The 48,702-nt window shown below is 69.9% G+C and carries 47 protein-coding genes and 1 pseudogene (1 of these 48 running past the window's edge); 21 read left to right on the top strand and 27 right to left on the bottom strand.

The window, feature by feature from the left end; translation table 11 throughout:
* Positions 1-262: 262 nt before the first annotated feature.
* A complete protein-coding gene (locus ASC70_RS23325) occupies positions 263-1,147 on the top strand; it encodes a helix-turn-helix domain-containing GNAT family N-acetyltransferase (protein WP_056055275.1) in 885 nt (294 codons plus the stop codon).
* Between the two features lie 206 nt (positions 1,148-1,353).
* Here ASC70_RS23325 and ASC70_RS23320 read toward each other — a convergent pair whose 3' ends face one another.
* The 3 genes from ASC70_RS23320 to ASC70_RS23310 form a co-directional block, all read right to left on the bottom strand.
* Complete coding sequence (locus tag ASC70_RS23320) at positions 1,354-3,783, bottom strand: glycoside hydrolase family 2 TIM barrel-domain containing protein (protein WP_056055272.1); 2,430 nt, start codon at positions 3,781-3,783, stop codon at positions 1,354-1,356.
* 146 nt (positions 3,784-3,929) lie between these two features.
* Positions 3,930-4,493, bottom strand: a complete 564-nt coding sequence (gene rsmD, locus ASC70_RS23315) for a 16S rRNA (guanine(966)-N(2))-methyltransferase RsmD (RefSeq protein WP_056055269.1) — start codon at positions 4,491-4,493, stop codon at positions 3,930-3,932.
* A complete protein-coding gene (locus tag ASC70_RS23310; RefSeq protein WP_056055267.1) occupies positions 4,493-5,134 on the bottom strand; it encodes a TMEM175 family protein in 642 nt (213 codons plus the stop codon). Before ASC70_RS23310 ends, rsmD begins: the two co-directional genes overlap by 1 nt.
* A gap of 124 nt (positions 5,135-5,258) precedes the next feature.
* On the opposite strand from ASC70_RS23310, the gene ASC70_RS23305 reads away from it, so the two are divergent.
* Positions 5,259-6,230 (top strand): CPBP family intramembrane glutamic endopeptidase, encoded by a 972-nt coding sequence (locus tag ASC70_RS23305; RefSeq protein WP_056055263.1) that lies wholly within the window; start codon positions 5,259-5,261, stop codon positions 6,228-6,230.
* Between the two features lie 9 nt (positions 6,231-6,239).
* On the opposite strand, the gene ASC70_RS23300 is transcribed toward ASC70_RS23305, so the two are convergent.
* Complete coding sequence (locus tag ASC70_RS23300; RefSeq protein ID WP_056055260.1) at positions 6,240-7,490, bottom strand: pseudouridine synthase; 1,251 nt, start codon at positions 7,488-7,490, stop codon at positions 6,240-6,242.
* 106 nt (positions 7,491-7,596) lie between these two features.
* Between ASC70_RS23300 and tadA the strand changes: the two genes are divergently transcribed.
* Positions 7,597-8,082, top strand: a complete 486-nt coding sequence (gene tadA / locus ASC70_RS23295; protein WP_082539906.1) for a tRNA adenosine(34) deaminase TadA — start codon at positions 7,597-7,599, stop codon at positions 8,080-8,082.
* 254 nt (positions 8,083-8,336) lie between these two features.
* Here the strand turns inward: tadA and ASC70_RS23290 are convergent, their stop codons facing one another.
* Positions 8,337-8,756: a hypothetical protein gene (locus ASC70_RS23290; protein ID WP_056055257.1), complete on the bottom strand. Its 420-nt coding sequence runs from the start codon at positions 8,754-8,756 to the stop codon at positions 8,337-8,339.
* 119 nt (positions 8,757-8,875) lie between these two features.
* Here ASC70_RS23290 and pseB point away from each other — a divergent pair, with 119 nt between their 5' ends.
* Complete coding sequence (gene pseB / locus ASC70_RS23285; RefSeq protein WP_056055254.1) at positions 8,876-9,916, top strand: UDP-N-acetylglucosamine 4,6-dehydratase (inverting); 1,041 nt, start codon at positions 8,876-8,878, stop codon at positions 9,914-9,916.
* On the top strand, positions 9,913-11,073 hold the full coding sequence (pseC, locus tag ASC70_RS23280; RefSeq protein ID WP_056055251.1) for a UDP-4-amino-4,6-dideoxy-N-acetyl-beta-L-altrosamine transaminase: 1,161 nt from the start codon (positions 9,913-9,915) through the stop codon (positions 11,071-11,073). Before pseB ends, pseC begins: the two co-directional genes overlap by 4 nt.
* 7 nt (positions 11,074-11,080) lie before the next feature.
* On the opposite strand, the gene ASC70_RS23275 is transcribed toward pseC, so the two are convergent.
* Positions 11,081-11,605 (bottom strand): glycine cleavage system protein R, encoded by a 525-nt coding sequence (locus ASC70_RS23275; protein WP_056055246.1) that lies wholly within the window; start codon positions 11,603-11,605, stop codon positions 11,081-11,083.
* 132 nt (positions 11,606-11,737) lie between these two features.
* The gene (locus ASC70_RS23270; RefSeq protein WP_056055243.1) at positions 11,738-13,435 is read right to left on the bottom strand and encodes a hypothetical protein; all 1,698 of its coding nucleotides are present in this window, start codon (positions 13,433-13,435) and stop codon (positions 11,738-11,740) included.
* Between the two features lie 237 nt (positions 13,436-13,672).
* Here ASC70_RS23270 and ASC70_RS23265 point away from each other — a divergent pair, with 237 nt between their 5' ends.
* The 5 genes from ASC70_RS23265 (at position 13,673) to ASC70_RS23245 (ending at position 17,160) form a co-directional block, all read left to right on the top strand.
* Positions 13,673-14,392 carry a response regulator transcription factor gene (locus ASC70_RS23265; RefSeq protein ID WP_047412158.1) on the top strand — a complete coding sequence of 240 codons (720 nt, stop codon included), beginning with the start codon at positions 13,673-13,675 and terminating at the stop codon, positions 14,390-14,392.
* Positions 14,367-15,959 (top strand): ATP-binding protein, encoded by a 1,593-nt coding sequence (locus ASC70_RS23260; RefSeq protein ID WP_056055240.1) that lies wholly within the window; start codon positions 14,367-14,369, stop codon positions 15,957-15,959. Before ASC70_RS23265 ends, ASC70_RS23260 begins: the two co-directional genes overlap by 26 nt.
* Entirely contained in the window at positions 15,956-16,402 is a 447-nt protein-coding gene (locus ASC70_RS23255) for an HPr kinase/phosphorylase (protein WP_047412153.1), read from the top strand. The genes ASC70_RS23260 and ASC70_RS23255 overlap by 4 nt, the downstream gene beginning before the upstream one ends.
* A 75-nt stretch (positions 16,403-16,477) precedes the next feature.
* Positions 16,478-16,885, top strand: a complete 408-nt coding sequence (locus ASC70_RS23250) for a PTS sugar transporter subunit IIA (RefSeq protein WP_047412150.1) — start codon at positions 16,478-16,480, stop codon at positions 16,883-16,885.
* Between the two features lie 5 nt (positions 16,886-16,890).
* Complete coding sequence (locus tag ASC70_RS23245) at positions 16,891-17,160, top strand: HPr family phosphocarrier protein (protein ID WP_047412147.1); 270 nt, start codon at positions 16,891-16,893, stop codon at positions 17,158-17,160.
* 298 nt (positions 17,161-17,458) lie between these two features.
* On the opposite strand, the gene ASC70_RS23240 is transcribed toward ASC70_RS23245, so the two are convergent.
* The gene (locus tag ASC70_RS23240; RefSeq protein WP_056055237.1) at positions 17,459-17,734 is read right to left on the bottom strand and encodes a YjhX family toxin; all 276 of its coding nucleotides are present in this window, start codon (positions 17,732-17,734) and stop codon (positions 17,459-17,461) included.
* Between the two features lie 537 nt (positions 17,735-18,271).
* Between ASC70_RS23240 and ASC70_RS23230 the strand changes: the two are divergent.
* Positions 18,272-18,530 (top strand): annotated as a pseudogene (locus ASC70_RS23230) (hypothetical protein).
* A 173-nt stretch (positions 18,531-18,703) separates the two neighbouring features.
* Here the strand turns inward: ASC70_RS23230 and ASC70_RS23225 are convergent.
* The 4 genes from ASC70_RS23225 to ASC70_RS23215 all read right to left on the bottom strand — a co-directional run bounded on the left by ASC70_RS23225 (position 18,704) and on the right by ASC70_RS23215 (position 22,365).
* Positions 18,704-19,453 (bottom strand): exonuclease domain-containing protein, encoded by a 750-nt coding sequence (locus ASC70_RS23225; protein ID WP_235519590.1) that lies wholly within the window; start codon positions 19,451-19,453, stop codon positions 18,704-18,706.
* 51 nt (positions 19,454-19,504) lie between these two features.
* The gene (locus tag ASC70_RS23220; RefSeq protein ID WP_369815464.1) at positions 19,505-21,463 is read right to left on the bottom strand and encodes an AsmA family protein; all 1,959 of its coding nucleotides are present in this window, start codon (positions 21,461-21,463) and stop codon (positions 19,505-19,507) included.
* Positions 21,464-21,649: 186 nt separating this feature from the next.
* Positions 21,650-21,754, bottom strand: a complete 105-nt coding sequence (locus ASC70_RS24695) for a hypothetical protein (protein WP_082539908.1) — start codon at positions 21,752-21,754, stop codon at positions 21,650-21,652.
* 74 nt (positions 21,755-21,828) lie between these two features.
* Entirely contained in the window at positions 21,829-22,365 is a 537-nt protein-coding gene (locus ASC70_RS23215; RefSeq protein ID WP_056055228.1) for a hypothetical protein, read from the bottom strand.
* 150 nt (positions 22,366-22,515) lie between these two features.
* Here ASC70_RS23215 and ASC70_RS23210 point away from each other — a divergent pair, with 150 nt between their 5' ends.
* The 3 genes from ASC70_RS23210 to ASC70_RS23200 all read left to right on the top strand — a co-directional run bounded on the left by ASC70_RS23210 (position 22,516) and on the right by ASC70_RS23200 (position 24,472).
* Positions 22,516-23,157: an HAD-IA family hydrolase gene (locus tag ASC70_RS23210; protein ID WP_056055224.1), complete on the top strand. Its 642-nt coding sequence runs from the start codon at positions 22,516-22,518 to the stop codon at positions 23,155-23,157.
* Between the two features lie 28 nt (positions 23,158-23,185).
* Positions 23,186-23,473 carry a 4a-hydroxytetrahydrobiopterin dehydratase gene (locus ASC70_RS23205; RefSeq protein ID WP_056055222.1) on the top strand — a complete coding sequence of 96 codons (288 nt, stop codon included), beginning with the start codon at positions 23,186-23,188 and terminating at the stop codon, positions 23,471-23,473.
* A gap of 213 nt (positions 23,474-23,686) precedes the next feature.
* Positions 23,687-24,472, top strand: coding sequence for an SDR family oxidoreductase (locus tag ASC70_RS23200; RefSeq protein ID WP_056055217.1), 786 nt, complete (start codon positions 23,687-23,689; stop codon positions 24,470-24,472).
* A 178-nt stretch (positions 24,473-24,650) separates the two neighbouring features.
* On the opposite strand, the gene spdR is transcribed toward ASC70_RS23200, so the two are convergent.
* Both spdR and ASC70_RS23190 read right to left on the bottom strand, forming a co-directional pair.
* Positions 24,651-25,208 carry a stationary phase response regulator transcription factor SpdR gene (gene spdR / locus ASC70_RS23195; protein ID WP_056055214.1) on the bottom strand — a complete coding sequence of 186 codons (558 nt, stop codon included), beginning with the start codon at positions 25,206-25,208 and terminating at the stop codon, positions 24,651-24,653.
* Between the two features lie 101 nt (positions 25,209-25,309).
* Positions 25,310-26,710, bottom strand: coding sequence for an ActS/PrrB/RegB family redox-sensitive histidine kinase (locus ASC70_RS23190; RefSeq protein WP_056055337.1), 1,401 nt, complete (start codon positions 26,708-26,710; stop codon positions 25,310-25,312).
* Positions 26,711-26,784: 74 nt separating this feature from the next.
* Between ASC70_RS23190 and ASC70_RS23185 the strand changes: the two genes are divergently transcribed.
* On the top strand, positions 26,785-27,375 hold the full coding sequence (locus tag ASC70_RS23185; protein WP_056055334.1) for an SCO family protein: 591 nt from the start codon (positions 26,785-26,787) through the stop codon (positions 27,373-27,375).
* 238 nt (positions 27,376-27,613) lie between these two features.
* On the opposite strand, the gene ASC70_RS23180 is transcribed toward ASC70_RS23185, so the two are convergent.
* Positions 27,614-27,961, bottom strand: a complete 348-nt coding sequence (locus ASC70_RS23180) for a DUF2200 domain-containing protein (protein ID WP_056055212.1) — start codon at positions 27,959-27,961, stop codon at positions 27,614-27,616.
* Positions 27,962-28,139: 178 nt separating this feature from the next.
* Between ASC70_RS23180 and ASC70_RS23175 the strand changes: the two genes are divergently transcribed.
* Together ASC70_RS23175 and ASC70_RS23170 are read left to right on the top strand one after the other, a co-directional pair.
* Entirely contained in the window at positions 28,140-29,402 is a 1,263-nt protein-coding gene (locus tag ASC70_RS23175) for a polyhydroxyalkanoate depolymerase (RefSeq protein WP_056055208.1), read from the top strand.
* Positions 29,403-29,512: 110 nt separating this feature from the next.
* Complete coding sequence (locus ASC70_RS23170; protein ID WP_056055205.1) at positions 29,513-30,232, top strand: M48 family metallopeptidase; 720 nt, start codon at positions 29,513-29,515, stop codon at positions 30,230-30,232.
* On the opposite strand, the gene ASC70_RS23165 is transcribed toward ASC70_RS23170, so the two are convergent.
* Positions 30,229-32,190, bottom strand: coding sequence for a transglycosylase domain-containing protein (locus tag ASC70_RS23165; protein ID WP_056055202.1), 1,962 nt, complete (start codon positions 32,188-32,190; stop codon positions 30,229-30,231). The two genes, ASC70_RS23170 and ASC70_RS23165, sit on opposite strands and share 4 nt — an antisense overlap.
* 256 nt (positions 32,191-32,446) lie before the next feature.
* On the opposite strand from ASC70_RS23165, the gene recQ reads away from it, so the two are divergent.
* Together recQ and ASC70_RS23155 are read left to right on the top strand one after the other, a co-directional pair.
* The gene (gene recQ / locus ASC70_RS23160) at positions 32,447-34,294 is read left to right on the top strand and encodes a DNA helicase RecQ (RefSeq protein WP_056055199.1); all 1,848 of its coding nucleotides are present in this window, start codon (positions 32,447-32,449) and stop codon (positions 34,292-34,294) included.
* A 47-nt stretch (positions 34,295-34,341) separates the two neighbouring features.
* Positions 34,342-34,668: a hypothetical protein gene (locus tag ASC70_RS23155; RefSeq protein WP_047412107.1), complete on the top strand. Its 327-nt coding sequence runs from the start codon at positions 34,342-34,344 to the stop codon at positions 34,666-34,668.
* A 5-nt stretch (positions 34,669-34,673) separates the two neighbouring features.
* Here the strand turns inward: ASC70_RS23155 and mmcB are convergent, their stop codons facing one another.
* The 3 genes from mmcB to ASC70_RS23140 form a co-directional block, all read right to left on the bottom strand.
* Positions 34,674-35,129, bottom strand: coding sequence for a DNA repair putative endonuclease MmcB (mmcB, locus tag ASC70_RS23150; RefSeq protein WP_056055331.1), 456 nt, complete (start codon positions 35,127-35,129; stop codon positions 34,674-34,676).
* A 41-nt stretch (positions 35,130-35,170) separates the two neighbouring features.
* The gene (locus ASC70_RS23145; RefSeq protein ID WP_056055196.1) at positions 35,171-35,713 is read right to left on the bottom strand and encodes a lipocalin family protein; all 543 of its coding nucleotides are present in this window, start codon (positions 35,711-35,713) and stop codon (positions 35,171-35,173) included.
* A gap of 86 nt (positions 35,714-35,799) precedes the next feature.
* Positions 35,800-36,927 (bottom strand): ferritin-like domain-containing protein, encoded by a 1,128-nt coding sequence (locus tag ASC70_RS23140; RefSeq protein ID WP_056055329.1) that lies wholly within the window; start codon positions 36,925-36,927, stop codon positions 35,800-35,802.
* Between the two features lie 157 nt (positions 36,928-37,084).
* Between ASC70_RS23140 and ASC70_RS23135 the strand changes: the two genes are divergently transcribed.
* A complete protein-coding gene (locus ASC70_RS23135; RefSeq protein WP_056055193.1) occupies positions 37,085-37,789 on the top strand; it encodes an NAD-dependent deacylase in 705 nt (234 codons plus the stop codon).
* On the opposite strand, the gene ASC70_RS23130 is transcribed toward ASC70_RS23135, so the two are convergent.
* A complete protein-coding gene (locus ASC70_RS23130) occupies positions 37,786-38,409 on the bottom strand; it encodes a class I SAM-dependent methyltransferase (RefSeq protein WP_056055190.1) in 624 nt (207 codons plus the stop codon). The two genes, ASC70_RS23135 and ASC70_RS23130, sit on opposite strands and share 4 nt — an antisense overlap.
* 119 nt (positions 38,410-38,528) lie before the next feature.
* On the opposite strand from ASC70_RS23130, the gene ASC70_RS23125 reads away from it, so the two are divergent.
* The gene (locus ASC70_RS23125) at positions 38,529-39,011 is read left to right on the top strand and encodes a GFA family protein (RefSeq protein ID WP_056055186.1); all 483 of its coding nucleotides are present in this window, start codon (positions 38,529-38,531) and stop codon (positions 39,009-39,011) included.
* Here the strand turns inward: ASC70_RS23125 and ASC70_RS23120 are convergent.
* The 7 genes from ASC70_RS23120 to ASC70_RS23090 form a co-directional block, all read right to left on the bottom strand.
* Complete coding sequence (locus tag ASC70_RS23120; protein ID WP_056055184.1) at positions 39,008-39,412, bottom strand: SWIM zinc finger family protein; 405 nt, start codon at positions 39,410-39,412, stop codon at positions 39,008-39,010. The two genes, ASC70_RS23125 and ASC70_RS23120, sit on opposite strands and share 4 nt — an antisense overlap.
* A 114-nt stretch (positions 39,413-39,526) precedes the next feature.
* The gene (locus tag ASC70_RS23115; RefSeq protein ID WP_056055181.1) at positions 39,527-40,258 is read right to left on the bottom strand and encodes a hypothetical protein; all 732 of its coding nucleotides are present in this window, start codon (positions 40,256-40,258) and stop codon (positions 39,527-39,529) included.
* Positions 40,255-42,477: a hypothetical protein gene (locus tag ASC70_RS23110; protein WP_056055178.1), complete on the bottom strand. Its 2,223-nt coding sequence runs from the start codon at positions 42,475-42,477 to the stop codon at positions 40,255-40,257. Before ASC70_RS23110 ends, ASC70_RS23115 begins: the two co-directional genes overlap by 4 nt.
* Positions 42,474-42,860 carry a hypothetical protein gene (locus ASC70_RS25140; protein ID WP_056055176.1) on the bottom strand — a complete coding sequence of 129 codons (387 nt, stop codon included), beginning with the start codon at positions 42,858-42,860 and terminating at the stop codon, positions 42,474-42,476. The genes ASC70_RS23110 and ASC70_RS25140 overlap by 4 nt, the downstream gene beginning before the upstream one ends.
* Entirely contained in the window at positions 42,857-45,442 is a 2,586-nt protein-coding gene (locus ASC70_RS23100; protein WP_056055174.1) for a hypothetical protein, read from the bottom strand. The genes ASC70_RS25140 and ASC70_RS23100 overlap by 4 nt, the downstream gene beginning before the upstream one ends.
* The gene (locus tag ASC70_RS23095) at positions 45,439-48,204 is read right to left on the bottom strand and encodes a hypothetical protein (RefSeq protein ID WP_056055172.1); all 2,766 of its coding nucleotides are present in this window, start codon (positions 48,202-48,204) and stop codon (positions 45,439-45,441) included. Before ASC70_RS23095 ends, ASC70_RS23100 begins: the two co-directional genes overlap by 4 nt.
* A protein-coding gene (locus ASC70_RS23090) for a hypothetical protein (RefSeq protein WP_056055170.1) crosses the window boundary here: on the bottom strand, positions 48,201-48,702 show its 3' portion. 53 nt of this gene lie beyond the right edge of the window; the window shows 502 of its 555 coding nt (coding positions 54-555); its start codon lies off the right edge, out of view; the stop codon is at positions 48,201-48,203. The genes ASC70_RS23095 and ASC70_RS23090 overlap by 4 nt, the downstream gene beginning before the upstream one ends.

Below are 48,702 nucleotides of genomic sequence, written 5' to 3'. Positions count from 1 at the left end.
CAACGCGGATCATTCAGAAGGCTGTAAAAGTGAGAAGCGGTTGATTTCGCTGACTTCGATCTCGTGAACGCCGGGGATACAGGCGCTTCAATTCCCGTACTTGCCCCCTCCGCGCCTGCGGCGCTCCTCCCCCGGAGGGGGAAGAAGGTAATCCCCTTCCGCCCCCTTCCGGGGGCGGACGACCACGCCACGCGTGGTCAGGTGGGGGCCCTGCGGCGGGGGCCGTATTGCTCTCCCAAAAATAGCTGACTAAAGTCAGCTAATGTCTGATCCCGACCTCCGGCAAATCCGCGCCTTCAACCGCCTGGTCACCCAGCGGATCGGGGTGCTGCAGGCCAGCTATCTTGGCCAGGGGCGGCCGTTCGGCGAGGCGCGGGTGCTGTTCGAGGTCGGTCGCGATGGCGCCGACGTTCGTGACCTGCGCCAGCGGCTGGAGCTGGATTCCGGCTATCTCAGCCGCCTGCTGCGAGCCCTCGAACGCCAGGAGCTGGTCGTGGTCGAGAAGTCGGCCGCCGACGGCCGGGCGCGGCTGGCGCGGCTGACCGACCGGGGGCAGGCCGAGGTCGACGCCTATGACGTGCAGTCGAATCGGCTGGCTCAGTCCCTGATCGATCCGCTGGACGAGCGCCAGCGCCGCCGGCTGGTCGAGGCCATGGGCGAGGTCGAACGCCTGCTGCGGGCCTCGGCCGTGGCGGTCGAGGTCGTGTCGCCGGGCTCGGCCGACGCCCGCTGGTGCCTGGACCGCTATTTCGCCGAACTCGCCCAGCGTTTCGACAGCGGCTACGACCCGGCCCAGGCCGCGCCGGCTCCCGAGGATCAGTTCGCGCCGCCCAAGGGCTGGTTCGTGGTCGCCCGGCTGGAGGGGCGGCCGGTGGCCTGCGGCGCCCTCAAGCGGGTCGACGCCGAGACTGGCGAGATCAAGCGGCTATGGACCGACCCGACCTCGCGCGGCCTGGGCCTGGGCCGCAAGGTGCTGACGACCCTGGAGGCCCTGGGGTGCGAAGCCGGGCTCCGGCGCGTCCGCCTCGACAGCAACGCCGCCCTGACCGAAGCGATCGGCCTCTACGCCAAGGCCGGCTACGAAGAGGTCGAACGGTTCAACGACGACCCCTACGCCCAGATGTGGTTCGGGAAGGCGCTGGGGTGAGTTCGGCGCCCTCGCCGTTGCGAACTTGTTTCCCTCTCGCCTTGCGGGAGAGGGTGGCCCGAAGGGCCGGGTGAGGGGTCGAAGACTGGATCCGCCGCGACAGCGGATCGGCTGGACGCCAAGCCGACAGGACTATCGACCCCTCATCCGTCAGCTTCGCTGACACCTTCTCCCGCAAGGGGAGAAAGAGCCGGAAGGGCCGCCGGCTACCGTCGTGGCGCGCCGACCGGCAGCGTCAAGGTCGCCGACTTCAGTCCCGGCGCGCTGGCTTGCACCGTCATCGCGCGCCCAGAGCCTTCTCCCCGCACGAACGCCGTGGCCTGGCCGCGCCAGGCCTGGCGGGTGGGCGAGGCGAACGGGGTATGGTCGGTCGGGGCGGCGTTGTCGGCGGCGACCAGGCGGCCGGAACCGCTGACCGAGAAGGTGATCGCCGCGTCGGACGCGGGCGCGACCACGCCCTTGGCGTCGACCACCTGGGCGCGGACGATGGCCAGGTCGTCGAATGTCGAACCCGCGACCTTGTCATCGGTGACCAGAATCAGCCGAGCCGGCGCCCCCGCCGTGCGCAGCGTATCGCGTGGCCCTGAGCCGCCGCAGGTCGCCACCACCTCGCCGGGGGCGAAGCTCACGGCCCACTGGCGCGGCGCGCCGTCAGCCGGCAAGGCCTTCGCGCCCAGGCTCTTGCCGTTCAGCGACACCTCCACCGACGGGCAGTTGCTGTAGACCTCGATCGTCTCCGGATGCGGCGCCGGGTCGGCGGGCGTCCAGTCGTCGAGGATCTGGGCCTTGGGGGCCGGGGTGGCGACGGCGATCATGGTCGGCAGGGCCGGGGCCGGGCCCGCGCCGTCATTGGGCGGCGGCGGGGCGGCCGGGGCGGCGTTGCGCGTCACGTGGATGACTGGCTGCTCGGCCCACCAGCCGGCCCGCTGCATGCCCGAGACCTTCACGTTTCCCGTGCGGTCCAGCAGGCCGGCGGGGTTGTCGATATTGGGCCAGCCGCTGCGGTCGGCCTCGCCCAGATAGTCGACGCCGGTCCACAGGAACATGCCGGCATAGGGGCCGTAGTCGCGGACGGCGATCCACGAGCCCCGCGCGTGGGTGTTCTCGGTCCCGACGATCTTGCGCGTCGGCTTGGCGTCGTGGGCGGCCTTCAGCTCGTTCTCGCGATAGTTCTGCCCGACCACGTCCAGCATGTCGGCCAGGCCGTTGGCGTAGTCGCCGGTCACGTTGGGGCGGAACAGGCCCATGGTCACCGGCCGGGTCGGGTCGGCGGCGTGCATCACGGTCAGCAGGCTCTTCAGCGCCGCCTTGGCCTGGACGGGATAGGCGGTGTCGTGGATTTCGTTGCCGGCGCTCCAGATCACGACGCTGGGATGGTTGCGGTCGCGGCGCAGCATGTCGCGGGCGTCGCGCTTGTGCCAGTCGCCGAAGAACAGGTGATAGTCGCCGGGCGTCTTGGCGACGTTCCACTGGTCGAACAGCTCGTCCATGACCACGAAGCCCATCTGGTCGGCCAGGTCGAGGAACTCGGGCGAGGGCGGGTTGTGGGCGGTGCGGATGGCGTTGACGCCCAGGGCCTTCAGCGCCGCGAAGCGCTGGCGCCAGACCGCCAGGGGCACGGCCGCCCCGACCGCCCCGCCGTCGGCGTGCAGGGCCACGCCCTTCAGCTTGAGGTTCTTGCCGTTCAGCCAGAAGCCGGTGTCGGCCTCGAATCTGGCTTCGCGGATCCCGAACGGGACGGCTTCACTGTCGGATGGCTGGCCGTCGGCGCCGATCACCCGGACGGCGGCCTTGTAGAGGTTCGGGCTGGCCAGGTCCCACAGGCGCGGCGCGGGGATGGAAAGCTCGGCGGTCAGGGTTTCGGTGCGGGCCGGATCGACGGCGACGGGTGTGACAGACTGGCGGGCCACCACCTTTCCGTCCGGATCGGTGACGACGATCTCCAGCCCGGCCGAGGACGAGGCCCGGCCGTCGTTGGTGAGCTCCACCGCGATCTTGGCCGTGGCGCGGTCGGCGCCGATCACCGGCGTGCTGACGAACACGCCGCCTTGCTCGACATGAACATCGCCGGTCTCGATCAGGCGGACGCCGCGATAGATCCCCGAGCCGGCGTACCAGCGCGACGAAGGCGCGAACGAGGTGTCGGCGCGGACGGCCAGCAGGTTGGGGCCGTCGGTCTTCAGGAAATCGGTGACGTCATAACGCAGGCCGACATAGCCGTTGGGGCGATGGCCCAGATGGTGGCCGTTGATCCAGACGCCGCTGCGCTCCATCACGCCGTCGAGCTCGACGAAGAACCGCCGGCCCGGCGTCGGCCGGACGTCCAGGGTCTTGCGGTACCAGGCAATGCCGGTCGGGAAGAAGCCGCCGGCGCCGCCGGCTCGGGCCTTGATGTCGATGGGGCCGGCGATGGCCCAGTCGTGCGGGACCGAGACGGTCGCCCAACGGGAATCGTCGAGATTGGCGGTCTCTGCGCCTTCGGGATCGCCCTGGACGAAACGCCAGCCGCCGGTCAGCGGGGTGACATGGCGCTCGGCGGCCTGGGCCGCGGGAGTCAGCAGGGCCAGGGCCAGAAGTCCGGCCTTGAGCGCGCGGACGCGGCGCGGCGCGGCGGCGCCGGGGTTGCCGGTGACCATGGAGTCCTCCCAGACCAGCTCATCCGGGGCCCGGCCTCGCGCCGGGACTCCCACAAAATGAGATATTATTCCATTTTCTGAAAATCTAATGTCAAAGGCCTCGGGAGGCAACGGGGCGACCCGAGAGGCGGATGGCGCCGCGTCCGCTAGGCCAGCTTCAGGAACAGCACGCGCGCCGCGCCATACTCGCGCGTGTCCAGCAGCTCGAAGCCGTCCAGCACTGGATCCGCCTCGCCCCGGCCGCGCTCGAACATCAGGATCGCGCCGGGGGCCAGCCAGCCGCCGGCCTTCAGTTCGGCGACGGCCTTCTCGCCCAGGCCCTTGGCGTAGGGCGGGTCGAGGAAGGCCAGGTCGAACGGCGCGCCGGCGCTGGCGGGGCGCAGGCCCAGGTCGGTGGCGTCGCGGCGGTGGACCCGAGTGACGCCGAACAGCTGCATGGCGTCGATGTTCTCGCGGATCGCCCCGCGCGCGGCGTCGTCGGTCTCGACGAACAGGCAGAAGGCCGCGCCGCGCGACAGGGCCTCCAGCCCCAGCGCGCCCGAGCCGGCGAATACGTCGATGACCCGCGCGCCGTGCAGCTCCGGGGCCCAGGCGGCGTGCTCGAGGATGTTGAACACCGCCTGGCGGGCCCGGTCGGAGGTGGGGCGAGTGGCCTCGCCCGGCGGAGCGACGATGGCCTTGCCGCGATACTGGCCCGAGACGATGCGCATCAGGCGGCGGCCTCCTCGGCGGCCAGGTGGTATTTGCGCTCGATCCAGGCGCCGGCCCGGGCCAGCACGACCGTCAGGGCCGCCATGACCGCCCAGCCCCACGCATTGGCGATGCTGAAGAATGCCAGGGCGCACATCATGCCCGGCAACAGGGCGACGCGGACCAGCACGAACAGCGCCTCGGGCAGGGCGATCGGCTTGGCCAGCTTGCCGACGAAGACCGCATAGGCCCACAGCACGGCCAGGGCGAAGCCGATCAGCGCCACGTGGGTCAGATAGACGGGGAAGGCCTGGCCGCCCTCCTGCCGCCACAGCAGCTCGGTGCCCAGCGGCAGCAGGCCGATCAGGCCCAGCACGACGAAGTTCAGCGCGTCCAGCACGCCGTTGGCCGAGGCCAGGCGCGAGAAGATCCGCCGATGGCTGACCCAATAGATGCCGATCACGCCGAAGCTGACCGCATAGGTGATCAGGTGCGGGGCCATCTGGCGGAACAGGTCCGGGACGCCATGCCAGTGGTGGGGCGGATGGATCTCGATGGCCAGCAGGGTGATGGCGATGGCGAACACCGCGTCCGAGAACAGGATCAGCCGATGCAGGTGCCCCGCGCCCGTGTCGCCATTGCCCAGATCCTTGTCGCTCATAGATGTCCCCTTACAACCCGTAACCGGATGTGTGCCGTCCTCCGCGCGCGGCGGCAAGCGCGCGCTTTACAAGATCGCGGTCGCCCCCTCTTAGTCGCGCCGAAGGGGAAGAGGCGATCGGACGATGCGTATGGGCGAAATCCTGGAGGCGGCGAAGCGCTCGCGCTTTCTGGCCGACCTGACGCCCTACGACCGCGACCCGTGGCGGACCGTGTTCGCCGTGCCGGTCGGCGTGCTGGCCGGCGCCGTCGCCGCCTTGCTGGGCGGGGCCTCGGCCATCCTGATCGCCCTGGTGATCGTCAGCGGGCTGGACGGCGCGCCCGCCGCCGGCGAGCTGTTCGCGGTGTTCTCCGATCCGAACCTGGCCGAGCCCACGGGCCGCCAGTCGCTGTTCATCCTGGCGGTGCTGGCCGGGATCAATCTGGGCGCAGCGGTCGGCTTCGTGTTCGCCGCCGGCGCCATCCACCACCGCCGAATCACCGACTACGTCAACCGCAGCGAGCCGGTGCGCTGGCGCCTGCTGCTGGGCGGGCTGGTCCTGGTCGGCGTCGTGATGATCGCGATCACCGCCATCGCCGCCCTGGCCGGCGAGGCGATCGATCCGCCGCTGTGGAAGGTCTCGCCCAACCTGGTGGGCCGCAGCCTCTACGCCATCCTGTCCGTCGGCCTGCTGGTCCTGGCCGCCGCCGCCGAGGAGCTGGTGTTCCGGGGCTGGCTGCTCAAGCAGAGCGCCGCCTATGTCCGCGATCCGGTGGTGCTGATGGCCCTGAACGGCCTGCTGTTCGCCGCCATCCACCTGGACCCCAATATCGACGCCTTCCTGGTCCGCGCGGCCATGGGCGCGGGCCTGACCTGGATGGCGCTGCGGCTGGGCGGCATCGAGCTGGGCATCGGCGCCCACGCGGCCAACAACGCCGTGATCCTGCTGCTGCTACGGCCGATGACCACCCGCCCCGACGCGCCGCACGAGTTCAAGGCCGGGCTGATCGCCAGCGCCCTGGTGGTGCTGGCCGGCTTCATCGGCGTGGCCGAGCTGGCGGTCCGCTGGCCGGCCCTGCGCCGCTGGACCGGCGTCCGGACGCCGGCGACGGCCTAGACGGCGCTCCTACCGCTTGGGGCCGCCACGCGGGGCGTTTCCGCGCGGCGCCGGACCCTTGGGACCCGGTCGTGGCGCGGCCTTGCCCGGCTTTTCCGAAACCCGTCGCGCCGCGCCCTCCGCCGGGCGGGCTGGTGGCTTGCCGCGCGCGACGGGTTTGCGGTCGTCGATGAACTTGGTCTCCATCGACTTGGGCGCGCGCTTGGCCTTGGGCTGAGCGATGCCCTTGCTGGCCCCCTTGGCCGGTGCGTGCGGCGAGACCTTCTTCTTCGGCTTGGCCCAGCCGGCCTTGTAGACCGGCTTCTCGGACTTTTCCGGCGTGTCGGGCTTGATGATGTCGCGGTCGGCGCGCGGAACGCCCCGGCGCTGGAGGTCGCCGCCGCCCGCCGTGCCCGGCGCCTTCACGGCGTTGGCGATCCCGCCGAACTTCGGGCGGTCGCCGGTCGGCATGTTCTCGGGCGAGACGATGCCTTCCATCAGCTCGCGGATCACCCGGGGGCCAATCTCCTCGATCTGGCCGGCCTCCAAGGCCCCAAGGGCGAACGGGCCGTAGGACAGGCGGATCAGGCGATTGACCTTCAGGCCCAGCGCTTCCAGCACCCGCCGGACCTCGCGGTTCTTGCCCTCGGACAGCGAGACGGTGATCCAGATGTTCTTGCCGCCGCCCGCCTTGTCGTGGGCCTTGTCGATCTTCGCCTCGATGGCCCCGTACTTGACGCCCTCGACGGTGATCCCGTCCTTGAGCGTGTCGAGCTTGGCCTGGGTGGTGTCGCCAAAGGCGCGGGCGCGATAGCGGCGGACCCAGGCGTTGCTGGGCGTCTCCAGGGCGCGCGACACCTCGCCGTCATTGGTCAGCAGCAGCAGGCCTTCGGAGTTCAAGTCCAGACGCCCGATCGAGATCAGGCGCGGCAGCTCCTTGGGCAGCGACTGGAACACCGTCGGCCGACCCTTGGGGTCGTTGTGGGTGGTCATCAAGCCGGTCGGCTTGTGATAGCGGAACATCCGCGTCGGCTCGCGCTCAGCCACCAACTGGCCGTCGACGGTGAGGAAATCACCGGCCTGGACCTTCACCGCCGGCGTGGTCAGCACCTTGCCGTTGATCGCCACGCGACCGGCCTCGATCAGCCGCTCGACCTCGCGCCGCGAGGCCACGCCCGCTCGCGCCAGGGCCTTGGCGACCCGTTCGCCGGGACCGCCGTCGAGCTCGCCGTCTTGACCGTCGAGTTCAGGCTCGTACAGGGGATCGTGGGGTTTGGTCACTTCAAGCGTCCTTCTTGGGCTGGGCGCATCTCACGATGGGCTCTGGAGCATTTCTCGAAATGCTCCCTCTTTCAACTTGGAGCCCCTCTAGGGCTATAGGAGCTGAATGCGCACCGATCTTCCCGAGGATCAAGACCAGCTGATGATGCGCCTCGCCCTCGACGCCGCCCGAGCGGCGGCCGAGGCCGGCGAGACGCCGGTCGGCGCGGTGATCCTCGACCCCAAGACCGGCGAGGTGCTGGCCGTGGCCGGCAACGGTCCGATCGGCGCGCACGACCCGACCGCCCACGCCGAGATCGCCGCGATGCGCGCGGCGGCGGCCAAGCTGGAGAACTACCGCCTCACCGACCTGACCCTGGTCGTCACCCTGGAGCCCTGCGCCATGTGCGCCGGCGCGATCAGTCACGCGCGGATCGGTCGGGTGGTGTTCGGCGCCGAGGACCCCAAGGGCGGCGCCGTGATCCATGGCCCCCGCTTCTTCGCCCAACCCACTTGCCACTGGCGGCCGGAAGTGACGGGCGGTGTTCTGGCCGACGAAAGCGCCGAGCTGCTGCGCGGGTTCTTCCGGGCGCGACGGAAATCGAAGTCCTGACCCGCTCATCCCGCGAAGGCCGGGGACCAAAGCCAAACCATCAAAACATTCTGCCTTCCTAGGCCTTGTGCCTAGGACCCATGGCGCGGCTTGGTCGGGCTTGAGGAATCGCGAACCGGGAGGGTGGGCGTGCGCTGGTTGGAAGTCTGAGCGCCGGAACGCTGGGTGCTAGGCACAAGGCCTAGGAAGGCGAACTTTTCTAATCGGCTCTCAAAAGGCCGGCTCCGCTTGGGTTCCAGCGTTAGCGCGGTTGCCTAGCTGAGCAGGGCCGAGCCCAGCAGGACCTTGGAGCCGGGCTTGCCCAGCACCTGGTCGGCGGCCTTTTGCAGTTCGCGGGCGACGTAGTCGATGTCCGGCGCCGCCCCGCCGCGCAGGCCGGCGGCGTAGATCATCAGCACCTGGGCGAAGGCGGCCCTCAGGCGCGGGGTCGAGGCCTGGGCCCGCTTCATCAGCACGGGATCGCGGACCTCCAGGCCCGTCTCCACGGTCATCACGCCGCGGCGGCCGTCGCGGCGCAGCACGATCGCATTAATCGGATCCATCGCGAAATAGGTAGGCGGGGCCTTGTTCTCCTCGCCGCCGCCATGTCCGGCGAGGGCGACGGTCGGCGCGGCCAGCGAGCCGCCGGCCAGGGCGGCGATCAGGGCGAGCGGCAGGAGGCGAGAGCGGCGCATGACGCCTTGCTACCGCAACGTGGTTGACGTCCTCTTTACGCCTGCGGGCGCAGTAAGGGGCGTTAACCACGATTCGTCGCCGGCTCCCTTTGGCCCGCGGACGTCGCAGGAGGCTGAACTTGGGTCGTTTTTCCCCCAAATCCCTCGATCTGGACGGCAAGGTGATCCTGATCACCGGCGGCACCGGCTCGTTCGGTCGGCGATTCATCGAGACCGTGCTGCGCCGCTACGCCCCGCGGAAGGTCATCGTCTATTCCCGCGACGAATTGAAGCAGAGCGACATGCAGATGGAGCTGCGCGAGCAGTTCGACGACGCGACCTACGCCAAACTTCGTTTTTTCCTCGGCGACGTCCGCGACCGCGAGCGCCTGACCCTGGCTTTGCGCGGGGTCGACATCGTGGTCCACGCCGCGGCCCTGAAGCAGGTGCCGGCGGCCGAGTACAATCCGTCCGAGTGCATCCACACCAACGTGCTGGGCGCCGAGAACGTGGTCTGGGCCAGCCTGACCAACCATGTGAAGCAGGTGATCGCCCTGTCGACCGACAAGGCCTGCAACCCGACCAACCTCTACGGCGCGACCAAGCTGGCCTCGGACAAGACCTTCGTGGCGGCCAACAACCTGTCGGGCGACATCGGCACGCGCTTCTGCGTCGTGCGCTACGGCAATGTGGTGGGCTCGCGCGGCAGCGTGGTGCCTTTGTATCGCCGCCTGCTGAGCCAGGGCGCGACCGAGCTGCCGGTCACCGACCCGCGCATGACCCGCTTCTGGATCACGCTGAACGAAGGCGTCGACTTCGTGCTGTCGTCGCTGACCATGATGCGCGGCGGCGAGATCTTCGTGCCGAAGATCCCGTCCATGGCCATGCCCGACCTGGTCAAGGCCATGTCGCCGGACGCCGGCATGAAGGTGGTCGGCATCCGTCCCGGCGAGAAGCTGCACGAGATCATGATCAGCGCCGACGACGCCCGCTCGACCGTCGAGTTCGAGGACCGCTACGCCATCGAGCCCAACTTCGCCGAGTTCGGCCGCACGCCGTATGGCGCGGCGGACGGCGCCAAGCCGGTGGCCGAGGAGTTCTCGTACAGCAGCGACAACAACCACGACTGGCTCAGCCCCGAAGGCCTGCTGGCCATGCTGGAGGAAAAGGCCGCGCGATGAGCGGCGCCTTCCTCCCCTACGGTCGCCAGACGATCGAGGACGACGACATCGCCGCGGTGGCGCAGGCCTTGCGCGGCGACTACCTGACCACCGGTCCGGCCGTCGAGGCGTTCGAGACCGCCTTCGCCGAGAAGGTCGGCGCCCGCCACGCCGTCGCCGTCTCGAACGGCACGGCCACCCTGCACCTGGCGATGATGGCTCTCGGGATCGGCGAAGGGGACGTCTGCGTCGCCCCGTCAATCACCTTCCTGGCCACCGCCAACTGCGCCCGCTACGTCGGGGCCGAGGTGGTGTTCGCCGACGTCGATCCCGACAGCGGGCTGATGACTCCGGACACCCTGGCCAAGGCCCTGAACGGGGCCCGCGACAAACGCATCAGGGCCGTGCTGCCCGTGCACCTGCGCGGCGACGTCTGCGACCTGCCGGCCATGAAGGCCATGGCCAGCGCCTCGGACGCGGTGCTGGTCGAGGACGCCCCGCACGCCCTAGGCTCGACCGGGACCTTCGGCGGCGTCGCCCATCCGGTCGGCGACGGGGCCTATTCCAGCTTCGCCAGCTTCTCGTTCCACCCGGTCAAGACCCTGGCCACCGGCGAAGGCGGCATGCTGACCACCAACGACGCCGACCTCGCGGCCAAGGCCCGCCTGCTGCGCTCGCACGGCATGGTGCGCCCGGCCGGCGGCGATCCCTGGTGGTACGAGATGCCCGAGCTGGGCTTCAACTACCGCATCCCGGACGTGCTGTGCGCCCTGGGCCTGTCGCAGCTGAACAAGCTGGACCGCTTCGTGGCCCGCCGCCGCCAGCTGACGGCGCTGTACGCCAAGCTGCTGGCCGAGCGCACGCCCCGAGTTCGGCTGGCCGCCAGCCCCGCCCATTCCGATCCCGCCCTGCACCTGCTGACCGTGCTGATCGACTTCGAGGCCGAGGGCCTGTCGCGCCGCACCGTGGTCGAGAGCCTGAAGGCGCAGGGGATCGGGACCCAGGTCCACTACATCCCGGTCCATCGGCAGCCCTATTACGTCAAACGCCAGGGGCTGGCCGACCTTCCCGGCGCCGACGCCTGGTATGCCCGCTGCCTGACCCTGCCGCTGTATCCGACCATGACCGACGGCGACGTCGCGCGGGTGGTGGACGGGCTGGCGGGGATTCTGGGGTAGCGGCCCCTCAGCCGGCCTCGGCCGGGGCCAGGGCGATATCGACCATGATCTCGGCCGAGATCGCCTCCAGCGCCGCCTGGACGGTGTCGGCCCGCAGCGTTGGCGGTAGGCGCAGGCGCGCGTCCATGTGGAACAGCGGCGCGCCGGAGTGGGGCTCGATGCCGAGCCGGGTGTCGAAGGCCTCGATATTGGCGCCGAGGCTGGTCAGGACGCCCGTCACCTGGTGCACGATGCCCGGCTGGTCCTGGCCGACCAGGCTGAAGCGGACCACCTCACCCGAAGCGCTAGCGCTCTCGACCGCCGGCGCGATGCGGACCTCCAGGCCCTGGGCGTCCACCTCGCCGACGGCCGCGCGCAGGCGTTCGACGTCGCCGGGGCCCAGCTCGACCAGCACCGAACCCACATAGAGTCCGCCAAGCCGGCTGAGATGGCTCTCCAACCAGTTGCCGCCGGCCGAAAACACCGCCCGCGCCAGCGCCTGGGTCAGGCCGGGCCGGTCACTGCCGACGACGCTCAGGATCAGGGTGGCCATGGGGAACTCTCGGACACGGGTTTTTGGTGGCGGTGAACGAGCCATGGAGGATCGGCGGCGTCAATGCGGGAGGGGGCTGGATCCCTCTCTCTATGAGAGAGGGGTTTCGCGTGCGACCCGACGAACCCGCCCCTAGGCCGCCTTGCCGACCAGCGTCTTGATCAGGTCCATGGTCTGCGGCGATCCCGCCAGCTGTTCGCGCGAGCTCGGATCGCGCGCCAGTTTCAGCGCCTCGGCCCGGGCCTTGTCGGCCACGGGGCCGGTCGGGCCGGATTCGCCCATGGCCAGCTTGGCCAGCAGCTGCAGGCGATGCGGCAGCGGGGCCGGGGCGCGGACCAGCATGGCCAGCAGGCGTGAGTCGGACTCGATCAAGGCCCCGATGTCGCCGAGCTTGGCGCACAGGGGCTCGTAGTCCTCGCGCACCAGGCCCGAACGGGTCACCGACCTTTGCAGGCCGGCCAGCTGGCTGAGCTTGGCGACCGGCGAGTCCGGGCCTTGGCGCAATTCCTTCTCGAAGCGCATGGCGCTGATGTTGGCGTTCAGCCAGCGGCCGGCGTTGCGCTTGTTGACCGCGCCCATGACGTTCTCGGCCAGGCGGATCAGCATCTTGATCTCTTCGTGGGCCGAACGGTCGCGGCCCAGCAGCGCTTCGATGAAGTCGCCGTTCAGCAGGGTCTTGGAGCGGGTCGTGAAGGCGGCCTGGATGTCCTCGGCCTGCAGGATGCGGCCGGCGGCGGCCGTCAGGCTCATGGCCAGGGCGCGCAGGAATTCGATCTCGGCCTCGGCGTCCTGCGGCTTCAGGCGGCGCACGCCGTTCAGCTCAGTCAGCACGCGCTCGGCGATGGCCTTGCGGACGGTCGGGAAATCGTCGCCGGCCAGCCAGACGCTGAGGCGGCGGGCGGTGCCCGACAGTTCCGGCATGCAGCTGCGGACGCCGCTCTCGATCCTGATCAGAGCCTCGACCGCGTTGCCGCCGGTCATGCGGGTCATGGCCGCCAGGGTCGAGCCCAGGTCGTCCTTGGTTTCGAGCAGGTCGGCCATGCCGGCCCGCGAGCCGATGATCTCGGCCAGAGGCTGTTCGATCGCGCCGAGGGCGGCGGCGCGGGCGCGCGGATCGTCCGGCGCGGCGTCGGCCAGGTCCAGCAGGCGGGCGATCTTCTCCGACCAGCTGGTGGCGGGGGCGATCGAGGCGGCGACGCCGGCCCCCAGCAGGAAGTGGCGGTCGGGATCGGCGACCAGGCGCTCGGCGGCCTTGGCGAAGCCTTCCTTGTCGAGATCCGGCAGGGCCCCCTTCTTGAAGGCCTTCATCAGGTTGGCGACGGTGCGCTCGACCAGGCCCTGGAAGTGGCGGATGATCTCGTGCACGGACTGGCCGCGCGCTTCGGCCTCCGGAATGGCGATCTTCTGCAGGGCGTGCTGCAGGTCGGTGCCGGACGCCTCCAGCTGTTCGACCAGGTCGGGGCGGTGCAGCAGTTCGAACGGGGTGGCCTTGTGCCGCGCCAGCCAGCCTTCCAGCAGGCGGCCGATGCGGTCACGGGCGTGGGCGGTATAGAGGTCGGCGGGCTGGATGCAGAGCGGATCGCGCTCCTCGACATCCTTCTTCGGCTTGCCGCCGTCGACCATCCCCTTGGTGAAGATGGCGATCGACTTGTACTCGCCGGTGTCGGTGTCGAGCGTTTCCTTGCTGACGCGCACGGCCACGGCGCGGCCCTGCTCCAGCACGTCCTCGGCCGTCTGCAACGCGTGCGCGCGGTTTTCCGAGGCGATCTCGAGCGTCCACTGCGCGCCGACTTTCCGCCGGACAAAAAGCTCGTAATGGACTTGGCTCATGCCCGACCCGCTCCAGGAGCATCGACTATGGGATATAAGACCTTAAGGTGAGGTTGAGGCGGCGGGCGCCGACAGTGTGCTGATACGTATCTGGGACCAAGACGCCCCAAAGGCGCCTTCCTGGGGCCGTAAAGCGCGATGAGAACCAGGGAAAGCTTTACCGCGCCGCGCGTTGAAGCTGCGTCGACGGATCGATAGGATCCGCTGATCTCGAAGGCGAAGGACAAGATCGAATAGATGGCCGCCATCACGCTCATTGACGATGACGAGAACATCGTCGCCTCGGTCTCGCTGGCGCTGGAAAGCCACGGCCACGCGGTGAAGGCCTATTACGACGGCGCTTCGGGTCTCGAGGCCGTCGAGGCCAGCCCGCCGGACCTGGTCATCCTCGACGTGAAGATGCCCCGCATGGACGGCATGGAAGTGCTGCGCCGCCTGCGCCAGACGTCCGAGATCCCGGTGATCATGCTGACGTCCAAGGACGACGAGATCGACGAGATCCTCGGCTTCAACCTCGGCGCCGACGATTATATGCACAAGCCCTTCAGCCAGCGTCTGCTGCTGGAGCGGGTCAAGGCCGTGCTGCGCCGGGCCCGTCCGGATGACGAGGACCTGGCGCCGATGGCCGGCTCGGCCGCCGCGGCGGCGGGCTCCAAGGTCATGAAGCGTGGCAAGCTGACCCTCGACCCGGCCCGCCACGACAGCCTGTGGGACGGCCGGCCGGTGCGCCTGACCGTCACCGAGTTCCTGCTGCTGCAGGCCCTGGCCCAGCGCCCCGGCTTCGTGAAGAGCCGCGACAACCTGATGGACGCGGCCTACGACGATCAGGTCTATGTCGACGACCGCACGATCGACAGCCACATCAAGCGCATGCGCAAGAAGTTCCGTCAGGTCGACCCGGAATTCGACTCCATCGAGACCCTGTACGGCGTTGGCTACCGTTACCGCGAGTCCTGATCATCCACCGCAGTGGCGGCTGCGCTGGCCACGCGGTTCGCGGCTCGGGCGGCTGATCATCATCCTGAACGTGCTGGCCCTGGCGATCGTGATCGTCGGGGCCCTCGTGCTGAACGAGCTGCGCAGCGGCCTGGTCAATGCGCGGATCGACAGCCTGACCACCCAGGGCGAGCTGATCGCCAACGTCATCGACCAGTCGGCGACGGTGGGCGAGCCCGAACCGGCCCTGGACCCCTACACCGCCAGCCAGATCTTGCAGGTGCTGTTCATTCCGCGCTCGCAGCGGGCGCGGCTGTTCGACGCCCGCGGCAAGGCGCTGGCTGACTCGTTCGTGGTCGCCGACCGGGTCGACTGGAAGGTGCTCCCCCCGGCGCGTAAGCCGGGCCAGACCGACGGGCCGCGGAAGACCCCGCGCGAAGTGGCCCAGGCCGAGCGCGCCCGCAAGGCCCTGGCCGACGAGATCGCCCGCGCCATGAAGGGCCGCGCCGTGGCCGGCACGCGCATCGCCGAGGACGGCGAGCGGGTGGTGTCGGTGTCGATCCCGATCCAGCATGTCCGGGCCGTCCTGGGCGTTCTGACCCTGGAGGCCGGCGACGTCGACGAAATCATCTCGGCCGAGCGCAAGGCCCTGCTGCCGTTCATCGTCGTGGCCATGACCGCGATCCTGATCTCCAGCGTGCTGCTGCACCGCCTGATCGCCGTGCCCGTCCAGCGCCTGGCCCGGGCCGCCGACCATGTGCGCCTGCAAGGCGCGCGCGCCATCTCCCTGCCTGACCTGGCGCGGCGCCGGGACGAGCTGGGCGACCTGTCGCGCTCGCTGGAGGACATGACCCATTCGCTGTCCGAGCGCATGGACGCCATCGAGCGCTTCGCCGCCGACGTGGCCCATGAGATCAAGAACCCGCTGACCTCGATCCGCTCGGCGATCGAGACCCTGGACATCGTCACCGAACCCGCCGCCCGGGCCCGGCTGCTGGCCATCCTGCAGCAGGACGTCAACCGGCTGGACCGCCTGGTCACTGACATCTCCAACGCCTCGCGCCTGGACGCCGAGCTGTCGCGCGAGCACCCCAAGGCCCTGGACCTGGGCCGCCTGCTGGCCGAGGTGGTCAGCCTGTATGAGGCCCAGCTGCGCCCGGGCGACGCGCCGGGCAGCGTACGGGTCTCGCTGCATGTCGCCGACCCGGCTCATCCGGCGGTGGTCCTGGCCCGCGAGACGCCGATCGGCCAGGTGTTCCGCAACCTGGTCGACAACGCCCGCTCGTTCAGCCCCGCCGACGGCGAGGTGCGCATCAGCCTGGCCCGCGTCCGTGGCCGCCTGATCGCCACCGTCGAGGACGACGGCCCCGGTATTCCGCCCGACAATCTCGAGACCATCTTCGAACGTTTCTATACCTCGCGCCCCAAGGGCCGGGCGTTCGGGAGCAATTCGGGCCTGGGCCTGTCGATCGCCCGCCAGATCGTCGAGGCGCACGGCGGCCTGATTCGCGCCGAAAATCGCAAGGATGGAGGGGGCGCGGTGATCGGCGCCCGCTTCGTCGTCGACCTGCCGGACGCCCACGCATGAGCGAGTCGAACATCCGTCATGCCGGCCTGATCGCCTTGCGCCACGCCGGCGTCTGGCGCGGGGTCCTGATCGAAGGGCCGTCGGGCGCGGGCAAGAGCGACCTGGCCCTGCGCGCCCTCGACGCCGGTTTCCGCCTGGTGGCCGACGACCACACTGTGGTGTTCGTCTCCGGCGGGCGCCTCTGGGGCAAGGCGCCCGAGCCGCTGGCGGGCTTGATCGAGGTGCGGGGCCTGGGCGTGGTCGCCGCCGACGCCCTGCCGTTCGCCGAGATCGTCATGCTTGTCCGCTGCGTCGAGCGCCCGGACGCGGTCGAACGCATGCCCGACCCGCGCGTCGAAACGATCGCCGACATTTCCGTTCCGGTTTTCGACCTGTGGCCGCGAGAACCCGCCGCGCCGGCGAAAATCCGACGCATGATGCAGTCTCTTGGAGTCGCATCCTAACGGGCGTATCAAGGCCGCCCGCGCGACGCTCTCCCGGTCGCGATGGGTATGGGGATCCCGTTTGAGACAACAGGCATGATCGGGCTCGTGATCGTGACGCACGGGCGTCTGGCGGAAGAATTTGTCTCCGCCATGGAGCATGTCGTGGGCCCGCAGGCCGCCGTGAAGGCGATCTGCATCGGCCCGGAAGACGACATGGAACGTCGCCGTTCGGACATTCTGAAGGCCTGCGCGGCCGTCGACGAGAGCGGCGACGGCGTCATCCTGCTGACCGACATGTTCGGCGGCACGCCCAGCAACCTGGCCATCTCGGTGATGGAGCAGACCAAGGCCGAGGTCATCGCCGGCCTCAACCTGCCGATGCTGATCAAGCTGGCCAGCGTGCGCCAGCGCGAGACCCTGCAGGCTTGCGTCGCCCACGCCCAGGAGGCTGGACGCAAGTACATCTCCGTGGCCTCCTACGTGCTCGCCGGAGAAAAGTAACGGGCATGGCTTCACGCACGGTCGAGATCGTCAACGAGCGGGGATTGCACGCCCGGGCCTCGGCCAAGTTCGTGAAGATGGCGTCCGGTTTCGACGCCGAGGTGACGGTCAGCCGGGACGGCGCGTCCGTCGACGCCCGCTCGATCATGGGCCTGATGATGCTGGCCGCCGGCATCGGCTCGACCATCGACATCTCCGCCGAGGGCCCCGAAGCCGGCCCCGCCGTCGAGGCGCTGTGCGAGCTGGTGGCCAACCGGTTCGACGAAGAGCGCTAGAGCCGCTCGACATATACTGAGAGGCTAATTTACCCGCCTTCCTGGGCCCAGGACCCAGGGTTCAGCTTCAACAGAATCGGGGCTGAGTTCACGGTCTTTCGGCCGCGCGAACCCGAAGAGTCCACACCTGCCTCGAACATGGGTCTGGGCACAGGGCCCAGGAAGGCAGTGGGATCTGGACCTGCACAGGTGAAGGTCGATTGGCTTTAGGCCGCGCCGAAAGCCTCTGATCATCGCGAAAGCGGACAACGCCAATCGGGCCCCGGGGCCGGCGCGAGGCCAGCCCCGAGTACGAAGGTCACCACGCCTTCGCCCCCACACGGTTGTCGAGCTGGGCGCGCAGGTTGCCCAGGCCCAGCCGGGTGATCCGGTAGGGCCCGCCGTCCTGGCTGGCGATCAGCCGCTTGCGCTTCAGTGATTGGAAGACGCCGATCGTGCAGTCGGTGAGCCGCCAGCCGTCGCGGGTGACGCATTCGGCCGAGGTGATCCGGCCCTTTCCGTCGCGTTCGAGTTCGATATGGCCGCCCTGGGCCAGGGCGTGCAGCGTCCGTTGCTGCGGTTTGGGAATGTTCAAGGGAGTGTCCGAGAGATCGAGGCGCGTGAACGCGCGTCTCCGGGGCCTCCTCAAGACCCTCAAGTCCGGACGTGACTCATCACACCCAGAGCGGAGCGCGCGGGCGGAACGGGCCTGGCGACTTTCGAACCGAGGTTCGGAGCCTGTTAGGCCCGGACCTCGCGCACAATCTCGGACATGAACCACACAAGAGAGGTTGGTGCGGGGAGGATGGGGGAAGTGAGCGCGGAGCTCAAGGGGGTCGGAATTCCCTCTCCCCTTGCGGGAGAGGGTGGCCCGCGAAGCGGGTCGGGTGAGGGGTTGAAGAGCAGGACCGCCGCTGCGGCGGTAGGCTGGGCGCGGGCTGACTGGATGATCAACCCCTCATCCGTCGGCTCCGCCGACACCTTCTCCCGCAAGGGGAGAAGGGGGAGGAGAACGTCCATCACGGTTAAGCATTTTTGGAAATCATTAACCGCGAACCTTGGCAGTTCCTTAGTTCGCACCTGCGAGAACGTCCCCATCAAGTTGGTTCGCCAAAACAAGGAACGGGTGGGCATGAAATTCTCGATCGCGATCGCCGCGGGTATCGCCGGCAGCTTCTTCGTCGCTCAGGCCGCGTCGGCCGCCGGCGGTTTCGAAGACCAGATGGGCCGCTGCCTGCAGCAGTTCGCCAACACCCGCGACGCCGCTCAGGTGATGCTGGAATGCACCGCCGACGCCGGCAAGCTGTCGGACTGCAAGGTCGTCGACAACAGCGCCGCTGGTAAGGGCCGGCGCCGTGAAGGTCCCCTTCCGCTTCCCGGGCGGCGCGTAAGTCTTACGCGACAGCTTCTCGAAGCAAGCCCCCGCCGGTTCCGCCGGCGGGGGCTTTCGCGTTTCTAGAGCCTGTCCGTTTCTGATGGAAACATCAGAAACGGATAAACAGGCTCTATCAATACTTAGAGCGTGGCGGGCGCCGAAACCGCTCACACTTTCGGCTGCCACGCTCTAGAGCAGGATTCGCTGGGCCGGCTCGATGAGCTCGGGTTCGCCGAGCAGGCCTCGCCGGCGCAGTTCGGTCTCGGCGCTGAAGCGGATGTTGACGTCGCGGTCCTGGGCCAGCGCCCGCAGCGCCTCCGGACCGAGCCGATCCCAGGCCTTGCCGCGCTCTGGCCCGGCCGGCACGCGCGGCAGCAGCCCCGGCTCGCGGCTCCAGGCCAATAATTGCTCCAGCGACGCGGCGTTCAGCATGTCGCGCAGGTGGTGGGCGGTGACATAGGCGTCGGGCAGGGCCCGATGCGCCGGCAGGCCCAGTTCGCGCACCAGACCCTCGGGATTTCGCTGATAGCGCAGCATCTGGTTGGAAAAGCTCGCCAGATGCGGCCAGAGCCGCAGGGCGCATTTCCACGTGCAGATCCAGGGCGCGCCGCCGGTGAAGCGGGGCGTGCAATAGCGCTGCTCGAACGCCGCGCGATGGGCGGCCAGGGCTTGGACGCCATCGTCGGGGCGCAGCACGTCGGGCGCGACGGTCTTCCAGAACGGCGCGCTGGCGACGTCCGCGTCGATGATGTGGTGGATCGCCATGGTCTCGGGCGAGATCGGCCGACCGGGATTGACCAGCAGGGCGCCGCGCGCCTCGGCGACGCTCCAGCGGCCGTCGGGATTCTGGACGACGTCCTGCCAGCCGATCTCGCAGACCTCGTGCGGACCATTGCCGGCGGTCTCTAGGTCGATGACGCGGATGCGGGGCGGAGACATGGAAGACATATGGTCGTCGGCGGCCTCGGGTCCAAACGGCCCGGATGACCGCTACTTCTTCGGCTTGGCCGGGGTGGTCTGGGCCACCTTCACCGGCGCGCCCTGCTGACGGGCGTCGCTGACCAGGCCGGCGCAGTCGGCGTCCTTGGCCTCGCCGGCGGTGATGAAGGGCAGCAAGGCGGCCAGCGGGTTGATGATCGAGCCCAGGGCCGCGGCGATGCCGCCCTGGCCGACGGCCTTGCTGGGATCAAGGCCGATCTTCGGGGCCATGAACGGACCCTTGATGGTGATCGGGATGAACAGCCGCACCAGGCGCGGCTTCTTGCTGTCGCCCTCGATGCGGAAGTCCATCCGCTCGGTCTCCAGATTGATCGTGCCGCGGCCCCGCGCCAGCACCACGCCGGTGTCGGCCACCAGGTGGTTGGTGGTCATCACGCCGTTCTTGACGTCGAAGTCGGCCACGACGCAGCGCACCGGTGTTTCCTTCTCGCTCTTGGACAGCAGCAGCAGCAGGCCCTTGGAGGCGTTGACGCCCAGCAGCTCGGCGAAGGCCTGGCGGATCTGGCCGCGCGGCGCGACCAGGGTCATCGAGCCGTCGGCGCTGGAAGCGGCGCGGTGGACGCTGTTGCCGAAGCCGGACAGCTTGGCTCGGGCCATGACCGGCCCCTCGATGGCGGGCTTGCCGCCGCTCTGAATCGGGATGAAATCCTCCAGCCGGGCGTTGGTCAGGCGCAGGTCGACGTCGGTGCGCGGAACCTTGGGCCGGGCGTCCAGCCGCACCTTCCCCTTCAGATCGCCGCGCGAGAAGGTGAAGGCCAGCGGGTCCATGGTCAGCACGCCCTCGTTCAGGGCCAGTTCCAGGCTGACCTTGCGCAGCGGCAGGTTCGGGGCGTTCACCGTGTCGGCGCGGTAGCTGACCTTGGCGTCCATGGCCCGGACGCGTTCGACCTGCAGGGTGGCGTCGGGCAGCAGGCGCTGGGTGGCGTCGCGCTGGGCGGCCTCGACCTTCTGGCCCGCCGAGGCGGTCTCGCCACGACCGGTGGCCGGGGCGGCGCCGACCAGGCTGCCCAGGTCGTCGAAGTCCAGGCGGCGCGAGCGCAGGTCAGCCTCCAGATACGGCCGCTCGCGCCCGGTCAGCACGAACAGGTCGCCGGCGATGTCGCTGTCGCCGACCCGGCCGGTCATCTTCTCGAAGTCATAGCGCAGGCCCTTGCGGACCAGGTGGCCTGACACCCGGTAGGGCGGGGTGTTGGGCAGGGTCAGGCCGGTCAGGTCGTGCAGGCGGTTCAGGTCGGCGCCCGAAACGGTCAGCTGGGTCTCCAGCCGGCCCAGGTCGAACGGCTTGTTGACCTGGCCCTCGGCGGTGATGCGGGTCGAGCCGGCGCGAACCTCGGCGTCGAACGGATAGGGGCGGTCGGGCGAGATGTTCAGCAGCGGGCCGCCGGTGACCTGGGCGACGAAGGCGGACCGGTTCAGGCTGCCCTTGCCCTCCAGCACGAAGCGGCCGCCACGCTCGCCGGCCCGCTCCTGGGCGTTGACGGTGCCGACGAACAGCGCGCCGCGCTGGCGATCGTCGACCCGCAGGGCGCCGTCATTGATCACGAAGCGCTGGATGGCCGGTAGCTTCAGCGGCTGGTCGGTCTTGCGGGCCCCGAACGTCCAGTTGGCCTTGCCGTCCTGCGCGCGCAGCAGGCGCACGTCGGCCCGGTCGATGGCCAGGAACGGCAGGATCATCTGGCCGCGCAGCAGCGGCAGGATCTTGATTTGGAAGGCGATCCGCTGGACGCGGGCCATCGGCGACGGGTCGGGATCGACCGTCTTGGCCCAGGCCGGCTGGCCGATACGGACGCCATAGGCCTCGACCTTGGGCGAGAACGACCAGGGATGGACCCGCAGGTCGCCGGTGATCGCCACCTCGCGCTGCATCTGGGCCGAGGCGTAGCGGCCGACCGGGCCGCGCAGCCAGTTCCAGTCGAAGATCACCAGGAACGCCACCACGGCCGCGACCAGGGCCAGGGCCGCGCCGATCCCGATCAGGGCGCGGCGCGACGGCCTACGGAAGGGCTTCCGAGGCGGTCTGGGCTCGAGGATGGCGTCGGCGGTCGACAGGATCGTGGCTCCGGTTGATCCCTCGTAACGCGCGAGGCCGGCAGTCCCGTTCCAATTTGGCGCTAGTTGGCGGTCTTCAGGACCGCGTCAGTACACCAGCCCGATGCTGCTGACGGCGGCCGCGGCCACCACGAAGATGGCGATGGCCACCAGTTCATAGATCTTGAAGAGCGGTCGGCTCGGCGTACGCATGATGATAGTTCCCCCTGTCCCATTTTGGTGCGTGTCTCCACGTCCGGCGCAAGGGCGGCGCCACCCGGATCGGGTTAAGGCCTCTTTCCGGGCCAGATCAGGTAACCGGCTTCGTCGCGGCCCGCGGCGACGTAACCGTACGCATAGGACGACGCATAGCTGTCGACCGGGCCCCCACGACCCTGGTCATAGCCGTCGCCATATGCGCGGACTCTCTCGTGTTCGTATTCCTCGACCCGCTGTTCGTAGCGGGCGTCGTGCTGCCGGCGCTCGCCATAGCGGTCGCCGGCGTCAGAATTGTAACGGGGCGGGCCGCCGAGCAGCCCCTCGTCGCGGCGCGTCTCGACGTCGAGACGGTCCCGGCCATAGCCCCATTGATCGTACTGAGCCCAGCCGCGATCGGGATCGCATTCGATGCGGTCCCAGCGATAGGCGCCGCCCGGGCCGGTCACGCGCCGTGTGACGCAGTCGCCGGGTCCCGAATTGGCCGGCAGCAGTTCCGGATCTAGCGGCAGGCCGACGCCGCCCTGGCGCGAGCCGGCGGCAGCGGGCGCGGCCGCCAGGCTGGCGGCGGCGAGGGCGAGGACGGTAAGCGGGCGAAGAAACGACATGGGCGGCTCCGGAGAGCGTTAACAAAACACTAACGGCGCGGAGGTGAGCATGGTTTCGCCCATCGCGCGAGCGTCACCATGGACTTGCCGCTTTCCCTTGCCGTCCCGCCCGGCTAGCTTTCGGTCAAACAAGTGTTCGGGGGGGCGGCGATGGCGATCGAGGCGGTGATCTGGGACTTCGGCGGCGTGTTCACCACCTCGCCGTTCGAGGCCTTCCGCCGCTACGAGATCGCGCGCGGCCTGCCCGAGAACTTCATCCGCGCGGTCAACGCCGCCGATCCGGACGCCAACGCCTGGGTCCGGTTCGAGCGAGCCGAGATCGACGCCGCCGCCTTCGACACCCTGTTCCTCGAAGAGGCCACGCGGCGGGGCCACGCCGTGCGCGGGGTCGAGGTGCTGCCGCTGCTGTACGGCGATCTTCGGCCCAGGGTCGTGGACGCGCTGAGGGCCTGCAAGGCGCGGTTCAAGGTCGGCTGCATCACCAACAACGTCCCGACCGGCCACGGGCCGGGCATGGCCCAGAACGCCGACAAGGCCGTGGCGGTCGGCGAGATCATGGCCCTGTTCGACGCGGTGATCGAAAGCTCCAAGGCCGGGGTCCGCAAGCCCGACCCGCGCATCTACCAGATGATGTGCGAGCTGTTGGGCGTCGCGCCCGAGGCCTGCGTCTATCTCGACGACCTGGGGATCAACTGCAAGCCGGCGGCGGCCCTGGGCATGACCGCCATCAAGGTCTCCAGCGAAGCCCAGCTGCTCGCCGACCTTGCCGAAGCGACGAGATTGGCGTTCTGAGGGAGAAACGGATTCCCTCGGAGGAAACATGTCCCGCCCCAGGATCGGCGCCGCCGCCGCGATCGCCCAGCTCACCGGCTGGAGCGCCGCGCCGGATCACGCGGACGCCATCGCCAAGACTTATCTGTTCACCGATTTCAACGAAGCCTTCGGCTTCATGACCCGCGTGGCCCTGATGGCCGAGAAGCTCGACCATCATCCGGAATGGTTCAACGTCTACAACCGCGTCGAGGTGCTGCTGACCACGCACGACGCCGACGGCGTGACGGAGCTGGACGTGGCGCTGGCCAAGTTCATGGACGCGGCGGCGGGCTGATCTCTCCTCTCCATTAGGGGGAGGTGGATCGATGCGAATACGCATCGAGACGGAGGGGGTCCGCGAAGCGGTGGTGAACTCGCCACCTCACAGGGCCCCTCCACCGGCGTTCGCCGGTCCCCCTCCCCCAGAGGAGGAGGAGAGATTTGTCTTCCCCTTCGTGTGCGCCCGGTTCAAACTATCGTTTGAAAAACAATCGGGAGGACGCCGCAAATGGCGCAGAGCACGGGCCGGGTCGCCGGCAAGAAGGCCTTCATCACCGGTGGGGCCCAGGGCCTGGGCGCGGCGGCGGGCCGGATGCTGGCCAAGGAGGGCGCCAAGGTGGCGCTGGCCGACCTGAACCTCGCCGGGGCCCAGGCCGTGGCCGACGAGATCAACGCCGCGCACGGAGCAGGCACGGCCTTCGCCTATGAGCTGGACGTCACCCAGGAAGACCAGTGGATCGAGGTCCTGGAAAAGGCCGCCGGGGACATGGGCGGCCTGTCGGTGCTGGTCAACAATGCCGGCATCGGCGGCGACGGGCCCATCGAAAGCCTGGATTTCGGCCTTTGGAAGAAGGTGATGTCGGTCAATGTCGACTCGGTCTTCCTGGGCGCCAAACACGCCCTGACCCACATGCGGGCTCACCAGCCCGGCTCGATCATCAATCTGAGCTCGATCGCCGGCCTGATCGCCAATGGCAACTCGCCGGCCTACAACGCCTCCAAGGCGGCGGTCTGGCTGCTCAGCAAGAACATCGCGCTGTACTGCGCCAAGATGAAGCTCGACATCCGCTCGAACTCCATCCACCCGACCTTCATCGACACGCCGATCCTGGACGGCTTTTCGGCGCGGTTCGGCAAGGAAGAGGCCTTCGCCAAGCTGGCGCGGCAGGTGCCGCTGGGCCGCATCGGCGAGCCGAACGACATCGCCAATGCGGTGCTCTACCTGGCCAGCGACGAGAGCAAGTTCATGACCGGCGCGGAGATCAAGGTCGACGGCGGCATTTCGGCGATGTGATCGCGAATTCCCTTCTCCCCTTGCGGGAGAAGGTGTCGGCAAAGCCGACGGATGAGGGGTTGAAGAACGAAGACGCCGCGACAAGCCTTTCGGCCGTCGCGGCGTTTCTGTCTGTGCGACCCCTCACCCGACCCGCAGCGCGGGCCACCCTCTCCCGCAAGGGGAGAGGGAAGTGGGATCAGCGCGGCGCGCGCTTCGCCAGGATCCGCTGCAGCGTGCGTCGGTGCATGTTCAGCCGGCGCGCCGTTTCCGAGACGTTGTGACCGCACATCTCGTAGACGCGCTGGATGTGCTCCCACCGCACGCGGTCGGCGCTCATCGGGTTTTCCGGCGGGGTCGGGGCCGCATCCTTGGCGGCCAGCAGGGCGCGGGCCACGTCGTCGGCGTCGGCGGGCTTGGACAGGTAGTCGACCACCCCCGCCTTCACGGCCGCCACGGCGGTGGCGATATTGCCATAGCCGGTCAGCATGATGACCTTGGCGTCGGGCCGCGCATCACGCACGGCCTCGACCACTTTCAGGCCGGAACCGTCCTCCAGCCGCATGTCCAGCACGGCGTGGGCCGGCGCGGCCCCGCGCAGGATGGTCAGGGCCTCGGCGACGGAAGCGGCCAGCGTCACCTCGAAGCCACGCTGCTCCAGCGCGCGTCCGAGCCGGGTCCGCAGGGGTCCGTCATCGTCCAACAGCAGCAGTGTCTTGTCCGGCAGCGCCGAAACCAGCTCGCCAATATCCGCCATGAAGTCAGCCCCTCCCCGGGCCAATACTCAGCAGGCCAATAACAACCTATACTTTCGTGCTTGCGGACAAGACTCAAGCCCCCTCTTGCGCGCGAACAAAATCAGGCCCCCGTATAGCCGGGCGCTTCGAGCGCCGGCCGAGGCCAGCGCGCCGAAACAACCGCGCCGCCACGGCGTCCATTACGGAAATCCACGGTCGCCCCGGTTCGTTCCAGAAGAGTCTTGGCGATGAAGAAGCCAAGGCCCATGCCGATATGGCCGGTGCGTGACCCTTCCGCCCCCGGACGGGTGGTCACATAGGGTTCGCCCAGCTTGGCCAGCACTTCCGGTGAGAAGCCAGGGCCGTCGTCGCGGGCCTCGATGACGATGTAGCGGGCGTCGAAGCGGGCGATGACGATCACCTCGCCACGGGCGAAATCGACCGCATTCTCGACGATCGAGGTCATGGCGTGGATGATCTCGGGGCGACGCCAGATGTCGGGCGCGGTCTCGCCCGACGGGCCGTTGACCACGGCCTCGACCCGGATGCCGTGCACCATGTGCGGCTCGATCACGTCCTGGACCAGCTGGACCAGGCTCATGCGCTCGTGCACCGCGTCGGTGGCCTCGGGCATTTCGGTCAGGCGCTGCAGGATTTCTCGGCAACGGGCCGCCTGGCCGATCAGCAGTTCGGCGTCCTCGCGGACCTCCTCGCTAGTGGCGTTGCGGGCCATTTCGCGGGAAACGACCGAGATGGTGGCCAGCGGCGTGCCCAGTTCGTGGGCGGCGGCGGCGGCCAAGGCGCCCAGGGCCGACAGCCGCTGCTCGCGGGCCAGGACGGTCTCGGTGACGTTCAGGGCCAGCTCCATCCGCGCGGACTCGCTGGCGGCCTGCCAAGCGTAGGCGGCGGTGATGACGATGCCGAAGATCCGGGCGGCGACGATGCTCCACAGCATCAGCGAGCTGGGCATGAGCGGCGCGGCGGCGCCGGCCAGGGTCGGCAACGGCATGTGGAACAAGGCCAGCATCACCGACGACAGGATGGCCAGCAGGCCCAGGCCCAGGGCGTAACGCGCCGGCAGGGTGGCCGCCGCCAGGGTGACCGGGGCGATCAGCAGCAGCGAGAACGGGTTCAGCGCCCCGCCGGTCAGGTACAGCAGGCCCGACAGCTGCAGGATGTCGAAGGCGATCTGGGCGGTGGCCTCGCCGTCGCGGGCCAGGCGCTGACCGCTGGAGGCCAGGCCCAGCAGCACATTCAGCCAGGCCGCCAGGGCGATCAGGGTGAAGCACAGCGCCCATGGGACTTGCAGTTTCAGAGCGAGGCCGGCGATCAGCAGGACGGCCGTCTGGCCCACCACCGAGACCCAGCGCTGGGCCAGCAGGGTGCGAACCCTTAAGCGTCCACGGCGAAGCCCAGGCGCGGTCCAGGACCAGGCGTCGTCTTGCGCCGGTTCTTCGCCCGGCTTATCGAGCCCCTTGTGACGTTGATCATCGGGCGCTCTAGCGAACGAAACGTCAGCCATGTCCGCAAGATTGTCCATATTCTCGCGCGTGGCGAGAGTAAAAGATCGGGCGACAGTAAAAGGATGAAATGCACATGCCGCGTCACCGCCTTGTCCTGATCCTGGCCTGCGTGGTCGGCCTCGCGGTTACGGCGGGGCTGGCGTGGAATGCGGGCGTCTTCAAGTCGCAACCGACGGCCGCCGTCGGCGGGCCGTTCCAACTGGTCGACCAGAACGGCGCGCCGGCCACCGAGAAGGTGCTGAAGGGGAAATGGAGCGCGGTGTTCTTTGGTTTCACCTACTGCCCCGACGTCTGCCCCGGCACGCTGCAGGGCCTGGCGGCGGCCACCGACCAGTTGGGCCCCAAGGCCAAGGACTTCCAGATCGTCTTCATTTCGATCGACCCGGGCCGCGACACCGCCGCCCAGATGAAGACCTACCTGTCGGCCGACTATGTCCCGAAATCGACGATCGGCCTGACGGGAACGCCGGAGCAGGTCGCGGCCGCGGCCAAGGCCTACAAGGTCTATTACGCCAAGGTCGGCGACGGGCCCGGCTACACCATGGACCACTCGACCGCGATCTACCTGATGGACCCCAAGGGCCGCTTCAAGACGGTGATCCCCTACAACCTGCCGCCCGACGAGATCGCCCGCCGCGTCAAGGACGCGATGCGCGAGGGGTGAGACCCGGCCGCGGCCGGCTGGGGCCAAATCGACATTACATCTGGGGCAAATCCCACTGCCTTCCTGGGGCCTGTGCCCAGGAGCCGTGCTTGAGGCCGGTGTGGACTTTGGGTCCGCGCGGCCGAAAGACCGTGAACTCAGCCGAAGTTCAGTTGAAGCTGAACCCTGGGCCCTGGGCACAAGGCTCAGGAAGGCGGGTAAATTCTATTCGCAGTGAATGTCGACCGGCCCCGAGCGCTCACCCCCGCAGGATCTTCGCCATCGCCTTGCCTTTGGCCAGTTCGTCGATGAGCTTGTCGAGGTAGCGGATCTCGCGCATCAGCGGATCGGCGACGTCTTCGACACGGACGCCGCAGACCACGCCCGTGATCAGGGCGCGCGCGGGGTTCAAGGCGGGGGCCCTGGCGAAGAAAGTCTGGAAGTCGGTCTGGTCGGCGAGGTGCGCCTGGAAGGCCTCCGGGGTGAAGCCGGTCAGCCATAGGATGATCTGGTCGACCTCGGCTCGGGTGCGGCCCTTCCGCTCCGCCTTGGCGACGTAAAGCGGATAAACGCTGGCGAAGCTGGTGGCATAGATCCGGTGGGTCATCGCGATCGATCCGCTGGGGCCTGCTTTCACCGTTAGCACCGCCCACCTCGACCGCGAAGACGGGAGCGCTACCAGCGCCGCGCACGGCGACGCTGTGACGCGCCGCAAAAAGTCGTGAAAGAGTGGACTTCCTTAGGCTTCGACGTGCTATGTTGCGATGCAACATAGCGAGTGCGCCATGCTCTACGCCCTACATGAGGCGGCCTATTACGCCTCGACTCCCATGCGCCGGATGGCGCTGGCGGCCCGGGACTTCTGGGGATCGCCGCTGAATCCGGCCGGGGACACGGCCCTGGGCCGGCGAATGCACGCCGGCGCGGACCTGTTCGCCAATATCACCCGGCGCTACGGCAAGCCGCGCTGGAACATCGACTCGATCAAGGTCGGCCAGGTCGACGTCCGCGTGCGTCCGACCGTGGTCTGGGAAAGCCCCTGGGCGCGGGTCATCCAGTTCGACCGCGACATGGCCGACATGCGCCGGGCCGGCAAGTTCTCGCTGGATCCGGCCGTGCTGATTGTGGCCCCGCTGTCGGGCCACTACGCCACCCTGCTGCGCGGCACGGTCGAGGCGTTCCTGCCCGACCACGCCGTGTTCATCGTCGACTGGGTCAACGCCCGCGACGTGTCGGTGCTGGAAGGCCGCTTCGACTTCCACGACTATATCGACCACATCATCCAGATGCTGTCGGTTCTGGGGCCGCGCCCGAACGTGGTGGCCGTCTGCCAGCCCGGGCCGCCGGTGCTGGCCGCCGCCGCCCTGATGGCCGAGCAGAACCACCCTTCGCGCCCGGCCAGCATGACCTTCATGGGCTCGCCGATCGACGCGCGCCTGTCGCCGACCGTGACCAACCAGCTGGCCGAGGAAAAGCCGTTCACCTGGTTCCAGTCGAACATGATCTACACGGTGCCGCCGCCCTATCCGGGCGCGGGCCGGCGCGTCTATCCGGGCTTCGTCCAGCTGGCCAGCTTCATGAGCATGAACGCCGAGCGCCACCAGGAGGCTCACCGCCGCTACTTCAACGACCTGGTGAAGGGCGACGGCGACAGCGCCGACAAGCATCTCGAGTTCTACGACGAGTACCTGTCGGTCCTGGACCTGACCGAGGAGTTCTACCTCCAGACCATCGACATCGTCTTCCAGCAGTATCTGCTGCCCAAGGGCGAACTGATGCATCGCGGCGAGCGGGTGAAGCCCGAGGCGATCACCGACATCGGCCTGATGACCGTCGAGGGCGAGAACGACGACATCTCCGGCATCGGCCAGACCCAGGCCGCCCACGGCCTGTGCGCGAACATCCCCGAGGATCTGAAGCTGGACTATGTGCAGCCCGACGTCGGCCACTACGGCGTGTTCAACGGCCGCCGGTTCCGCGAGGAGATCTATCCGCGCGTGCGGGCCTTCATCCGCAAATGCGACCCGAACTTCGAAGAAGAGGCTTGAGGCTAGGCGTCACGGTCGCCTGCGGCCGGCCCCGGCCGTTGGTCGGGGTCTTCCAAGTAAGAAAAAGGCCGGCTTGCGGCCGGCCCCGGCGCGCACGATCTTAGGGCCCGATGTTCGCGCTCAAGGCCCAACGTTTTTCCGACGGTGATCGACTGGAGATCGGCGGCTGGCCCGTTCGCCTGCGGGTGGACGGCCGGGCGCGGCGCGTGTCGCTGCGCGTCGACCGCGCCAAGTCCGAGATCGTCGCCCTGGCCCCCACGCCCCGCCGCCTGAACGAGGCTGTCGCCTTCGCCCAGGAAAAATCCGGCTGGATCGCCAAGCAGCTGGCCGCCCTGCCCGAGCGGATGAGCCTGGCCCCGGGCGGGATCCTGCGCCTCTACGGCCAGCCCTACCGGCTGGAGGTCGGTCCCGGCCGGGCCCGCATCGACGGTGACCGCATCATCGCGCCCGATGACGCCAACTGGGGCCTGAAGGTCATCCGCCTGGCCAAGCGCCAGGCCCTGACGGTGCTGACCGAGCGCACCGCCGTCCATGCCGCGGCCCTGAACCGGCCGATGCCCTCGGTGGCGATCGCCGATCCCAAGGCGCGCTGGGGCTCGTGCCGGCCGGCCACGCCGCGGGCGCCGGCGGCGATCCGCTACAGCTGGCGGCTGATCCTGGCCCCGGCGGCGGTGGCCGACTATGTCGTCGCCCACGAGTGCGCCCACCTGATCGAGGCCAATCACGGACCACGCTTCTGGGCCCTATGCCACCAGCTGGTCGGCGATCCCGCGCCCCACCGCGCGTGGCTGCGCGCCCACGCGGCGGAGCTGCACGCGATTTCCGCCTAGTAAGGCAACTGATCGGCCGGCGGCGGCGCGCCTTGCGGGGTTTCGGCGGCCGGGCCTTCCGGCGTCGGGGCCGGATCGATCAGATCGCCGATCGGATCGGTCGGGGCGATCGGCGGAGGCTCGACCACGCCGCCGGGGATCGGGGTGGCCTTCAGGCGGGGCAGGGCGGCGGCCATGAAGGTGCGCCAGACCTCGGCGGGAGCGCCGCCGCCGGTGACCCGCTTCATCGGGGTGTTGTCGTCCTTACCGGTCCAGACGGCGGTGACGAAGCCGCCGGTATAGCCGACGAACCAGGCGTCCTTGTAGTCGCTGGTCGTGCCGGTCTTGCCGGCGATGTCGTAGCCGGCGACCTTGGCGCGCGTGCCGGTGCCCGCGGCCACGACCTGGCGCATCATCTGGTTCATGTACTGCAGGGCCGGCGAGCCGATCACGGCCGAGCGGGCCTGCTTCTCGACGCTGTGATCGTACAGCACCTTGCCGCTGGCGGTGCGGATGCGTTCGATGCCGTAGCCCTTGGCCAGGAAGCCGCCGTTCGAGAATGGGGCGTAGGCCTGGGCCATCTCCATCGGCGAGACCTCGACCGCGCCCAGGGCCATCGACGGGTCCAGCTGGATCTTGCTGGTGATGCCGAGCCGGCGGGCGGTGGCGGCGACGTTGCTGGTGCCGACCTCGTTGGCCAGGCGCGCGGCGACCGTGTTGATCGACTGGGACAGGGCCGTCTGCAGGGTCATCGGACCCAGGTACTTGTTGGTGTAGTTCTTCGGCTCCCAATTGCCGATCTTGACCGGCTCGTCGACGACCATCACCGACGGGGTGCGGCCCTGCTCCATGGCGGTCAGGTAGACGAACGGCTTGAAGGCCGAACCGGCCTGGCGGCGGGCGGTGGTGGCGCGGTCGAACTGGCTGTCGGCATAGTCGGCCCCGCCGACATAGGCGCGGATGCGGCCTTCGCCGTCGATGGCCACCAGGGCCGCCTGCTGCACGCCTTGCGCCCCGTGGCCCTCGACGCCCAGCTTCACGGCGCGTTCGGCCGAGACCTGGATCGGCAGGTCCAGCGTGGTCTCGACCACCAGGTCCTCGGTCGGTTCGCCGACCAGCGAGCGAACCTGGGCGTCGATGAAGTCGGTGAAATACTGGGCGCGCTGGTTGGCCAGGGTGGCCGAGACCTGCACCGGGGTGCGGAAGGCCTCGTCGCGTTCCTCGGCCGTGATGGCCTTGATGCGCACCATCTCGTCGAGGACGATCGTGGCGCGGCGGGCGGCGCGCTCCTTGGCCGAGACCGGCGAATAGCGGGCCGGGCCCTTCATCATGCCGGCCAGCAGAGCGGCTTCGCCGATGGTCAGCTGGTCGGCGGGCTTGTTGAAATAGCGTTGCGAGGCGGCCTCGATGCCGTAGGCGCCGGCCCCGAAATAGACCCGGTTCATGTACAGGGCCAGGATCTGCTTCTTGGAGAACTTCATCTCCAGCCAGACGGCCAGGATCAGCTCCTGGGCCTTGCGCCGGTAGTTCTGGGCCGGGCTCAGGAACAGGTTGCGGGCCAGCTGCTGGGTGATGGTCGAGCCGCCGCGCTGGGGACCGTCATGGGTGGCGTTCCACGCCAGCGACCGCATGATGCCCCAGGGGTTGAAGCCGAAGTGATGGTAGAACTGGCGGTCCTCGATCGCCACGAAGGCGGCCGGCACGTATTTCGGCAGGGCGTCGATATCGACCGGCGGCGCGTACTGGCTGCCGCGCACGGCCAACAGGGCGCCCGAGCGGTCCAGATAGTTGATCGAGGGCTGGCGCTTGACGTCGTAGAGCTTGGACGTATCCGGCAGGTCGCTGGCGAACACCGCGAAGAAGGCGACGACGAAGATCAGGCCCCAGACGCCCAGGACCGTCCCCCAATAGACCAGGGCCTGGAGCGGGGTGCGCTGCGGCTTGGCCGCCTTGTTCCCGCCAAAAGGTCCGTTCGCCATGGTCGTCCTGTATCCTGCGCGCCTTGTGAAGCGCGTTCGGTTTAGCCCAAGCCCACACAACGCGCGACAAGATTGACGAGAAGTGAACGAAGCTTAAGGCGCGCTTGTGGCGGCGGTCTCTTGGCGCCATGTTGCCACCTATAATTGAGGAAACAAACAGCGAACGATCATGACGGTCTTGGCCTCGTCACAAGCGGTCTCCGAAGTCGTCCCGTCCGGCTTGGCCTCGCCGTCCGAGGCTGCCAAAAGAACCCCCGTGTATGTTCCTCCCGATTCTCCAGAGCTAGACCACGCCCGCGACGTCCTGCGGCGCACTTTTGGCCATGCCGACTTCCGAGGCATGCAGGCCGGGGTGATCAGCGAGATCTTGGCCGGCCACAGCGCCATGGCCGTGCTGCCGACCGGCGGCGGCAAGAGCCTGTGCTACCAGATCCCGTCGCTGATCCGGCCGGGCCTGGGCCTGGTGATCTCGCCGCTGATCGCCCTGATGGCCGACCAGGTCCAGGGCCTGCGCCAGGCGGGCGTGGCGGCCGAGCGGCTGGACAGCAACGTCTCGATGGACGAGCGCGCCGACATCTGGCGGCGCATCGACGCCGGCGAGGTGGACATGCTCTACCTGTCGCCGGAAGGCCTGATGCAGCCGTGGATGCTGGATCGGCTGTCCCGCACGCCGCTGGCCCTGGTCGCGGTCGACGAGGCTCACTGCGTCAGCCAGTGGGGCCACGACTTCCGGCCCGAATACCGGATGATGGGGCGGCTGGCCGAGCTGTTCCCGAACGTTCCACGCCTGGCGGTCACCGCCACCGCCGACGCTCGCACCCGTGACGACATCCGCGCCGAGCTGCGCCTGCAGGGCGCGGCGGAGTTCGTCGACAGCTTCGCGCGTCCAGAGCTGGCCCTGTTCGCCGAGCGCAAGCGCGGCAAGGGCCATGACCGGGTGGTCGAGCTGGTCCTGGAGCGGCCCGGCCGGGCCGGGGTGGTCTATGCCGGCAGCCGCGACTCCACCGAGAAACTGGCCGAGAAGCTGAACGCCGAGGGCGTGCCGGCCGTGGCCTACCACGCCGGCCTCGACAAGGCCGTCCGCGCCCGCCGGCTGGAGGACTTCCTGGAGGCCGACGCGGCGGTGATGGTGGCGACCATTGCGTTCGGCATGGGCGTCGACAAGCCCGACGTCCGCTTCGTGATCCACGCCGACCCGCCGGCCGCCATCGAGGCCTATTGGCAGGAGGTCGGCCGCGCCGGCCGCGACGGCCAGCCGGCCGAGGGCATCACCCTGTACGGCTCGGCCGACATGGCGTGGGCCGGCCGTCGGATCGAGACCAAGGACGCCCCCGACGAGGTCAAGCAGGCCCAAGCGAGGAAGCTGCGCCAGTTCTATGCGATGCTTGAGGGCGTCACCTGCCGCGCCGCCGCTGTCCGCCGCTATTTCGGCGAGGAGGGCGTGGACCGCTGCGGGGTTTGCGACATCTGCGTCTCGCCGCCGACCGGGATCGACGCCACCGAGGCGGCGCAGAAGGCCCTGTCGGCCGTCCACCGCATGGGCGGCCGCTTCGGGCGCGGGCGGCTGATCGAACACCTGCTGGGCAAGACCAAGGACGTCACGCCCCAGGAAGCCCAGCTGCCGACCTTCGGCATTGGCCGCGAACTCAGCCAGCCGGCCTGGCGCGACCTGTTCGACACCCTGATCTTCGAAGGCCTGCTGCGCGAGGATCCCAACGACGGCCGTCCGCTGATCGGTCTGGGCGACGTCGAGGGCGTGCGTCAGGTCTATCGCAGCGAGCGGCGGGTGGCCCTGCGGCAGATGGTCGAGGCCGCCGAGACCGGCGGCCGGGCTGGCGGGGCCGTGCGCAAGCGCCGCGAGGGCAAGGCCCTGACCATTCCGGCCGAGAACCAGGTGCTGTTCGAGGCGCTGCGGTCGTGGCGCAAGGAACAGGCCCAGGCCCAGCACGTGCCGCCCTATGTCATCTTCCACGACGCCACCCTGGCCGAGATCGCCGCCGCGCGCCCGGCCACCCTGGCGGCCCTGGGCAAGGCCGGCGGCGTGGGCCAGGGCAAGCTGGATCGCTACGGCGAAGCGGTTTTGAAGGTGGTGCGGGAGAACTAAACCGGCCGCCGGGTGTTGGTAGCGGGTCAAGCCGAGGAGCTTCCCCCATGACTGACCTCACCAGCCCCTACCCGACGGACACCTCGTCGGCCGCCGCCGCCGCCGATGGCGTCAAGACCGCGGCCGCCGAAAAGACCAAGCGCGCCAAGGAAGCGGTCAGCAAGGCCGTGAAGTCCGCGCGCGAGACCGCCACCGAGGTGGCCCAGCAGACCCGCACCTTCGCGGCCGAGAAGGCCAAGGTCGGCGCGGCCTGGACCAGCGAGAAGGCCAAGGTGGCCCACACCGCCGCCGAGGAGCACCCGATCGGCGTGGCTGTCGGCGCGTTCGCGATCGGGCTGGGCATCGGTTTCCTGATCGCCCGCAATCTCGACTAACTGAACTACAAGCTTAGGCGCTCGGCCTGCACGCCCGCCGCCCGCAAGGCGGCGAGGCGCGCGAACGCCAAGGTCAGGGCCTTGCGACGCGCCGGCGCCAGGGGCGTGAGCGGCGCCTCGCGCACGACCGCGCCGCCGAAGCCGTCGGCGACCACCAGGCCGGGCTCTTCGGGCAGGACGCCCTCGGGAAAATGCGGCGCGACGGCGAAGTAGAAAGCGTCGCAATAGGGCGCGTATTCGCCCCACTTCCGGTCGACCCGGAAATCCTCCAGCCCCGACTTCACCTCGACGATCAGGATGTCGCCCTTGGGCCCCAGCGCCATCAGGTCGGCCCGCCGCCCATTGGGCAGGGTGACCTCGGCCAGCGGCGCATAGCCCAGGTCGATCAGCAGCCGCGCGGCGCCCCGGGTCACGGCCAGGGTGGTCTCCGGGCGGCTCTGAAGTTGGATGATCACGTCCATCGGCCGGATCATGTTCCAGCTTTGTTCGCGGATCAAGACCGTCACACCGCCGGGTGCTCCGGATATTCCAGCTTCTCGTAGCCCAGCGCCTTCACCCGCTCGATCGCCACCGCCTTGGTGGCGGCGGGCATGTCGGGCTTGCGGGAGATCAGCCACACATAGTTGCCGCCCGGCGTGGCCATGATCGCCCAGCTGTGATCGTTGGCGCAGTCGAGGACCCAGTATTCCTGTTTCCTCAGTCCCCCCAGGAAGCTCATCGTGAAGCGGGTGTTCTGGCTGCCGTCGATGATCCGGCCGGTGGTGGTGAAGACCTTTTCAGTCCCGTGAGGCCCGCCACGACGGCAGGTTTGGAGGACCTTGAAGCTGGCGCCGTCCTTTGCACTGGAGTCTGGCGCGGTGAAGTCGGTGGTCGGAGCCTCGCAGTCGCGCTGGCCGAAGTTGGGCGTGCGGGCGATCTCGTACCAGCGTCCGGAATAGAAGTCGGCGGTGACCGGTTTGGCGGGCGGCGGAGCGCCGGCCAGCGCCGCGCTCGCGGCGAGGGCCAGGGCCATAACGGCGAGGACGGTGGTCTTGATCCGGCGCATGAGCCCACCTTGCTACAGGTTGGCCCAAACGCGAACCGCCCCGTCGGCGTTCCCGGCGGGGCGGTCGATAAAGCGAGCCTCGAGGCCTATTCGGCCGCGATGCTGACCCCATTCGCGGGTCGGTTCTTGAAGTTGATGGCCTGCAGGTGGCGGATGCCCTCCTCGGCGATGTCGTCGCCGACCATCCGGTCGCCCTCGGCCTTCAGCTCGTCGACGTCGACGTACATGGCGTAGAAGGCGCGGGTGCGGTCGGTGATGATGCCGGCGTTGAGCAGGGTCTTGACCAGCACCCGGAAGATGTTGGTCTGCTCCTTCATGTTCTCCCGACGCAGGTCGTCGGTCATGATCTTCCCGTACTCCTCGACCACCTTGTCGGGGTCCAGGCCGAATTCGGCATAGAGGTCCAGCTGCTGGTGCGGCGAGACCAGGTTGAACAGCAGGGTCTGGAAGCAGTGGGCCGCCCAGTCCTCGATGATGGCGTGCTCTTCGGGTGTCAGCTTGGGCACCGTGCGGTCGGCCCAGATCTTCCCGAACTTGTGGTGGAAGGCCTCGTCGGTCATCACCAGCTGCAGCAGGCGTTTGCCGACCGGATCGTGGATCTGGTTGTAGAAGGTGGCGAAGGCGCCCATGGCCAGGCCCTCGACCAGCATCTGCATGCCGATGATCTTCTTGTAGACCTCGGGCGCGCCGATGATCTCGACCAGCAGGGTCTGCAGGGCCGGGCCGCACGCGACCGGCTTGCCCCAGCGGGCCTTTATATACTTGGCGAAGGCCGTGACGTGGCGGGCTTCCTCGCGAGTCTGGTTGGCGGCGTATTCCTGCGCGCCCTGGTCCTTCAGCACGTGGCACAGGCTGGCCGACAGGTTCAGCGCGCCCTGCTCGCCGTGCAGGATCGACGAGAAGCTGCGCAGCACCGACTGGTTGATGAAGCGGATGCGCTGCTTGGGATCGGACAGGTGGTCGGAGACGTAGTCGGTCGACAGGGCGATCACGAGATCCTCGGGCACCAGGGCCTGGTTCTCCATGTCGAACGGCTCGTCGAAGTCGATATAGGCCTTGTCCAGCGGATCCCAGAAATGGTCGTGGGTGGCCGAGATGATCTTGTCGAAGGCGCTGGAACGATTGCCGTAGCGGTCGAGTTCGAGCATCGCCTCGAAGTCGTCCGGCGCCACCGCGTCGTACATGGCGTCTTTTGTAATGTTCTTGTCGGTCATGTCGGCGCTCCCTATCGGCCGGGTGACGTCCATGGGCCGGGTCCGTCTTGCGCGGATCCTCGACCTATCTGAACACTGTCAACTCAAGTGAGCGAGCGGGTCAAATGAAAAGTGACGGCAGCGTCAAGTTCGCTCGAGGCGTGAGTTGGTGAAGAGAATGAAGATCTTCGTGCTGACCGGGGCCGGCGTCTCGGCCGAAAGCGGCCTGGGCACGTTCCGCGACAAGGACGGGGTGTGGACGAAGTACGACCTCAGCGAGGTCGCCACCCCCGAGGGCTTCGCCCGCGACCCGGCCAAGGTCCGCGACTTCTACAACGCCCGCCGCGCCAACCTGGCCGGCGCCGCGCCGAACGCGGCCCACCTCGCCCTGGCCCGGCTGGAGACCGAGCTGACCGCGCGCGGCGGCGCGCTCTATCTGTGCACCCAGAACGTCGATGACCTGCACGAGAAGGCCGGCTCGCGGCGGGTGATCCACATGCACGGCGAGCTGGCTGTCACTCGCTGCCATCACTGCGAGGCCACATGGCCCGACACGGCGCCGCTGACCGCCGAGACCGTGTGCGAGGCGTGCGGTCGCGCCGGCGGCGCCCGGCCGCACGTCGTCTGGTTCGGCGAAACGCCGCTGTTCATGGACGAGATCGAGGACGCGCTATCCGAAGCCGACCTGTTCGTCTCGATCGGCACCTCCGGCTCGGTCTATCCAGCGGCGGGCTTCGTCACCGAGGCGCGGGCGATGGGGATCGCCACCTGCGAGATCAACCTGGAGCCCTCGGCCAACGCCTATGTGTTCGACCAGAAGCTCTATGGCCCGGCCAGCGAGGTCGTGCCGGCGTGGGTGGAGCAGGTGTTGGCTAGCCTCTAGGCCGGCCGCGCCACGCCCTGTTCGCACCAACCCAGCGGCCGGGGCGTCTTGTCCATGTAGAAGCGCCGCGCCTCGTCCAGCCGAAAGCCGGCCGCCTCGATCGCCGCCGTAACGGGCCGAGTCAGATGACAGCCGCCCGCCAAACGCTTCCAGAGCGGCTCCAGCCCCCGCTGCCATCGCGCCGTGCCGGGATCGGGCGAGAGCCCGTGCTCGCAGAACAGGAACCGGCCGCCGGGACGCAGCACCCGGCGCGTCTCGGCCAATACGGCGGCGGGCGAGCGGACCGAACACAGGGTGAAGGTGCACAGCACGGTGTCGAAGCTGGCGTCGGCGAACGGCAGGGTCTCGGCCTCGCCGGCCGCGATCTCGACCTGGAGGCCGTCGGGACGTGGGGCGGCCTCGGCGATCGCCCGCAGCTCGGCGGAGGGGTCGACGCCGGTCACGCGGCTCACCCGCGCGGGGTCGTAGAAGGCGAGATTCAGGCCGCCGCCGATCCCCAGTTCCAGCACCTGGCCGTGAGCCTGGGGCACGATCCGGGTCCGCTGCTCGCGGAAAGCCGGCGCGCCGCAGGCGCAACACAGCAGTTTCGGCAAAATGTAGCGCTCGTATAGCGACGCCATGGCTGGTCCTCCCGACCGATGAACAAAACCCAGGCCCGTCTCGCCGGGTCAAGAGAGGCTCCTGACAGGAACTGTCACCATGCGCTTTATTCGAAACGGATTGTCGCCGGAGTTCCGCCATGCCCAAGCCGCTGAAGCCACCCGCCGAGGAAGCCGAGGGCCAGTGCGCATGCGGCGCGGTTCGCCTGGCGATCGGCGTCCCGGCGCGCTGGGCGTACCACGACCACTCGGAAGCCAGCCGCCGCGCCCAGGGCTGCGCCTACGCCACCTATGTCGGCAGCTATCGCAGCCGGTTTCGCTGGCTGGACGGCGAGGACTTCGTGACCCGCTACGAGCACGAGGGGACCACGCGCGGTTTCTGCGCCCGCTGTGGGACGCCGCTGTTCATGGAGCGCAAGCGGGCTCCGACCATGATCAACCTGCCGCGCGCCCTGTTCACGACCCGCACCGGCCGCGAGGCGCGCTATCATACCTCGCTCGATCAGGCGCCCGACTGGGCCTTTGCCGGCGGCAAGCTGGTCCCGCTGAAGGGCTATCCCGGCGTGATGTGGGAGCGGCCCAAGCCGAAGAAGAAGCGCGCGGCGATCGACGACTTTCTCTAGCGGTCTTCCAGCGCGGCCAGCACGGTCGGCTGCACCCGGGCCAGCTCGACTAGCCGCTCGACCAGGGCTTCGCGGCTGTCCAGGGCCAGGCCGTCGCGCAGGCGGGACATGCGCTCGCGGACCTTGGACAGGTCGGCGGCATTGGCGGCGGTGACGACGGCCGCTTGGTGCTTGCACGCTCCGAACTTCTCGAAGCCGGGACAGGTGCACGCGCCCTCGCCGGCCGGGGCGCGCAGTTCGACGACATAGAGGGCGCCGGCGCTGCCGGTGACGTGGGCGGTGACCTTCTCGTCCTCGATCGCCACCAGGTCGACGTCGCCCTTCTCGGCCATGGCCGCGCCGCTCTCGAACCAGCGCTCGTCCATGCGCTCGCGCCAGGCGTCCAGATCGAAAAGGCTCATTCCTCGTCCTCGATGCGGTGGTGTCGTCGTTCCACGCGGTGTGGGGCGCATCCAATACCGTCGTTCGTGCCGCCCACCCAGGCCTTTCGAACCTTCGCTGGCCGGCGCGGGCCCCTAGTCGCGAGGCTCGCCATTCTCCCAGAAGTAGGCCTCGCGCAACGGGTCGTAATAATAGAAGCGGCCCAGCCGCCGGTCGAAGAACTGGCGGCGCCCGGGCGTGTAGGGATTGGCGGCGGCGGGGGGCGGCGCCTCGGCGCGGTCCGTGACGACGTCGCTGTTTTCGTCGGCGGGGCCGGCGGCGCGATCGACCGTATGGGCCGGGGCTTCGTAGAAGACCGTCCCGCCGGTCTCGCCCGGCGCGGTGGCGGCGAAGCGCGAGGTGTCGGCGCCGACCAGGGTGATCAGCTTGGAGAACCGGTTGGGGCCGTATTTCTCGTCCTCGGCCACGTCGAAGTCGAGGTGCAGCTGCACCTCGCAGAGCAGGCCGTTGGGCCGCACCTCCTGGGTGATGCGGGCGACGCCGGCTAGACGGTCGTGGACCTCCTCGCGGCAGGCGGCGTTGTCGGGCCACAGATAATAGTAGCGCCCCACCAGGTCGTAGTTGGCGTTGGATTCGTTGCGCCGCTTCAGATCGTAGATCGCGACCACGTCCCGCCCGCAGGGATCGGCGGCCTGGGGCGTCATGCGCTGCACGCCGCGATACGACGCTTTGAAGGCGACGGAGTCGGCGAACCGCCGCGCCTGCTCGCAATCGCCCCGAAAGGCGTTCTGGGCGTGGGCTTGGCTCGCGCCCGACAGCAGGGCGACGGCGACCGCCGCCACGAGGGATCGCGTCGCTCGGATCATGGTCTGGCTCCTTGGCAGGTGGCGACGGCGCGCACCTGGCAGTAGTTGACGCCGTTGGGGCAGAGAGTGTCGCCGGCGCGGACCGACAGGGTCTCGCCGCCTTCGCTGTCGCAGGCGGCCCGGCCGGCCAGCTCCACCGCGGAAGAGAAGTTCGCCGTCGGATCGACCTTCACGAAGGTCGAGGCGGTCCAGGTGCGCAGGGCCGGCGCCGGCGTTGGTGTCGGCGCACGCACGGGCGCGACGGGGCGGCGAGGCGGGAGGGGCGCGGGCTTCGGCGGGGCGGGAACAACGGGCGCGGCCCGCTTGGGTGGTTCGATCTTCGGGGCGGGCGGCTTCGCGACGGCCTTGACGGGCGACGGCTTGGCCTTGGGCGGGATAGGCTTCCGCGCCGGAGCCGGCTTTTGCACGGGCTTTTCGTCGATCGGCGGCTTGGGTCGCGCCTCGACTTCGACCGGCGGCGGCTTGGCGACCGCGTCGATGCGGGCGAGGCCGCGTTCGCCCTCGCGCTGCAGGATCGAACCGTCGCCGAGCTGGGCCACCCGGGCATAGAGGCCGCGCGCCTCGGCCAGTCGATCGGCATCGCCGCCGGCCTGGGATTCCAGGAGCTGGCCGAGCGCGAGCACGGCGTCGGCCCGGCTGCCGGCCGCGGCCTGGCGAAGGCGCGCTTCGGCGGCGGCGGGGTCCGGGGCGCGGCCGCCCTCGCCGTGGGCCAGCATCTGGCCGAGCGCCAGGGCCGCGTCGTCGCGCGCCCGCGCCGTGTCGGGTCGACCGTCGTCGGCAGCGCCAGCGGCGCGCTGCAGCCAGCCCAGCGCCTGATAGGCATAGGCGCCGCGGTCGGGATTGGCCGTCTCGCCGGCCCGCAGGCGATAGAAGGCGCCCAGCCGCTCCATGGCCGCTGGCTCGCCCGCCGCGGCGCGCGCCGTCGTCTGGGCGTCGAACCGTTCGGGCAAGCGCAGGCCTTGGGCCGGCGCGTCCGGGCAGCGCAGCCGCCAGCCATCGGCGGCCGAAAGCCACTGGCAGCCCGTCGGCGCGGCGGGGGCGACGGCTTCGGGCGCCTCGGCGCGGGAAGGCGGACGTGGATTGAGCTTGGGGCCGACAAGGGCGGCGGCCACGGCAACGGCGACCACCGCGAGGCTGACGGCGCCGGTCCACAGGCCCAGCCGGCGACGGGCCGGCGTGTCGCGGGCGAGCGTCAGCGGGGCTTCGGCGACGGCCGGCGCCGGTGCGGACGGATCAGCCTCGGCCTCGACCGCCGGCGGAGGCGGCACGACGAACGGATCGGTCTCCGGTTCCGGCTCCGGCGACGGAGGGGCTGGCGGCGCCTTCGCCAAGCCGTCGAACCAGGGGCTCTCCTCGGGCTCGGGGCCGAGATCCAGGCCGGCCAACCACGCCGCCGCGCTGGCGGGACGATCCGCCGCGACCGGCGCCAAGCCCGCCTCGATCCCGACGCGCAAGCCGGCGGACATCACGACGCCGCTCGGCCAGACGTTGTCGCCGGCCACACGGGCGGCGAGGTTGGCGGCCGGCGGCGCGTTGCCGGTCAGCAGACGCTGGAGCAGGGCGCTGGCGGCGTAGAGATCCGCGGCCGGGCCGATGGGATGGCGCAGGGCGCCGTCGTGGGCTTCCGGCGGCGCATAGCCGGACTCGACCAGGCCTTGCTGGCCGCGCAGCACGCGGAAGAACGGGCGGCGATCGATCATGAAACCGGTCAGGCGAACCTCGCCGTCATCGATCAGCACGGCTCGAGGCGACAGATCCCCGTGGACAACGCCGGCCGCGTGCAGCTCGCCGAGGGCCTCGGCCAAGCGGCGGGCGAAGGCGGCGACGACAGGCTCGGCCACGGGGCCGGGATGGCCGGCCAACCACATCTCGAGGGACGGGCCGGGCGGGGGCTGCAGCCAGAAGCAGCCGCTCGCCGCCCGGACGACGTCCTCGACGGGCAGGGCGGCGCGAGGCGCGACGGCCCGCAGCCGCCGGCCGAGCGCCTCGAAAGCGTCCTGCGCCGCCGCGTAGAGGTCGGCCACGTCAGGGAGGGCCGTCAGCCGGCCGCCGACGTCGCGCACGACGCCAGTCGGGGCGAAGCGCACAGCCTCCAGCGTCTCGCCCTCGACCGCGAACGTCTCCAAAGCGCCTTCGCGGCGCAACGGCCGCAGGCGCAGCGGCTTGCGGAAGCCGTCGACCTTTAGACGGAGCGGCGTCTCGGTCCGGAGGACCGTCATGGCGTGTCTCCACAATCGGCGACGGCTCGGGTCGCCGCCTCTATGATCCGATCGGCCTCGTCCGCCGCCGGGGTCTCGAGGGGGACGAGGGCCACGCGGATCGGCGTGTCCGAACCGTCTCGACGCCAAACGCTTTCCGAGCCTCCACCGTTGAGTCCGAGGGTGGCGCGCATCAGGACGGGATCGCCGGCAAGGCCGGAGCAGGCGAAGAAGTGCGGCCAGTCGCGCGCGGCGGGGCTGTCGGCCGCGACGTCCACGGTAAGCCAGCGCGGCGCCGTGGCGTCGACACGCGGCGCCGGCGAAGGCCGGGCCATCCCGGCGCCAAGGCCGATGGCGGCGAGCCACAGCACGGCGACGCCGAGGCGCGGGACCCAGGGCTTCATGTCCCGCCTCCGGCGATCCAGGCATGGGCGGCGGGCGAGCGCAGGATGGCCGCCGCCACCGCCAGGGCGGGTGTCTCGGCCTGGCGCTTGTCCTGCAGATTGACGACGATGGTCAGGCCTCGCACGGGCCGCCCGCCCTCCTGACGCACGGCGACGACGGCGATGGCGTGCCCGTCGAGCAACGGAGGCTCGACCGGACGCAGCGGGAGGGTGACGACGCGGCCGTCCGGCTCGGGCTCGAAATCCCCCGGCTGACAGTTGCGGTAGCCGCAGGCGTAGCGCTGCATCTCCGCCGCCGCCTGGTCGGCGAGATCGCGCCGGCTCGCGACGCGCACCCGGCAGCGGGTCTCCTTGAGGCCCAGGATCTGCCGCGCCGCCTCGGCCCGGTCGCGCGGCGCGACGAAGCCGAACTTGAGCACGCCGGCCGCGGCGTCCCATCGCAAGCCGCAGTCGCTGCGCGCAAGTTGCCGCAGCAGGATCGCGCCTGGTTCGCTGGGCGCCTCGCCGGCGACCTTCATGGTGCCGGTCTTGCCGAACAGCGCGACGTCCGGGCCGTAGCCCATGCCGGCGAACTCGCGGCCGAGCCAGGCGGCGGTGCCGCTCTTCACCACGCGCGACAGGCCGTCGAGCACCGTGGCGCGGACGCCAGGGCTGCGCATCGGCAGGTCGGCGGCTGGCGGATCGGCGGCGGGGGTGAGGCGGGCTCGCACCTGGCGGCCGGTGACGATCCGCGAATAGACCTCGGCCATCTTGATGGCGCTCCAGGTCGAGCGGCTGCCGCCGAGCACGGCCATCAGATAGTCGTTGCGGAAGGAGGCGACGGCGTCGAACCCGAGGTGCTCGCGCTCCGGCGCGGCGCCGGCCAAGGGCGAGGCGCAGGGCGGCGTCGCCCCGGCCAGGCCCCGCCAGACGCCGACATCGTAATGACAGCCTCCGCCCTGGCCTGCGTCGAGGTCGAACAGCCGGGCCAGGCGATCGGTCCAGGCCGGGCCGCGTCCGGGCGGCGGGCGCAGGACCCATCCGAACGGCCCCGGCGCCGTCGCCTCGCCGAACACTGGCAAGGGCGGGGTGTCGGTGCGGCTTCGCCCTTCCAGCGACCAGGCCTCAACCGGCGGCGGCTGGGCGCGCGCCGGTGCGGACGGCGCGGCCGGATCGCGATAGGCCAGCATCATCAGCGCCAGGGCGTAGCGGTTGTTGGAATGCTCCAGGAAGGTCGGGAAATCGGTCATGCCGAGCCCGTGGTTGTCGAACCCGCCCTTGCCGAGATCCATGCCCAGCACAGTGCGGACGCGGCCGGTGGCGCCGCCTTGGATCTTCAACGTCGCCAAGCCCGGATCGGCGTCGAGGATCGCCAGGGAGAACGGCCCCTTGGCCATCGAGCCGACAGGCAGGCGCTCGAAATTGTGGTTCTGGTCGATCAGGTTCTGGCCACGGCGCATGCGGCGCTGAGCGGGCGCGAGATCGTTCTCGATCAGCGGCCAGGAGGCGACGGCCAACACCTGGCCGCTGGTCGTGTCCATCACCGTGACAGCGGCCTTGAAGGCGTCGCCGGGGTCTGGCTTGGCGTCTGGCGACGGGCTGGCGCGCACCGTGGCGACACCGGCGGACAGGGCGTCCTGGGCTTCCTGTTGCAGGCGCGCGTCGAGCGACAGCCGCAGGGGCTTGGGCGGTCGACCGGCCATGGCGCGTTCGACCGGCTGCGCCAGGGGCTGTAGCGCCGGGAAGTAGGCGCGGGCGCCCGATGGTTCGCCGTGGGCGATATCGGTCGGCCCGCCGTCGAGGCGCAGGCGCAGCACCGACTGGCCGGTCCGCAAGGTCAGGGTCTCGCCTCGTGGGAGGGGCGTCAGGGTTACCTCGCCGTCGGCGCGCGGCCGCGCGTCTCGGCCGCCGACGCGGATTTCCAGGATCGACGGGGTCTGCACCCGGACGACGGCCTGGTCTCCGATCAGGATCACCGAGCCGACGGCGTGCGGCGGGGCGTCGCCATCCTTCAGGCAGATCGAGAGGGCCCGGCGCGGCCCGGGCGCGCTCGCGCGGCGCGTCGGCATAAGGATGTCGCAAGCGGCGGCGGGCGCGCCCCGCGGTTCCAGAACGATGGGGGGCGGGAGCGGCTCGCCCAGCGGCTGCAGGCGCGGACCCGGCGAGGGGCCGGCGCGGAACAGGATCGGCCCGTTCCAGGCGCCGCCGCCCGAGAACGGCCGATCGATCTGGTGGGCGTAGGGATCGATGCCCTCGACCCATTGGCCGTCGTCGCTGAGCCGCCAGACCGCCGGGTCCTGGAGATCGTTGCGCAGATAGGACTCGTTGACGAAGGCGCGCAGACGCCGGTCGTCGCCGACCGGGCCGTCGCGCAGGGCGATCCGCGGCTCGCCGTGGGCGTCGTAGCGCACCGACAGCCATTGCCGCTGGGCGATGGCGTCGACCAGGCGATCATAGCCGCTGGCGACACCCTGGCCCGACGGCCGTCCGAGGGCGGCGAGCACCGCCGGAGCGCCGGCGACAAGGGCGACGACGGCGGCCAACGGCGCGGCGATGGTCAGGACGCGGGTCCAGCTCGCGGAGCGTTTCGGCCGGCGGCTCATCGCTTCGCCTCCGAAGCGCGCTCGGCCAGGCCCCAGACGGCGAGGGCGACCAGGATCGCCCCCTCCAGCAGGTCGCCCCCAGAGGTCGGGGCCAGGAGATAGGCGTTGCGGCCGGTAAAGGGGACCAGCTGCAGGTTGGCCAGGGTCATGTAGGTGGCGGCGCCGAACAGGCACCACAGGGCCAGAAGGCCCGTGGCGCGACGCGCGTCGAGACCGATCGTGCGTGTCATGAACTGGACGGCGATGGCTGCGGCCGCCAGCAGGGCCAGGAGCAGGCCAGTCGCCAGGCGTCCGAACGGCGACATCAGGTGGATGGCGGTCAGGTTGTCGGTGGCCTGCACCGGCTTGAGAGCCGTGAGATTGGCCGGCGACAGGTAGCCGCGACCGAACAGCGAGCCCGTATAGTCCGAAAGCTGGGCCGACCAGATCTTCAGGGCTTCGGCCTCGGTCGAGGCGTCCGCGCCCAACGCCTCGGGGGCGGCGATCAGGTAGAGCCGCAGCAGGTTCTGGCTGGCCTTGGCCTGACGGTCCAGCGACGCCAAGGCCTGCTCGTCGCTCAGGCCGCGCGACATCTGGGCGGTCTGGCCCAGGCGATCGGCGCGGGCGGCGCCGACGGCGCCCAGGATGGGCAGGACGAGTAGCACGGCCATCGCCGCCGCCGCCGGCGCTGTCCACGGGAGGCGCGCGACCCGCCGACGCCAGGCCAGGCCGGCGGCGACTCCGGCGATCGGCAGGAACATCAGGGCGTAGCCGCTGTCGCGCACCGTGAACGGGACGACGAAGGTCGCCAGGGCCAGCAGCGTCCAGAAGACGCCCGGACGAAGCCATCCGGTCGGCCGGGTTTCGCTGGCGGCCAGGACGCGACCGAAACCGATCAGGATCAGGGGCGTGTAGACGACGCTGATCGCCAGCACCGTGACCCCGAGGTCGATGCGCTCCTTCCAGCCGACAGCCCCGACCGCGAGGCGGGCCACCAGGACGATGACGAGCAGCAGGACGCCGGACAGCCATCGTGGTTGGGAGGAGGGCGGCTGTCGCCAGCGCGCGGCGAGACGACCGAGGGTCGAAGGGGCGGCGCCCTTGGCCGGCGGCGTGTTCGCGGCGCGCCAGAGCACGGCGAGACCCCAGGCGCCGATCAGCAACAGGGCCAGGACGCTGAGGTGATGGGTCCAGGCCAGCACGGCGGTGGCGGTCAGCGGCGGGGCGAGATCCAGCGTCAGGTCGCCGGACTGGCGCGGCTCGCCGGCCCGCGCCCAGGCGAGCAGGGCGGCCGGAACGGCGACATAGGCGACGGCGGCGTCGCCGAGGATCTCGCGCCAGTCCAGCGTCGGATCAGCCTCGGCGGCGGCCAGGCCGATCAGCAGCCGCAGGGCCAGCAGCAGATGCAGCAGGCTGAGGATCGTCCACAAGGCGGGGCGACGATGGAATAGGTCGCGGCCGGCGACGAGGACGCTGACGGTCCAGGCCAGGATGATCAGCACCGCCGGCCAGGGCGCCGCCAGCCGATCCAGCGCGAGATGCGCGGTGCGCAGGGCGGGGCCGGCGGCGGGCGCGTCCAGCCTGGCGTGGGTGAAGCTGGCGCAGGCTGGTCCCTGGGGCGCGACCGGCGCCGCACGAAGCGCGTCGGCCGTGAGCCCGCCGACAATGGCCGCCTCGAGCCCCAAGCGTCGCGGCGTCCCACTTGGCTCGCAACGGCCGACCACCTCGGTCGGCGGCGTCCTGAAGGCGATTTCGGCGAGGCCGTCACGCTCGGCGAAGGTCAGGCCGCGGCGCAGCTGCAGGCGACCTCGGCGCGCGTCCGGCTGATCGAGATCGCCATCGACGAAGCGTGGTTCGAAGATCTCCACCGTGATTCCCGTTCCGAGCGGGATGGCCACGGGCGGAGCGTAGGGAACGACCCGGCCGCCTCGCGCGATGCGCGCGCCCGGGTCGGCGAGAATGATCGACCAGGCCGAGCCGCCGAACCCGCCTTGCTGAAACAGGAAGCTGCGGGCCGGAGCGCGGGTTCCGGCCTTGCCGACGCAGAGCCAGCGATCGCAGTCGGCTAGCAGGCCGCCGGAGTCGGGGGCGCCGCGACGAGGAAAGAAATCGCGCAACGGATGGATCGCCTGAACCGGGGTCCAATCGTTGACGCCGCCGAAGGCCAGCAGGGTCTTGCGCGCCGGCATGGTCGGACCGGCGCCGGCGCCGGGCCGCGCCACGACCTCGCCGTCGCGCCAGTTCGCGGGGATCAGCACCCGCCCGCGCAGCACGGCCCAGGCGGCGCCGGCCTTCTCGCAGGGCGCCTGGACACAGACGGCGTCCCCGTCGGCGAAGGCCAGGGCGGTGGGCCAGGCGAGGCGTCGGCCCTGGCGCAGGCCGATCACGGTCTGTGGCGGCGCGGCGTCGGTGCCGGCGATGACCAGCGCCAGCGGCGGGGCCTCGCCGCCACGCGAAAGATCGGGCTCGACCGTGGCGAAGCCGGCGGGCAGCCGGGGAACGACGAGGTCGTCACGGCTGGCGTCGCCGCCGAGACGCAGCGGGAATTGGCGGACCTCGGCCGTCAGCCGAACCAAGGACAGGCGAAGCTCGCCTGTCCTGCCCTGGAGCGTCGCCGTCAACAGGCATCCCACGACCAGCACGGCCGGCGCCGCAACGCCCACGGCGAGGGCCGCGATGCGCGAGGCCGAAGGTTTGCGTCGCGCGGATCCGCCGTCCGTCGCCACACGCCAGAACGCCAGACCGAGCGCCAGGCAGGTCACACCCAGCAGGACGCCGCTCATCCGCTGCCCGCCCTCCGCGCGGCCCCGAAGGTGGATCGGCCCAGCAGCCGCCAGCGGTCGAGCGCCCGCTTCAGGGCCAGGAGCCGCCACAGCGCCAGGCCCACGCCCGCGATCGCCGCCGCGACCAGGCATGGCCAGCCGAGGCGCGGGCCGAGGGTCACGATCACCGGCGAGACCGCCGCCACGTGCTCGATGGGTGCTGGACAAAGCTCGGCGTCGTTGCGCACCAGGGCCCGCCGCGCCTCGCGGAAGGCCGGATCGGTGTCCATGCCGGCGCCCTGGCAGAGGTCTCGCTTCAGCGCCGCGCCATGCGGCGTGTCGCCCAGGGCCGCGAGGCGCTCGGCAAAGGCCGGCGTCGGCGACGACCAGGGCTCGAGCTGCGACAGGCCCAGACGCTCGATCCACGTCCCCCCGCCCCGGGTGGGGGCAGCGCCGACCGTCGAGGTCCCGAGGTGCGGCGTCAGGCCGAAAGCCCAGGCGAGCCCGACCATGGCCAGC

The sequence above is a fragment of the Caulobacter sp. Root343 genome (assembly GCF_001425745.1).
In the GTDB taxonomy this organism is placed as follows: Bacteria; Pseudomonadota; Alphaproteobacteria; order Caulobacterales; family Caulobacteraceae; genus Caulobacter.
This window is presented reverse-complemented; position numbering and strand designations above follow the sequence as displayed.

What these genes read in the sequence shown, in the direction of transcription:
- ASC70_RS23245 (WP_047412147.1), top strand. Translation starts at nt 16,891, where the DNA reads ATGGCTTCACGCACGGTCGAGATCGTCAACGAGCGGGGATTGCACGCC.
- ASC70_RS23250 (WP_047412150.1), top strand. Translation starts at nt 16,478, where the DNA reads ATGATCGGGCTCGTGATCGTGACGCACGGGCGTCTGGCGGAAGAATTT.
- ASC70_RS23225 (WP_235519590.1), bottom strand. Translation starts at nt 19,453, where the DNA reads ATGTCTCCGCCCCGCATCCGCGTCATCGACCTAGAGACCGCCGGCAAT.
- ASC70_RS23270 (WP_056055243.1), bottom strand. Translation starts at nt 13,435, where the DNA reads ATGAGCCAAGTCCATTACGAGCTTTTTGTCCGGCGGAAAGTCGGCGCG.
- spdR (WP_056055214.1), bottom strand. Translation starts at nt 25,208, where the DNA reads ATGGCGGATATTGGCGAGCTGGTTTCGGCGCTGCCGGACAAGACACTG.
- ASC70_RS23120 (WP_056055184.1), bottom strand. Translation starts at nt 39,412, where the DNA reads ATGAGCCTTTTCGATCTGGACGCCTGGCGCGAGCGCATGGACGAGCGC.
- ASC70_RS23210 (WP_056055224.1), top strand. Translation starts at nt 22,516, where the DNA reads ATGGCGATCGAGGCGGTGATCTGGGACTTCGGCGGCGTGTTCACCACC.
- ASC70_RS23305 (WP_056055263.1), top strand. Translation starts at nt 5,259, where the DNA reads ATGCGTATGGGCGAAATCCTGGAGGCGGCGAAGCGCTCGCGCTTTCTG.
- ASC70_RS23110 (WP_056055178.1), bottom strand. Translation starts at nt 42,477, where the DNA reads ATGACGGTCCTCCGGACCGAGACGCCGCTCCGTCTAAAGGTCGACGGC.
- ASC70_RS23310 (WP_056055267.1), bottom strand. Translation starts at nt 5,134, where the DNA reads ATGAGCGACAAGGATCTGGGCAATGGCGACACGGGCGCGGGGCACCTG.
- ASC70_RS23135 (WP_056055193.1), top strand. Translation starts at nt 37,085, where the DNA reads ATGAAGATCTTCGTGCTGACCGGGGCCGGCGTCTCGGCCGAAAGCGGC.
- ASC70_RS23145 (WP_056055196.1), bottom strand. Translation starts at nt 35,713, where the DNA reads ATGCGCCGGATCAAGACCACCGTCCTCGCCGTTATGGCCCTGGCCCTC.
- ASC70_RS23140 (WP_056055329.1), bottom strand. Translation starts at nt 36,927, where the DNA reads ATGACCGACAAGAACATTACAAAAGACGCCATGTACGACGCGGTGGCG.
- ASC70_RS23255 (WP_047412153.1), top strand. Translation starts at nt 15,956, where the DNA reads ATGAGCGAGTCGAACATCCGTCATGCCGGCCTGATCGCCTTGCGCCAC.
- ASC70_RS25140 (WP_056055176.1), bottom strand. Translation starts at nt 42,860, where the DNA reads ATGAAGCCCTGGGTCCCGCGCCTCGGCGTCGCCGTGCTGTGGCTCGCC.
- ASC70_RS23320 (WP_056055272.1), bottom strand. Translation starts at nt 3,783, where the DNA reads ATGGTCACCGGCAACCCCGGCGCCGCCGCGCCGCGCCGCGTCCGCGCG.
- mmcB (WP_056055331.1), bottom strand. Translation starts at nt 35,129, where the DNA reads ATGGACGTGATCATCCAACTTCAGAGCCGCCCGGAGACCACCCTGGCC.
- tadA (WP_082539906.1), top strand. Translation starts at nt 7,597, where the DNA reads ATGCGCACCGATCTTCCCGAGGATCAAGACCAGCTGATGATGCGCCTC.
- pseC (WP_056055251.1), top strand. Translation starts at nt 9,913, where the DNA reads ATGAGCGGCGCCTTCCTCCCCTACGGTCGCCAGACGATCGAGGACGAC.
- ASC70_RS23125 (WP_056055186.1), top strand. Translation starts at nt 38,529, where the DNA reads ATGCCCAAGCCGCTGAAGCCACCCGCCGAGGAAGCCGAGGGCCAGTGC.
- ASC70_RS23265 (WP_047412158.1), top strand. Translation starts at nt 13,673, where the DNA reads ATGGCCGCCATCACGCTCATTGACGATGACGAGAACATCGTCGCCTCG.
- ASC70_RS23165 (WP_056055202.1), bottom strand. Translation starts at nt 32,190, where the DNA reads ATGGCGAACGGACCTTTTGGCGGGAACAAGGCGGCCAAGCCGCAGCGC.
- ASC70_RS24695 (WP_082539908.1), bottom strand. Translation starts at nt 21,754, where the DNA reads ATGCGTACGCCGAGCCGACCGCTCTTCAAGATCTATGAACTGGTGGCC.
- ASC70_RS23190 (WP_056055337.1), bottom strand. Translation starts at nt 26,710, where the DNA reads ATGGCTGACGTTTCGTTCGCTAGAGCGCCCGATGATCAACGTCACAAG.
- ASC70_RS23200 (WP_056055217.1), top strand. Translation starts at nt 23,687, where the DNA reads ATGGCGCAGAGCACGGGCCGGGTCGCCGGCAAGAAGGCCTTCATCACC.
- ASC70_RS23095 (WP_056055172.1), bottom strand. Translation starts at nt 48,204, where the DNA reads ATGAGCGGCGTCCTGCTGGGTGTGACCTGCCTGGCGCTCGGTCTGGCG.
- rsmD (WP_056055269.1), bottom strand. Translation starts at nt 4,493, where the DNA reads ATGCGCATCGTCTCGGGCCAGTATCGCGGCAAGGCCATCGTCGCTCCG.
- ASC70_RS23115 (WP_056055181.1), bottom strand. Translation starts at nt 40,258, where the DNA reads ATGATCCGAGCGACGCGATCCCTCGTGGCGGCGGTCGCCGTCGCCCTG.
- ASC70_RS23275 (WP_056055246.1), bottom strand. Translation starts at nt 11,605, where the DNA reads ATGGCCACCCTGATCCTGAGCGTCGTCGGCAGTGACCGGCCCGGCCTG.
- ASC70_RS23215 (WP_056055228.1), bottom strand. Translation starts at nt 22,365, where the DNA reads ATGTCGTTTCTTCGCCCGCTTACCGTCCTCGCCCTCGCCGCCGCCAGC.
- ASC70_RS23175 (WP_056055208.1), top strand. Translation starts at nt 28,140, where the DNA reads ATGCTCTACGCCCTACATGAGGCGGCCTATTACGCCTCGACTCCCATG.
- ASC70_RS23130 (WP_056055190.1), bottom strand. Translation starts at nt 38,409, where the DNA reads ATGGCGTCGCTATACGAGCGCTACATTTTGCCGAAACTGCTGTGTTGC.
- ASC70_RS23100 (WP_056055174.1), bottom strand. Translation starts at nt 45,442, where the DNA reads ATGAGCCGCCGGCCGAAACGCTCCGCGAGCTGGACCCGCGTCCTGACC.
- ASC70_RS23185 (WP_056055334.1), top strand. Translation starts at nt 26,785, where the DNA reads ATGCCGCGTCACCGCCTTGTCCTGATCCTGGCCTGCGTGGTCGGCCTC.
- ASC70_RS23205 (WP_056055222.1), top strand. Translation starts at nt 23,186, where the DNA reads ATGTCCCGCCCCAGGATCGGCGCCGCCGCCGCGATCGCCCAGCTCACC.
- ASC70_RS23180 (WP_056055212.1), bottom strand. Translation starts at nt 27,961, where the DNA reads ATGACCCACCGGATCTATGCCACCAGCTTCGCCAGCGTTTATCCGCTT.
- ASC70_RS23325 (WP_056055275.1), top strand. Translation starts at nt 263, where the DNA reads ATGTCTGATCCCGACCTCCGGCAAATCCGCGCCTTCAACCGCCTGGTC.
- ASC70_RS23155 (WP_047412107.1), top strand. Translation starts at nt 34,342, where the DNA reads ATGACTGACCTCACCAGCCCCTACCCGACGGACACCTCGTCGGCCGCC.
- ASC70_RS23290 (WP_056055257.1), bottom strand. Translation starts at nt 8,756, where the DNA reads ATGCGCCGCTCTCGCCTCCTGCCGCTCGCCCTGATCGCCGCCCTGGCC.
- ASC70_RS23170 (WP_056055205.1), top strand. Translation starts at nt 29,513, where the DNA reads ATGTTCGCGCTCAAGGCCCAACGTTTTTCCGACGGTGATCGACTGGAG.